The organism is Gordonia gummivorans (assembly GCF_022513585.1).
Lineage (GTDB): Bacteria > Actinomycetota > Actinomycetes > Mycobacteriales > Mycobacteriaceae > Gordonia.
In genome coordinates this window covers 1-57,671 of sequence record NZ_JAKWBF010000021.1, presented here as the reverse complement: position 1 = coordinate 57,671, position 57,671 = coordinate 1, and the positions used below count along the sequence as shown (strand labels likewise).

Below are 57,671 nucleotides of genomic sequence, written 5' to 3'. Positions count from 1 at the left end.
ACCGAGTATGGCAACACCGGCCGACCGCAAGTGCGCTACGTGTGGCACGTCACGCCCTGAGAGTCACTCGCCGCGGTCGAACCTCCGTGCGCGCAACGATCGCGCAACACCGTCGCGGCCCTCGGCGATCAGGCGCTTGAGAGCGGGCGGATGATCGCCGGCGAGGAAGTCGTCGGCGAGCGACAGCGCGTCCTCGGTCATCGCCCCGCTGGGATAGAGGCCGATCACCACCGTCTGCGCGACCTCGCTCGAACGACGAGCCCATACCTCGGGGACCGCGTCGAAGTACTTGGCCACATAGGGTTCGAGCAGTTCGCCTTGGCCCGGACGGGCGAAGCCCTCGATCATCGTGCGGGTGAAGATGTTCGACAACGAGTCGTCGTCGATGGCCTTTGCCCATGCGTCGGCCTTGGCCTCGGCAAGCGGTCGCGCGGTGCGGGCCGCGGCCGCCTGGCGGGTTCCGGTGGCAGTGTTGTCGCGGGCGGCCTCGGCGTCGATGATCGGGGTGGAATCCGGATCGGTGTCGATGGCTCCCGCAGTTGCCAACGCGCGCACCAGTTTCCAGCGGAGGTCGGTATCGACGGCCAGTCCTGGCAGGCCGTGGTCGGCGGGGTCGTCACCGTCGAGTAGCCCGCGCACCACGTCGACCTGGTCGGCATTGAGCAGACCGGCGAGCAGGGTGTTGACGTACGCGAGTTGGTGATCGGATCCGCCTTGCGCCGCACGCGCGAGTTCGAGGAGGCGAGCACTGAAACCCGACCGCCCCTCGGCGCTCACCCACTCGGGGTCGGCATAGGCCTCGATCGCGGTGGTCGCCTGCAGCAGAACCCGTTGGACGACCCCGATCTCGGTTTCGGCGGAGATACCGCGTTCCACCAGTTCGACGAAGTCACGGGCCCGCATCTCGGCTTGACGGGTCATTTCCCACGCCGCCGACCACACCAGCGTGCGGGGCATGGAGTCGGTGATGTCGCCGATGCGCGCGGTCGCGGTGGCCAGCGACTCCGGGTCGAGCCGGATCGACGCATAGGTGAGATCGCCGTCGTTGAGCAGTATCAGTGCACCGCGTTCGACGCCCACCAGATCGGCGACGTCGGTGCGATCCCCGGACACGTCGAGTTCGACGCTGTGTACGCGCTCCAGTGCGCCGGATCCGTTGTCGGCGTAGATGCCCACACCCATCCGATGGGTACGGGTCTCTCCCGCGCCAGGCAGTGCACCGTCCTGCACGACGGTGAACCGCGTGAACTTGCCGTCGTCGTCGACCTCGAAATCGGGTCGCATGACGTTGATGCCGGTGGTGCGCAACCACTGGTTGCCCCAGTCGGACAGGTCGCGACCCGACGACTTCTCCAGCGCCGCAAGCAGATCGGAGAAGGTGGCGTTGCCGTACTTGTGGCTCACGAAGTAGTCACGCAGCCCGGCGAGGAAATCCTCGAGGCCGACGTAGGCGACGAGCTGCTTGAGGACCGAAGCGCCCTTCGCGTAGGTGATGCCGTCGAAGTTCACCTCGACCGCGGCGATGTCGGGGATGTCGGCGGCGACGGGGTGGGTGGAAGGCAACTGGTCCTGCCGGTAGGCCCACGACTTCTCCACGTTCGCGAACGTCGTCCACGCACTGGTGTACTCGGTGGCCTCGGCCTGGCACAGCACCGAGGCGAAGGTGGCAAAGGATTCGTTGAGCCACAGGTCGTCCCACCAGGTCATGGTGACGAGATCGCCGAACCACATGTGCGCCATCTCGTGCAGGACGGTCTCGGCGCGTCGCTCATAGTTGTATTTTGTCACCCGCGACCGGAACACGTAGTCCTCGAGGAAGGTCACCGCACCGGCGTTCTCCATGGCGCCGGCGTTGAACTCGGGGACGAAGAGCTGGTCGTACTTGCCGAATGCGTACGGAGTGCCGAAGTTCTTGTGGTAGAAGGCAAATCCCTGCTTGGTCTCGGTGAACAGCCGCTCGTGATCCATGAACTCGGCGAGGGATGCGCGGCAGTAGATGCCGAGCGGGATGTCGCCGTGATCGTCGGTGTAGACGTCGGTCCATTCGGCGTACGGGCCGGCGATCAGCGCGACCAGATAGGTGCTCATCGGCGCTGTCTCGGTGAACCGGTGTACCCCGTCGGTCACCGATTCGGTCGCCGCGTTGGAGATGACCTTCCAATCGGCGGCCGCCTTGACCGTCAGGGTGTAGGTCGCCTTGAGATCGGGTTGGTCGAAACAGGCGAACATGCGCTTGGCGTCGGCGGTTTCGAACTGCGAGTACAGGTAGACCGAGTCGTCACTCTGATCGACGAAGCGGTGCAGGCCCTCGCCGGTGTTGGAGTACGCGCAGTCGGCGACGACCACCAGCGTGTTGTCGGCGGCCAGATTCGGCAGCTTGATCCCCACCGACTCGTCGAAGTCGGAGATGTCGAGGTCGGTGCCGTTCAACGTGGCCGACAGCAGGCGCGGTGCAACCAGATCGATGAAGGTGCTCGCGCCTTCGGTGGCACCGAAGGTCACGGTGCTCGACGACCGGAAGGTCTCGGTTCCGGGTGCGCCGGCACCGTCGGTGAGGTCGAGGTCGACGGTGTAGTTGGTGACGGAGATGGTGGCGGCGCGTTCGCGCGCCTGGTCGCGGGTGAGGTTCGGAGCAGTCACCCGGCCAGCTTAACGACCCGGCAAACATCGTCGGGGCGGTCGGGAACACGGCACACCGCATTCGGTGTTACATCGACGAGTGTCTGCGGCGATGGCCGTGGGCATGTTTGCCGAGTATGTACTTGCCGCGAGGAGAGGACGACCGCATGTCAGCAGAGGGCCAGACCACCAAGGACCGTGTCGATTTCTGGTTTGATCCGCTGTGTCCATGGTGCTGGATCACCTCGCGATGGATTCTGGAAGCCGAGCAGGTCCGCCCGATCGACGTGAACTTCCACATCATGAGTCTTGCGGTGCTCAATGAAGGAAAGGACATCCCTGAGTCGTACCGCGAGGGTCTGAAGCAGGCCTGGCGCCCCGTCCGGGTGATCGCCGCCGCAGCAGCGCAGAAGGGCGACGAGATCCTGGCGCCGCTGTACACCGCGCTGGGCACCCGAATCCACAACGAGGGCAACAAGGACTTCGACGACGTCATCGCGGGCGCCCTGGCCGAACTGGGCCTCGACCCCGCCCTGGCGTCGGCCGCGGACAGCACCGAGTACGACGACGCCATCCGCAAGAGTCATCACGCCGGCATGGACAAGGTCGGCGACGATGTCGGCACCCCGACGATCCACGTGAACGGGGTGGCGTTCTTCGGTCCGGTGCTGTCCCGCATCCCACGGGGCGAGATTGCGGGCACGGTGTGGGACGGTGCGGTCGCCCTCGCGTCGTATCCACACTTCTTCGAGCTCAAGCGCAGCCGCGACGAGGATCCTGCATTCGACTAGGGCGTGCCCTAGAACCGCGGTGGCATCTCCAGTCCGTTGGGGAGTGCGCCGGGCGCGGTGGTGACGGGGTGGGGTGGGGGCTCTATCGGTACGACGTTGCCGCTACCCACCCCACGCACGATCTGTTTGGGACGGAACCACATCGATCCGGCCTTGGTCCGGTTGCGCAGGGCGGCTGCCCGCCAGGTCAGGACGGGGTGCGACGCCATCGCGTTGACGACGAAGGTGAAGAACCCTTTCTCGTGGGTCGCGCGGTCGGCGAACTGGTCGAAATCCACGGCCGACAGCATGTACTTGCCCGCCGAGAGCACACCGATCGCTCCGGGGGCGCCGGTGGGTTGCGTGTAATAGCCGTGGTTGTCCGCGGTGTACTCCTGCGCGCGTGACAACGCGGAGCCGAGGACCGGGATGTTGCTGCCGACGATCGTCGACAGCTGACGCCAGTAGGACGTGTGCCCTGCGGCGATGTGCCCGACCTCGTGGCCGATGATGAAGCGCAGCGCATCCGGGTCGCGGGCTGCACCACCCACCTCGAACAGGTCCGAATACACCACCACGAATCGGCGGAACCCATGGCCGGACGCGAACGCATTGATCGCGCCGTTGCCCAGCACGACATAGGCGTCGGGGACGTACTCCAGACCGAACCGGGCGGCGGCCTCGACGACCATCCGGTATCCCTCGGGGAACTGGGTCGGCGTCATCTGGACACCGTTCACGCGGGGTGTGGCGTAGTTCAGACCACGCAGGACGAACAGCAGCAGCGGGAAGGCCAGAAGACCGAGGAACAGCTGGTCGAGACTGCCGCTCGCCACCAGCAAGACGATGAGGGCGTAGCCCAGCAGCGTCGTCAGGATCACGAGGACGAGCATCGGGATCTCCCACGGATGCAGGCGCGGCCGAGCCGCGAAACGCGCCGGTGCCAGCCACTGACGATTCGGATCGCCGGGCTGCGGCGGCGGCGCATCGGCCACACCGGGCACATTCGGGATCGGGGCCGGAGAGATTGGTGATTCGGGGATCGGAGACTGGGCGTCCACCCGACCAATCTATAGTGACGCCATGCGTGTCTACCTCGGTGCCGACCATGCCGGATTCGAACTCAAGAATCAGATCGCCGAACATCTCACCGCCAACGGCCACGAGGCCCTCGATTGCGGCGCCCACGAATACGACGCCGCCGACGACTATCCGGCGTTCTGCATCGAAGCGGCCCTACGGACCGTCGCCGACCCGGGCAGCCTGGGCATCGTCCTCGGTGGCAGCGGGAACGGTGAGCAGATCGCGGCCAACAAGGTGCCCGGCGCACGCTGTGCACTCGCGTGGAGCGTCGAGACCGCTCAGCTCGCTCGCCAACACAACAACGCGCAGTTGATCGGGATCGGTGGCCGGATGCACAGCCTCGACGACGCCTTGGCCATCGTGGACGCGTTCCTCGCGACGCCGTGGTCGGAGGAACCGCGCCACCAGCGGCGGATCGACATCCTCGCCGAGTACGAGCGCACCGGTCAGCCGCCGGCGGTCCCGGGTTCCTAAGTGCCCGAAGGGCATACACTTCATCGGCTGGCGCGTCGCCACACCAAGCTCCTCGGCGGCAGCCAGGTCCGGGTGACCAGTCCGCAGGGACGGTTCGCCACCGGTGCTGCCGCCGTCGACGGCCTGGTTTTCACGAAGGCCGACGCCTGGGGCAAGCACCTCGTACACCGCTACACCGACGACGGTCGACGCGAACAGCTCGTCCACATTCACCTCGGCCTCTACGGTGCGTTCACCGAATCGCCCGTGCCGATGGAACCGCCCGTCGGGGCGGTGCGGATGCGGATCGAGGGCCCCGACGTGGGATTGGATCTGCGCGGCCCGACGGCGTGTGAACTCTTCGACGCCGATCAGCTCGACGCCCTGCTCGCACGTCTCGGCCCCGACCCGTTGCGCCGAACCGCCGATCCGGAGCGCGCGTGGGCCGCGATCACTGCCTCACGACGTTCGATCGGCGCTTTGCTGATGGACCAGAAGGTCGTCGCCGGGATCGGCAACGTCTATCGGGCGGAGATACTGTTCCGCGCCGGCGTCGATCCCATGCGTCCGGGGACGTCGATCAGCCGAGAGGACTTCGACGCCATCTGGGCCGACCTGGTCACGCTGATGCGCGTCGGTGTTCGCCGCGGTCGTATCCACGTCGTGCGGCCGGAGGACGATCACGGTGCGCCGTCGTACGCGGCGGATCGCCCGCGTACCTATGTCTACCGGCGTGCGGGCGAACCATGCCGGGTATGCCGGACGCCGGTGCTGATCGCTGAACTCGAGGGCCGCAAGCTGTACTGGTGTCCGGTCTGTCAGACCTGACGGCGCAGTCGCGTCGCCGAGGGTCGGGTCAGGACGCTTCGGCGCGCTGGGCCATGACGAGGAGTTCCTCGCGCTGCGTCGAACTCCCGACGCGAAGGATGCTCGCGTACAGGCGACGCTGATCGTTGTTGTGGAACCGGGCACGGATTCGTGCGAAAGACATGATGAGTACTGCTCCTGCGACTACTTGACTACCCATCCGATTCTTCGCGTTACGAACGTGTTAATCAACCTGATCGGGGGTGATCTCCCTTACCCCGATCAGGTTGAAGGCAGCACCACTCAGTGAACACTCAGCGCGCCCCGGGGACTTTCTCACAGAGCGTGCCCATCATGGAGTCATGGCACCTGAGGTGATCGCCCCACCGGTCGACGAGACAGTCGATCTCGCGGTTCCCGGTGCGAACATGACGGCCGTCACTGTGCTGTTCGTGGGCGGCACCGGGGAGTCGTTCGAGGGTGACACGCGCAGCTCGGTGACCGGACTGTTGGGCGCGGTGGCCGACTCGCTCGACGAACGATTCGACTGCCGCTGGGTGGGCTATCCGGCCAGCTACGGCCCCGCGCCACGCGCCGGGGGGATGAGTTTCCTGGCCAGCGTGGGGATCGGTGTCCAGAGTCTTCGTGCGGCGGTATCCGGCATCGTCGGCCCGGTGGCCATGGTCGGATACTCCCAGGGCGCAGTGGTGATCCGGACGGCGCTGCACGCCATGGCCCGCGAGGACGATCCGGCGCTGCGCAACGTGATCGCCGTCGGATTCGTCGCCGACCCGCACCAACCCCCGGGTGCGGTCGCCGGGTGCGCAGGCTGGGGTGTGGCGGGGCCGGGACCGCAACTGCCGCCGCAGATCCCGGCACGCTGGGTGGGCGCGGCCGACGACGTCATCTGCAACGCAGACTCCGACTCGCTGGTGCGCGACATCGCCGACCTCACCGCGGGTGTGTGCCTCACCGGAATGGGGGAGTGGATGCGGGACGGCTGGGAACTATTGCGTACCAATGCCTTCCAGAATGCCGGCCGCACGGCGCTGCGTCCGTCGCAGTGGCGCCGGGACGTCGTCCGACTCTCCTCGGCGTGGCACGCGGTGCGGTGCTACTTGCCGGCGACGATCCCGGTGCGTGGCATGGTATTCCGCAACCGGACCGGCGGTCGCCACACGTCATACGAGGTCGAACCGTATCGCCGGTCGTCGGCCACGGATCCGAGTTCGACGGGCTGTGAGGTCATGGCACACTGGCTGCAGGTCCAGGTCACTTTCTCCGATGTCGGGCACCGCTCGCCCGAGGCCGCCTGACCACTGGACCGATCGGCTCGCTCGAGTCGTGCGTCACGGCCATCTGCGCGACACTTGATGACGGCCATGGTGGCCACGGGTATCTTCCTCGAGCGGAGCATGTGCAGTGGATCATTACGACATCGTGGTCATCGGGTCAGGACCGGCCGGCCAGAAGGCGGCGATTGCCGCCGCGAAACTCGGTAGACGCGCCGCGATCGTCGAACGTCGCGACATGGTGGGCGGCGTGTGTATCAACACGGGCACCATCCCGTCGAAGACGCTGCGCGAGGCGGTGCTCTACCTCACCGGACTCAATCAGCGGGAGCTCTACGGACAGTCCTATCGCCTCAAGTCCGACATCACGGTCACCGACTTGTCCGCGCGCACAATGCATGTGGTGGGCAAGGAGATCGATGTCATCCAGAACCAGCTCGCCCGCAACTCGGTGACGATGCTCATCGGCAGCGCCTATTTCACCGGTCCGCACGAGATCGCGATCGAAGACGCCACCGGTGATCTCAAACGCGTCAGTGCCGACAAGTTCGTCGTCGCGGTGGGCACCCGCCCGGCACGGCCGAAATCGGTCGAGTTCGACGGTGCCACTGTCGTGGACTCCGATCAGATTCTGAACCTCGACCGGGTCCCGGCATCGATGGTGGTCGTCGGTGCCGGGGTGATCGGCATCGACTACGCATCCATGTTCGCGGCCCTCGGCACCAAGGTGACCGTGATCGAACAGCGGCCGGCGATGCTGGACTTCTGCGACCGGGAGATCGTCGAGGCGCTGCAATACCAACTGCGTGAGCGCGGGGTGACGTTCCGCTTCGGCGAACATGTCCAGACCGTCGAAACGCACCCGTCGGGCACACTCACCATCCTCGCGTCGGGCAAGAAAATCCCGGCCGATACCGTTCTCTACTCCGCAGGCAGACAGGGGGTGTCCGACGAGCTGCGGGTGGCCGACGCCGGTCTCACCGCGGACGCGCGCGGCCGGCTGAAGGTCGACGAGCACTTTCGGACCGAGGTCGAGCACATCTACGCGGTCGGCGACATCATCGGTTTTCCCGCACTCGCGGCCACCTCGATGGAACAGGGTCGACGCGCCAGTTATCACGCCTTCGGCGAACCGGTCGGCGAGACCGACGTCGACCTGCAGCCGATCGGGATCTACGCGATTCCCGAGATCAGTTTTGTCGGCCGCACCGAAGATCAGCTGACCACCGCGAACATTCCGTTCGAGGTCGGTGTGGCCCGCTACCGGGAACTGGCGCGCGGGGCCATCATGGGGGATTCCTACGGCTTGCTGAAGCTGCTCGTCCATGCCGAAGAGCGCACACTGCTGGGTGTGCACGCCTTTGGCAGCAACGCCGCGGAGTTGGTGCACATCGGTCAGACGGTGATGGGACTCGGTGGCACCGTCGATTACCTGGTGGACGCGGTATTCAATTATCCGACGCTGGCCGAGGGATACAAGGTGGCCGCGCTCGACGCGGTCAACAAGATGCGTGCGATCGCCCGGGTGCGATCCGTGGGTAATCGTCTCGACCTCGACGCGGGCGCGCCCGCCTGATCAAACGTTGTAACCCAAAACGGGCGGTCGCATCGCGACCGCCCGTTTTGATGGAGATGTTGGAGATTACGTGCCGTTGTAACGTCCACCGACGGTGCCGCGCACCACGATCGGGGTGTCGCGCGGGATGTTGTTGAACACCCACTGCCCATTGGCGGTGCTGACGTTGATGCAGCCGTGGCTCACGTTGCTACGACCCTGCTGCTGCACCGACCACGGTGCGGCGTGGATGAAGATGCCGTCCCACGACATACGCGTCGCGTACTCGACGTAGGTCCGGTATCCCTCCGCGGAGTCAACCGGGACGCCGTACGTGGACGAATCCATGTACATGTCGCGGTACTTTTCCTTGGTGTGGTAGACGCCATTGGCGGTGGGGTGCTTTGCCGATCCCATGGAAATCGGCATGGTCTTCACGACGCGGCCGTTGCGCCACCAGGTGATCTTGTGGGTCGCGTCATCCGCGAGCGCGATCCACCCGGTGGAAGTCTTGACATTCGGCGCCGCCGGATCTGCGGGAGTCGTCTTGGTGGTGCTCGGCGGCTTGGGAGTCGTCTTCTTGGGCGGCGTGGTCGGCAGTCCCGGGATGTTGAGGCCGTCGGGAATGTTGACCGGCGGCAGGCCGGGGACCACGGTGATCGGAGCAGCCTGGGCAATGCCGGGCAGGGTGATCGCCATGGCGATCACACCGACGAACACCGCGATCAGTCGTCGGGCCTGCCCACGTCGGGCTCGGCGAGAGGGCTTGGTCAGCACTGAGTTCGTACCTCTGATTCGGGGTTGATTGTCTCGTGCGCACCCCCCGGGAGCGCTGATCCATCGTTACACAACTGTTGCCTTGGGTCCAAAGAGCTACCGACGGTCGACGGCCTCTCGATCGCGAATTGCCGGTGCTGGTTGGCAAAAGCAATGGTCGAGCGTTCGAAACGACTTATATGTGACGGTCATCACAGATAAGTCGTGCCGAGCGTCGGCGTCCGGATCGCCGGAATTCAGCAGTTACTGGGTGCCGGCAATCCGTTGAAGCGATCGGTCAGATACTGCAGTGCCGGCAGGAGTCCGATGACAGCCGCACTGAGATGATCGGGCGACGGCGTCAGCAGGGTCTGCACCCGCGCTCCGGCGCTGCAGTAGCGCCGCTTGGTGTAGTCGATCGACGCCACCGGGATCAACACATCGGTGGGGCTGTGCCACTCGAAGACCGGCACACGAGGAACCCCGGGATACAACGACAGGCTGTTCTCCTCGACGACGCGTCGTGCGGTCTTGTCCTCGAACACCTGCTTGCCGCCGGTGGCGACCTGCTTTGCGCTGTGTCCGGCGCCGATGCGCAGGATGTCGTTGGTGCAGGCGTTGCGCATCTCGGAGAACATCCGCCAGCCGAGGGGCGAAAGGTACTTCAGCATCGGGATCTGCTGCGGATACTCGCGGGAGAGGCCGATCGCAGCGGCGAAGGCGAGGCCGAACGCCGGGTGCGGATTGGTGTACCCGAGACCCTCGGCCATCTTGATGAGGTTCATCGGCACACCGCCGTAGGCGGCACCGACCAGCTTGAGTTCAGGCGCATACTTCGGAGCGAGTGCAGCAGCCCACGCGGCTGCCATCCCGCCACCCGAATAGCCGGCGAGCGCAACACGACTGTGCGCCACGTTTGCCGTCCGGAATGCCTGCACGGCCCTGATGTTGTCCAGGGTGATCTGTCCGCCGAGTTTGGCGGCTCCGTAGGAACTGCGCGGACCGAGGTGATCGGGGATGGCGATTGTCCATCCCTGCCGGAGGACCACGTTGAGGGCCGGTGCCTCCCGGATGGTCAGATTGGGATCCTGCGTCCAGAGTGCCTGCGAGGGCGCGCATTCCAGGCCGACGGCATTGACGATGTGTTCGAACGACAGCAGTGGACCGTTGGGGCGCTTGTTGTTCGGCACCAGCACGGTGGTCACCGCGGCGATCGGTTTGCCCTGGCTGTCGGTGGAGCGGAACTTGATCTGATAGGTCCGGACGTCGAAGAACGCGGGTGGGTTGGCCCGCCCGCGAACCCGAATGATCTGTCCTGGCTTGTATTTCGCGATGTTTGCGGGCTGGGCGTAGAAGTTGTCCGGTAGCGGCGTCGGCAATGCGACGTTCTCGGCGTGTGCACCTCCGGTCCCGACGACGAGGCCCGCTCCGAGCAGGGCGGCTGACGCGGTGACCGCGACTGCAGCACGTACGCGCGGGCGTCCAGTGTTTGCCGACGGCGTCGTGACGCAGTTCGACGGAAGAAATGGAGCTCGAGTAAATCCCCCAGGGCGAGGTCCGATGAAGTTGATCCAGACCCCCGACTCGGCTAATCATCCGGGTCAGCGGGAGCATGTCAACTCGGTCGATTGACCAAGGGATTCTGGGGCGTCGGCGATGTGTCGCGGTGCGCGTCGCAGCTCGACCCAATGCGTCATCGCGAATGCTCGTTCAACGAACAAACGATCGGTCAGGCGGGTTGTGGATGCTCCGTGCGAAGGTGACGGACCTGCTCGGAGCAGGATTCGTCCCGGCATACGAGCATCACGTCGACACGTTCGACGCCGGAATCGGAACGGGTGACATCCCGGCGCACGAACAGATTCGCGCCGCACGTCGGACACTTGCGCTGGCTCTTGCTGTGGCTGGAGGACATGGCCCCAGCGTACGCCGCATGTGGCACAGATCACAGTAGCCGCATGTGTCGGCGACCGTGTCGCGGAAATGTGCGGTGGCAGATGGAGCGGGTGACGGGAATCGAACCCGCGTAGCTAGTTTGGAAGACTAGGGCTCTACCATTGAGCTACACCCGCGTGCATACGGCGCCGGATGGGATCGCCATTGGCGTCGCGTGCAGATTGAGACTGTACCCGGCTCGGCGCGCAGGAAAAAATCGCCCCGTTTTTCGTCGTGGCGGACAGGCCACGTACTATCTTCTGTTGGCCCACGAGCGCGGTCGGACACCCAAGTCGACGCCCGCGAGTTCAGGTCCACGGGATGTGGCGCAGCTTGGTAGCGCATCCGCTTTGGGAGCGGAGGGTCGCAGGTTCAAATCCTGTCATCCCGACTCGGTCGGTGCAGCCGTTTTCGGCTCCGGCCCACGGACTCTCACCGTAAGCAGACATAAGGAGCAGTAGGCGTGAAGAGCACTGTCGAGCAACTCACCCCGACGCGAGTGAAGCTCAACGTCGAGGTCCCGTTCGAGGAGCTGTCGGCAGACTTCGACCGGACGTATCGGTCGTTGGCCCAGCAGATCCGTATTCCCGGCTTCCGTCCGGGCAAGGCGCCGGCGAAGCTGATCGAGGCACGCGTCGGTCGTGACTCCATCCTTGCGCAGGTCGTCAACGAGGCCATTCCGGGCAAGTACTCCGAGGCGGTTGCAGAGACCGAGACCAAGGCCATCGGCCAGCCGGAGATCGACCTGTCGGAACTGAAGTACGGCGAGAGCGTCACCTTCACCGCTGAGGTCGACGTCCGTCCCGAGATCACCCTGCCCGACTACTCGACCCTGTCGGTCGAGGTCGACCCCGTCGAGATCGACGACGCCGCAGTCGACGAGCAACTCGAGGGACTGCGCGCACGCTTCGGCACGCTGCAGGGCGTCGAGCGCGGTGCGGCCGACGGCGACTTCGTATCGATCGATCTCGCCGCCGAGGTCGACGGCGAGCCCGTCGACGAGGCGTCGACCGAGGGTCTGTCGCACGAAGTGGGCTCCGGCCAGCTGATCGACGGTCTCGACGAGGCCCTCGTCGGCCTTGCGGCCGGCGAGACCAAGGTGTTCACCACCAAGCTGGTCGCCGGCGATCACGCCGGTGAGGAGGCCGCGGTGACCGTGACCGTCAACTCGGTCAAGGAGCGCGAGCTGCCCGAGGTCGACGATGAGTTCGCCCAGATGGCTAGCGAATTCGACACCGTCGACGAACTGAAGGAGAGTCTGCGCGAGCGGGTCGCCACCTCGAAGAAGCTCGAGCAGGCGAACGCGATCCGCGACAAGGTGCTCGAGCAGCTGCTCGAGACGGTCGAGGTTCCGCTGCCGGAGAAGGTTGTCGAGAGCCAAATCGAAGGACAGCAGCACCAGATCATCCACGCGCTCGGACATGACGACGAGCAGCTCGCCAAGTTCCTCGAGGCACAGGGCACCACGCGCGAGAAGTGGGACGCCGAAGCTCGCGACGAGGCCGAGAAGTCGGTCCGCACGGAGCTCCTGCTCGACGCGATCGCCGAGCAGCAGGACACCCAGGTCAGCCAGGACGAGCTGACCCAGCAGATCATCTTCCAGGCGCAGCGCTACGGAATGCAGCCGCAGGAGTTCATCCAGCAGCTGTCGCAGGCCAATCAGGTGGGTGCGGTCTTCGCCGAGGTCCGCCGGGGCAAGGCCCTCGCCGGGATCGTCAAGGACATCACCGTCACCGACACCACCGGCGCCGCCGTCGACACCTCCGAATTCTTCGGTGACGACAGCGACTCGGCCGACGACGAGACCTCGGCCGACAACGAGACAGCGGCCGACACCGACAACTGAACATCGGTGCCGAACAGCCGGTTCGGGGCGTGTACTCGCCTCGGCCGGCTGTTCTGCTCTCAGCGAAGACCGGTGTCCGCGGGGGTGTCGGGCGACTCGCATTGACTAGTGTCGGTGGAGACGTCTCGACAAGACGACATGATCGCCGAAGGTGCGAGGACCGGCGGGCCCGCGCAGAGGAGTACGGCGCCGACGAATACGGGGCAGACGAGTAGGACGGCCGATCAGCACGACAGGCCATCACGACAACAAGGTAAAGGTAGGGACCGTGACCAAGCCGACCATCCACACACCGACCATGAGTTCAGGTGTCGCCGGGCTGAACCTGACCGATTCGGTGTTCGAGCGGCTGCTGCGTGAGCGCATCATCTTCCTCGGCACGCAGGTCGACGACGACATCGCGAACCGCCTGTGCGCGCAGATCCTGCTGCTCGCCGCGGAGGACCCGACGAAGGACATCAACCTCTACATCAACTCGCCCGGCGGGTCGGTCACCGCGGGTATGGCGATCTTCGACACCATGCAGCTCGCCAAGTGCGATGTCGCCACCTACGCGATGGGTATGGCCGCGTCGATGGGGCAGTTCCTGCTGGCAGCGGGCGCCAAGGGCAAGCGTCATGCACTCCCGCACGCGCGCATCATGATGCATCAGCCGTCCGCCGGAATCGGTGGTACCGCGGCCGACATCGCGATCCAGGCCGAGCAGTTCGCGGCCACCAAGAAGGAGATGAACCGGCTCAACGCCGAGTTCAGCGGTCAGCCCCTGGAGAAGATCGAGGCCGACGCGGACCGCGACAAGTGGTTCACCGCGGCCGAGGCCAAGGAGTACGGCCTCGTCGACCACGTGATCTCCCAGTCCTGAGCCGGGCCGATCAGGCATCCCACTCCCACCACCTAGTCAACGGAGCATCAGATGACCACCTCCTTCACATCGGACGCGTACGCCGCAGAGGTCGCCGCGGGCATCCCCGCGTCGGCACTCGCGCTCAAGAGCATCGAGGCGCGCTACATCCTCCCGCAGTTCATCGAGCACACGCCCAACGGGCAGCGGCAGTACGACCCGTACGCAAAGCTCTTCGAAGAGCGCATCGTCTTCGTCGGAACGCCCATCGACCAGACCGTTGCCAACGACGTGATGGCTCAGCTCCTCGTCCTCGAGTCGCAGGACCCGGACCGGGACATCACGATGTACATCAATTCGCCCGGCGGCAGCGTGCCGGACATGTTGGCGATCTACGACACCATGCAGTACGTGCACTGCGACATCGTGACGGTGTGCTTGGGTGAGGCGGCGTCGGCGGCAGCAATCCTGCTGGCCGGCGGCACGCCAGGCAAGCGTGCAGCGCTCCCGAACGCGACGATCCTCATTCACCAGCCGCGCACCGGCGGCGCATATCAGGGTCAGGTTTCCGACCTCGAGATCCAGGCCGCGGAGATCGAGCGCATTCGCAACCGTCTCGACGAGATCCTGGCCGGGCACACGGGGCAGCCCGCAGAGAAGATCCGCAAGGACACCGACCGCGACAACATCCTCACCGCCGAGGCCGCCAAGGAGTACGGCATCGTCGACGAGGTGTTCGAGTACCGCAAGAAGTCGCTGAAGAAGTCGTCGTCCTGACCTCGGTGGCTCGCCCGTCGGTGTCTGGCCGTTCCGACACGCCGGGACGCGGGTGCGCCACCGCGGTGCGCAACGGCGTCATCCTTGACGTCTGCGACATCCAACCGAAGAAGACCCTGACGCCCGGACAAGGCAAACAACAGTCACGACATTTGGTGTTATCGGTCGAAGTTCACGCGGCACACGAGTACCGTCGTGTTACTGGCGAATGGCGCGTCGATGGTGAGCCCGTGTCCTGCGTACGCAACGTCCGGCACGTGTCCGCCACCGGAGTGGACTGCCGACTCGGCAGGCCCGGCGGGGCGGTGACGAGAAGAACGAGGAAGTAGGTACAGCACGAGATGGCACGAATCGGAGACGGTGGGGATCTGCTGAAGTGCTCGTTCTGCGGCAAGAGCCAGAAGCAGGTGAAGAAGCTGATCGCCGGCCCAGGCGTCTACATCTGCGATGAGTGCATCGATCTGTGCAACGAGATCATCGAGGAGGAACTCGCCGAGAGCGGCGACGTCAAGCTCGACGAACTGCCCAAGCCGGCCGAGATCCGCGACTTCCTCGAGAACTACGTCATCGGTCAGGACACCGCGAAGCGCACCCTGGCGGTGGCCGTCTACAACCACTACAAGCGCATTCAGGCCGGGGAGAAGAAGGATTCGCGGACCGGCGAGACCGTCGAACTCGCGAAGTCCAACATCCTGATGCTCGGTCCGACCGGTTGCGGCAAGACTTATCTCGCCCAGACCCTGGCGAAGATGCTGAACGTGCCGTTCGCGATCGCCGACGCGACGGCCCTCACCGAGGCCGGATACGTGGGTGAGGACGTCGAGAACATCTTGCTGAAGCTGATCCAGGCCGCCGATTACGACGTGAAGCGCGCCGAGACCGGGATCATCTACATCGACGAGGTCGACAAGATCGCCCGCAAGAGCGAGAACCCGTCGATCACGCGTGATGTGTCCGGTGAGGGCGTGCAGCAGGCGCTGCTGAAGATTCTCGAGGGCACCCAGGCGTCGGTGCCGCCGCAGGGCGGGCGCAAGCATCCGCATCAGGAGTTCATCCAGATCGACACCACCAACGTGCTGTTCATCGTGGCGGGGGCGTTCGCCGGACTCGAGAAGATCGTGTCCGAGCGGATCGGCAAGCGCGGCATCGGCTTCGGCAACGACGTGGCCACCAAGGACGAGGTGGACACCACCGATCACTTTGCCGAGGTGATGCCCGAGGATCTCATCAAGTTCGGTCTGATCCCGGAGTTCATCGGTCGTCTCCCGGTTGTCGCCTCGGTGACGAACCTCGACAAGGAGTCGCTGGTCAGCATCCTGTCCGAACCGAAGAATGCGCTCGTCAAGCAGTACACCCGGCTGTTCGACATGGACAACGTGGAACTCGAGTTCACTCAGGATGCGCTCGAGGCCGTCGCAGACCAGGCGATCCACCGGGGCACCGGCGCTCGTGGTCTCCGGGCGATCATGGAAGAGGTCCTGCTGCCGGTGATGTACGACATCCCGAGCCGCGACGACGTGGAGAAGGTCGTGGTGACCGGCGAGACGGTCCGCGACAACGTCCTGCCGACCATCGTGCCGCGCAAGGACAACCGCGACGAACGGCGCGACAAGAGCGCCTGACAGACGAGGGTTGCGAAGATCCCACCGCTCACAGCTGTAGCGGTGGGATCTTTGCGTTGGGTGGTCAGCGTGGAAGCTGGTCGCCGACCCGCTCCAACCGGATGACGACCGCCTTCGACACCGGTGTGTTCGATCCCTTGGCGACCGATCGCAGCGGCACCAGCGGATTGGTCTCCGGGTAGTACGCCGCCGCATTTCCGCGCGGGGTGTCGTAGGCGACGACCTCGAAGCCTTCGACGCGGCGCTCCTCGGTTCCGTCCGGACCGTCGAACTCCGACACGATGTCGACGTGGTCGCCCGCGGTGAGGCCGAAGGCGGCGATGTCGTCGGGGTGGACCATGACGACGTGCCGATTGCCCTTGATCCCGCGGTACCGGTCGTCGTGGCCGTAGATCGTGGTGTTGTACTGGTCGTGACTGCGCATCGTCTGCAGAATCAATCGACCCTCGGGTACCGGTAGCCATTCCAGCGGTTGCGCCGCGAAGTTGGCCTTGCCGTTGGGGGTGTCGAACTCTCGGTCGTCCCGCGGTGGGTGCGGCAGGGTGAAGCCGTCGGATTTGCGCACGCGGATGTTGAAGTCCTCGAACCCCGGAATGACCCGCTCGATACGGTCCCGGATGGCGTCGTAGTCGCCGCGGAACCGTCGCCACGGCACCGGATGATCGTCGCCGAGGACGGTGCGTGCGAGGTCGCAGACGATCGCGATCTCGCTGCGCAGCTGATCCGAGGCGGGGGGAAGCGAGCCACGCGACAGATGTACCACCGACATCGAGTCCTCAACCGAAACCTGTTGCGGCACACCGTCCACAACGTCCTTGTCGGTGCGCCCGAGGGTGGGCAGGATGAGGGCTGCCGTCCCGGTCACCAGATGTGACTCGTTGAGTTTGGTGCTGACATGCACGGTCAGGGCGCAGCGTCGTAGCGCCTCCTCGGTGAACGCGGTGTCGGGCGCCGCCGACACGAAGTTGCCGCCCATCGCCATGAACAGGCGGATCTCGCCGCGGTGCATTGCAGCGATCGCGGCGACGGTGTCGTATCCGTGTTTGCGTGGACTCGAAATACCGAACTCCGCGTCTTGGGCCGCGAGGAACGACTCGGGCATCTTCTCGAAGATGCCCATCGTGCGGTCGCCTTGGACATTCGAATGACCACGCACCGGGCAGAGGCCCGCGCCGGGCTTGCCGATCATTCCGCGCAACAGCAGGACGTTGGTGCCCTCGGCGATGGTCGCGACCCCGTGGCGGTGCTGCGTCAAACCCATGGCCCAACACAGGACGATCCGGTCCGACGACGCGACCTTCTCGGCCAGGGTGACGATCTGTCCGCGGGTCAGCCCGGTGGCCTGCACGATCTCGTCGAGATCGACGTCCTCGAGGAGGCGGAGATAGTCGTCGACCCCGGCGCAGTGATTGTCGAGGAAGTCGTGGTCGAAAACCGTTCCGGGAGCCGCGCGTTCGGCGTCGAGGAGGAGACGCGCGACACCGCGGAACAAGGCCATGTCGCCACCGAGCCGAATCTGGAGGAAGTCGTCGGCGAGTTTCGCGCCGGCGCCGACCACGCCACCGACCTTTTGCGGATCCTTGAACCGCATGAGGCCGGCCTCCGGCAGCGGGTTCACCGCCACGATGGTGGCGCCGTTGTGCTTGGCCTTCTCGAGCGTCGACAGCATCCGCGGATGGTTGGTGCCGGGATTCTGTCCGGCGATGATGATCAGATCGGCCGCTTCGAGATCGGGAACGGTGACCGACCCCTTGCCGATCCCGATCGACGCGCCCAGTGCCGTGCCCGAGGACTCGTGGCACATGTTGGAGCAGTCGGGCAGGTTGTTGGTTCCGATGCTGCGGGCAAGGAGTTGGTAGACGAAGGCGGCTTCGTTGCTGGTGCGTCCCGACGTGTAGAAGGCGGCCTCGTCGGGCGAGTCCATCGCCGAGATCTCCTCGGCAACAAGTCGATTGGCGTCGTCCCAGCTGATCTCCCGGTAGTGGGTGTCGCCGGGTGCGAGATACATGGGATGGGTGATCCGGCCCTGTTGTGACAGCCAGTACCCGGACCGTGTCCGCAGGTCGTCGACGGAGTGCTTGGCGAAGAACCCAGGCGTCACCTTGCGTTTGGTTGCCTCCTCGGCCACCGCTTTGGCGCCGTTCTCACAGAACTCGGCGTGCTTGCGGTGGCCCGGGGTCTCGGGCCACGCGCAGCCGGGGCAGTCGAAGCCGTCGCGCTGGTTGAGTTTCGTGAGGGTCTTGGCCGTCCGCAGTGGGCCCATCTGCTCGACCCCGCGTCGCAATGCCACCGCGACGGCCGGAACGCCGGCCGCGTACGACTTCACATGGCCCAGGTGGACGGACTCGGGTTCGTGCACCTGGTGGTCGTCGGGGCCGTGAGAACTGCTCATGATTCCCATCCTGCACCCCAAAAGGCGATCGTTGCCACACACTGGGTGCATGGGAGACACGGAACACAACGCACCCCGAACCGAAGCGTCGGACGGACGACTGGCCGGCATCGTCCTCGCAGGCGGACGGTCGCGGCGCATGGGTCAGGACAAGGCGGCACTCGACTGGGACGGCGAGCCGATGCTGGCGCGCATCGTGCGGGTCGCCGCCGGGCGGTGCGAGCCGATTCTGGTGGTGGCGACCGAGGAATCCTCGGCGTATCAGGGTCTGTTCGGCACCGGCGGGCCCGAGGCGCAGTGGATCACCGACGAGGAGCCGGGCGCAGGCCCGCTTGGCGGCCTGGTCGCGGGATTGTCCGCCGCAGCCGCCGGAGGAGCCGAACTGGCCTTCGTCTGTGCGACCGACATGCCGCTGATCTCGGCGGAACTCATCGACGAACTGCTCACCGGCGTCACACCGTCGGCACAGGCGGTCATCGCCCACGACAACCAGCGAGACCATCCGATGGCCGGCATCTACCGCACCGATGCCGCCGGGGTGATTGCCGACGTGGTCGCCACCGGTGAGCGGCGGATGACCGCGGCGCTCGACGCGCTGACCACCTACCGCATCTCGGTCTCCGAGCCGGACTGGCTGGTCAACGTGAATGCCCCCGAGGATCTGCACCGCCTGCGCGTCTGAGGGTCGCTCGATGACGGGGATAACCTCCCGCAGGGGCGATGCGCGCAGCCCAATAGAATGGCCTGCGTGAGCGCACCCGACCCGACGTCCGAACTGCCGAAGTCCTGGGATCCCGCCGAGCACGAGTCCCGGCTGTACCAGGAGTGGCTGGATGCCGGCTATTTCACCGCCGACGCGGACAGCGACAAGCCGCCCTTCTCCATCGTCATCCCACCGCCCAATGTCAACGGTTCGCTGCACATGGGGCATGCCTACGAGCATGTCCTGATGGATGCGCTGTCGCGCCGCCGCCGGATGCAGGGCTACGAAGTGCTGTGGCTGCCGGGCATGGACCATGCGGCGATCGCCATGCAGACCATGGTCGAACGCAAGTTGGCGCAGGAGGGCAAGACTCGCGACGATCTGGGCCGGGAAGCCTTCATCGAGCGGGTGTGGGCAGAGAAGGCCGAGATCGGCGGCAACATCGGCGAGCAGATGCGTCGTCTCGGTGACGGCGTCGACTGGAGTCGTGAGCGCTTCACGATGGACGACGGCCTTTCCCGGGCGGTTCACACGGTCTTCAAGAAGATGTACGACGACGGGCTGATCTATCAGGCCGAGCGCCTGGTCAACTGGTCACCGGTACTCAAGACTGCGGTCAGCGACATCGAGGTGTCCTACGCCGACGTCGAGGGCGAACTCGTCAGCTTCCGTTACGGCTCACTCGACGATGCGCAGCCGCACATCGTGGTCGCGACCACGCGGTTGGAGACGATGCTCGGTGACACGGCGATCGCCGTGCACCCCGACGACGAGCGGTACGCGCATCTGATCGGCACCGAACTCGAGCACCCCTTCGTCGACCGCCGCATTCCGGTCATCGCCGACGACTACGTGGATCCCGAATTCGGCAGCGGCGCAGTCAAGATCACCCCCGCGCACGATCCCAACGACTTCGCGATCGGGCAGCGCCATGACCTGCCGATGCCGACGATCATGGACGAGTCCGCGCGAATCGCCGGTACCGCAACCGAATTCGACGGTATGGACCGTTTCGAGGCGCGGGTCAAGATCCGCGAGACGCTTGCTGCGCAGGGACGGATCGTCAAGGAGGTCCGACCGTATCTGCACAGCGTCGGGCATTCCGAACGCACCGGTGAGCCCATCGAACCGCGTCTCTCGATGCAGTGGTGGGTCAAGGTGGATACCCTCGCCAAGGCGGCGGGTGACGCCGTGCGCGCCGGTGACACCGTGATCCACCCGACCTCTATGGAACCGCGCTGGTTCGCCTGGGTCGACAACATGCACGACTGGTGCATCTCGCGGCAGTTGTGGTGGGGCCACCGCATCCCGATCTGGTACGGACCCGAGGGCGACATCGTCTGTGTGGGACCTGACGAGCAGGCACCCGAGGGCTACGTGCAGGAGACCGACGTCCTCGACACCTGGTTCTCGTCGGGGCTGTGGCCGTTCTCGACGCTCGGCTGGCCCGACGAAACCGCCGACCTGGCGAAGTTCTATCCGACCTCGGTCTTGGTCACCGGCTACGACATCCTGTTCTTCTGGGTGGCCCGGATGATGATGTTCGGCACCTACGTCGGTCGGGACTTCGGCCCGCAAGCAGCGGTTCCGTTCCGAAATCTGTTCCTGCACGGTCTGGTTCGTGACGAGCATGGCCGGAAGATGTCGAAGTCGAAGGGTAACGGCATCGATCCGCTCGACTGGGTGGAGCGCTTCGGAGCGGATGCGCTGCGGTTCACCCTGGCCCGCGGAGCCAACCCGGGCAGCGACATCTCGGTGGGCGAGGACCACGCGTCGTCGTCCCGGAACTTCGCTACCAAGCTGTTCAACGCGACCAAGTTTGCCCTGATGAACGGTGCCGCGGTGGGTGAACTCCCGGCGGCCGACGAACTGACCGTCGCCGATCGGTGGATTCTGGGCCGCCTGGACGAAGTGCTGGCGGAGGTAGATGCCGGGTTCGAATCCTACGAGTTCTCCAAGGCCTGCGAGGCGCTCTATCACTTCGCCTGGGACGAGGTGTGCGACTGGTATCTCGAGCTGGCCAAGGTGCAGTTCTCGGAAGATGAAGGCCGTTCTCGCACCACGTCTTTGGTTCTCGGCGCAGTGCTCGATCCACTGCTGCGGGCGCTGTCGCCGGTGATGCCCTTCGTGACCGAGGTGCTGTGGAAGGCCCTCACCGGTGGCGAGTCGCTGGTGATCGCGTCGTGGCCGGAACCGTCCGGCGCGACGCCGGATGCCGAGGCGGCCGGATTGATCGACGACCTGCAGAAGCTCATCACCGAGGTCCGCCGCTTCCGCAGCGACCAGGGACTGCGACCGGGTCAGCGTGTCGCCGCACGATTCGACGCACTCGACACCGCCGGACTCGACGCCACGCTGCCCTACGTCCGATCGCTGGCCCGGCTCGATCCTGAGGCCGAGGGATTCGCGGCGACCGCAACGCTCGAGGTGCGGCTGAGTCGTGCCACGGTGACCGTCGAGATCGACACCACCGGAACCGTCGACGTGGCGGCCGAACGCAAGCGCCTCAACAAGGACCTCGCCGCCGCGGAGAAGGAATTGTCTTCCACGACAGCCAAACTGGGCAACGACCAGTTTCTGTCGAAGGCGCCCGACCACGTCGTCGACAAGATCCGCGAACGGCAGCGCGTGGCCGGCGAGGAAGTGGAGCGCATCGGCGCCAAGCTGGCGAGTATGGGTGGCGCGTGAGTGATTCGGACGGAATGAACGACGGTTGGCCGGAAGAAGATCCGGCCATCGGCGGTGATCCGCTGGGCCTTTCGGCGCTTCTCGACGACGAGGCGGCAAACGCCGAGGATCAGGTGGTCGCGGACGTGCCTACGGAGGATTCGGCGGAAGATCTGGCCGAACTCGCCGAGGTGGAGGCCGACCTCGACACTCGGTGGCCCGAGACCAAGATCGAGCCGTCGCTGACGCGCATCAGCACTCTGATGGACCTGCTCGGCTCGCCGCAACACGGGTACCCGGCCATTCACATCGCGGGTACCAACGGCAAGACATCGGTGACCCGGATGATCGACGCGCTGCTCGTTGCGCTGCATCGTCGGACCGGCCGGATCACCAGCCCGCACCTGCAACGGGTGACCGAGCGAATCTCGCTGGACGGCAAGCCGATTGCCGCTCGCACCTATATCGACACCTATCGTGAGCTCGAGCCCTACATCACGATGGTCGACGATTCGTCCACGGCTGCGGGCGGCCCCCGGATGAGCAAGTTCGAGGTCCTCACCGCGATGGCATACGCGGTGTTCGCCGAGGCGCCGGTCGACGTCGCAGTGGTCGAGACGGGCATGGGCGGCCGGTGGGATGCCACCAACGTGATCGAGGCAGCGGTCGCGGTGATCACGCCGATCGCGATGGATCATGCCGACTACCTCGGGGACACGCTGACTGCGATCGCGGGGGAGAAGGCCGGAATCATCAAGGCAGCCGATCCCGATGCGCTCGTCCCGGTGGACCCGATCACGGTGCTCGCCCCGCAGGAGCCGGAGGTCACCGACGTCCTGCTGCGGGCGACCGTCGAGGCGGGCACCGTGGTGGCCCGGGCCGGCAGCGAATTCACCGTCCTGGAATCGATCACCGCGGTCGGTGGGCAGATGCTGACGTTACGCGGGCTCGGCGGCGTCTACGACGAGGTCTTCCTGCCGTTGCACGGAGCACACCAGGCGGGCAATGCCGCACTGGCGCTGGCAGCCGTGGAGGCGTTCTTCGGCGCGGGTGCGCAGCGCCAACTCGACATCGAGGCCGTGCGCGAGGGATTCGCGTCGGTGGCGGTACCCGGACGGTTGGAACGGTTGCGCAGCGCGCCGACGGTATTCGTCGATGCCGCCCACAACCCGCACGGCGCAATGGCTCTCGCGCAGGCGCTCGTCGAGGAGTTCGACTTCCGTCGGGTGATCGGGGTCGTCGGGGTGCTCGGCGACAAGGATGCGCGCGGTCTGTTGGAGGCTCTGGAACCCGTTTTCGACATGGTGGTGCTGACCAACAACGGGTCGCCGCGCGCGCTGGACACCGCGACCCTGTCCGACTACGCCGTCGAGATCTTCGGCGAGGAGCGGGTCGAGGTGAAGCCGTTCCTGCCGGACGCGGTGGAGGCAGCGATCGCGCTGGCCGAGGAGGTCGACGGCGAACCCGTCTCCGGTGCGGGTGTCGTCATCACCGGGTCGGTGGTGACGGCCGGCGCGGCACGGACGCTGTTCGGGAAGGAACCACGATGACCAAGGAACCGCGATGACCGACGCGCCGACACGGTTCACCCCGCCGGCCAACGATCCGTGGAAAGGGCTGCGCGGGGTGATGGCCGGAACGCTGATCCTCGAGGTCATCGTGATGATCCTGACGTTCCCGATCGTCGCGCGCATCGCCGGCGGCCTGACGTGGTTTTCCGGCGTCTACCTCGCGGTGGTGACGGTCGCGCTGATTCTCGCAGCCGGGATGCAGGGACGACGCAACGCTCTGACCATCGACCTCGGTCTGCAGTTCGCGGTGATCGCAGGTGGCATCTTCCACTGGTCGATCGCCGTCGTGGGGGTGCTGTTCCTGTGCGTCTGGGTGTACATCCGCTACGTCAAACTCGACGTCGAACGTCGGATCGAGTTGGGTCTGCTGCCAGGTCAGGAACCCATCGACGACTGATCGGTTTGAGATCGCGACCGCCGGTATCCGCCCGCTGCAACAGCTGTTGCGGGAACGTTATCGGCATGGGTTCCCTTGGGCAGGGGATACCTGTGAGAATGACGCGAGCCGGGGGCGGACCGTAGTGGTCGGGGGTGGGGTTCCTCGGTTTCAACAGATGTCGTCCGGACGTGAGGAACTACGTGCAGCTCAACCACTCTGATCTCCATTCCACCCGACGTCTGCGCCTGCGCGTCCCGGCCATGCTCGGCGGGGCGGTTTGTGCGTTGGCGCTGGCGAGTTCGGCCCTGATGAGTTCGGCCCTGATGAGTTCGGCGCTGACCGGCTCGGCGCATGCGGCACCGAGCACACCGGAGATCGTGATCCCCACCGCCGATGCCCCGGTCCCGGTGGGTCAAGGTGAGTACAGCTACATCGCGACGCACGAGGTGACCAAGCGGGCTGCCGGGATGAAGATCGCCGCGGCCGTCGCATCGCTGCCCGTACCGGCGCAGTACCGGCCCGCGAACCTGGCCTTGGCCAAGCAATTCGACCTCGCCCTCGCGGGAGCGCTCGCATCACCCGGCGGCTGCGTGCAGGTGGTCGTCGACCCGCGTTCGCGCGACGGCAGCCTGTTCAACTACGGATTCTTCCCCGTCGCGGGTCAGTACTGTTCCTGATCCCCAACACCACTAAGGTGTGATCGTGACCGAACGAACTCTCGTCCTCATCAAGCCCGACGGCGTCGCCCGCGCGCTCGTCGGCGACATCGTCAGCCGTATCGAACGCAAAGGATTGTCGCTGGTCGCGCTCGAACTGAAGACCGTCAGCGACGAGGTGGCCCGTGGCCACTACGCCGAGCACGAGGGCAAACCGTTCTATCCGTCGTTGCTGGAGTTCATCACGTCCGGTCCGCTGGTCGCCGCCGTGCTCGAAGGCCCGCGTGCGGTGGCCGCGTTCCGCCAGATCGCGGGTGGAACCGACCCGGTGGAGAAGGCGGTGCCCGGCACGATCCGCGGTGACTTCGCGTTGTCCACCCAGAACAACCTGGTCCACGGGTCCGACTCGCCGGAGTCCGCAGAGCGGGAGATCGCGCTCTGGTTCCCCGAGCTCGGTAGCTGACCGCCCAGCACTCGAGTCGAATGGGAGAAAGCGAGTGCTGCAGCACTCGCTTTCTCCCATTCGGCACCGGTTGTCGCGAGGCCGACAATCACTGCGAACGCCAAAAAGGGTCATAGTTTGCGGCTATCGGATCGGGGTGTGGGATACTTGCACAGTTGTCGGCGACACACTTTGTCCACGGCAACACCGATGACGCGCCCGGTATCGGCGCGGACCGGCACAATCACACGCCGGTCGGCGGCCTGAACGACAGCGCGGCGCCGTCATCGCCATGCAAGAGCGTCAGAGGACGGTCCGCCAACCCGGATCACCGACGACGCGCAGACCACACAACACCGGCCCGCGGGCCGGGACACAGAGCAGACCCTCGCGTGGCCGCGTCAGCCCGACGCGCCCGGGGGTTCGAGGAGACTGAGTGACCGACAACGGGTCGCCGGCTGACGCGAACGCAGCGTCCGGATCGGCGGAACAATTTTCCAGCAGACTTCGTGTGCACGCGCTCGCCCGAGCCTTGGGCGTGACGAGCCGTCAGGTGCTTGCGCACCTGGCCGAGCTCGGAGCGCAGATCCGAAGCGCACAATCCAGCGTCGAACCCGACGTTGCGCAGGCCGTCGCCGACCGTGTGCGCCACCACGTCGAGGTTGATGCCTCGTCGCTTGCCGCCGTCGATGTGGCCGGCGGGGTCGATGTGGCCGGCCCAGAGGCGCCCGAGGCGGAAACAGCAACCGTCGAGGCCGCCACGCCGGCACCCGACGCCGAGGCCGCCACGCCGGTGACCGATACCCAAGCGGCCGCCCCGGCAGTCGCCACCGAAGCCGGGAGCGCGCCCGCCGAGGTGGACACGACCCAGGTCGAGGCCCAGGTCGAGGAACCGGCCACGGCACAGCCGACTCTGTTCTCGGCGGCATCGAGCCAATACGACCGGCCGATCGCGGACGAAAGCGCAGCAGTCGCTGCCGGGCCGCTGTTCCTCCAGCCGCAGGCACCCGAGCGTGGCGCGAGTCCGGCGCCCAAGCGCGACGCACCCGACCAGGCTTCGGCCGCGTCCGACGCAAGTGACAAAGACACCGGCGACAAAGCGCAGTCGGATTCCGCCGACAGCGATGACGACTCGTCTTCCGACGAGGGTTCGGGTGACTCGAGCCGTCGCCGCAGGCGCCGCGGGCGTCGGGGCCGTGGTCGCGGACGCGGCGAACAGGGCAGCGATGACACCCGCGGCGACGACGCAGCTTCCGACGACGCTGGTTCCGACGGCGCAGCTACCGACGACGCTGGTTCCGACGGCGCGGTGAGCGGTGCCACCGACAACGACACCGCCGGGCCTGCTGATGGCTCGGAATCATCGTCCGGATCGCAGGATGATGCCGGCGGTGGCGACGGATCGGGCGCCAAGAAGTCGGGCAAGCCGTCCGGCAAGAAGGGCAAGAAGTCCAAGAAGAAGACCTCCGACGCCCAGGGCGAAGGCTCCGGCGGCGATGCAGACACCGCCGATGAGGATGCGGCATCGGCCGACGAGGGCGACTCGACTGATTCCGACGCCGACAACGGCGCCGAGGGTTCGTCGACCCGGCGTCGCCGGCGGCGTCGCCGTCGCAAGGGGGGCGCCGACTCCGACGACTCCTCCTCGCCCGATGATCCGCCGAACACCGTCGTTCACGAGCGTGAGCCGCGCAGCAAGCGGGCCCGGGACGAGGTGCAGGGGATCTCCGGATCCACCCGACTCGAGGCGAAGCGTCAGCGCCGACGCGACGGGCGCGACGCCGGTCGTCGTCGTCCGCCCATCCTGACCGAATCGGAGTTCTTGGCCCGCCGCGAGGCGGTCGACCGGGTGATGGTTGTCCGTGAGCGCAGCGCTAACAGCCGCATCGCGCTCGGCGGGGGCGACGACGGCGGGCATGGGCACGCCACTCCGGTCGAGGACTACACGCAGGTCGCGGTCCTCGAGGACGGCGTCCTGGTGGAACATTTCGTCACCACGGAGACCTCGTCGTCGATGGTCGGCAACATCTACCTCGGCCGCGTGCAGAACGTGCTGCCGGGCATGGAGGCCGCGTTCGTCGACATCGGGCGTGGCCGCAACGGCGTCCTGTACGCCGGTGAGGTCAACTGGGATGCCGCGGGGCTCGACGGTGGCTCGCGCAAGATCGAGCAGGCCCTCAAGCCCGGCGACAATGTGCTCGTCCAGGTCTCCAAGGACCCGGTCGGGCACAAGGGTGCACGCCTGACCACCCAGATCTCGCTGGCCGGCCGCTACCTGGTCTACGTGCCCGGCGGCTCGTCGACCGGTATCAGTCGCAAGCTGCCGGACGTGGAACGCAAGCGGCTCAAGCAGATTCTGGCCAAGTTGGTGCCCGACGACGCCGGCGTGATCATCCGCACCGCGTCCGAAGGCGTCAGCGCCGAGGATCTCGGTGCCGACATCGCCCGACTGGAAGCGCAGTGGAAGGCGATCGACGAGTCGGTCGCCGGGGCGAAGAAGGGCTCGGGGGCGTCCAACCCGAAGGCACTCTACGAGGAGCCGGACCTGTTGGTCCGTGTGGTCCGCGACCTGTTCAACGAGGACTTCAAGAAGCTCGTGGTGGAAGGCGACAAGGCGTGGAGCCTCGTCGACGGCTACGTCAGTTCGGTGGCGCCCGACCTCATGGAGCGCGTCGAGAAGTTCGACAAGGCCCACGCCGACGCGCCGGATTCCTTTGTCGTGCATCGCATCGACGAACAACTGGCCAAGGCGCTCGACCGCAAGGTGTGGCTGCCCTCGGGCGGCACGCTGATCATCGAGCACACCGAGGCGATGACCGTCGTCGACGTCAACACCGGCAAGTTCACCGGCTCTGGAGGCAATCTCGAGGAGACGGTCACCCGCAACAACCTGGAAGCCGCCGAGGAGATCGTGCGGCAGATGAGGCTGCGCGACATCGGCGGGATGATCATCGTCGACTTCATCGACATGGTCCTCGAATCCAACCGTGACCTGGTGCTTCGACGCCTCACCGAGGCGCTCGCGCGTGACCGGACGCGGCACCAGGTGTCCGAGGTGACCTCGCTCGGACTCGTTCAGATGACGAGAAAGCGACTTGGCACCGGCCTGCTCGAGGCCTTCTCCACCACCTGCACCACCTGCTGTGGGCGCGGCATCATCGTGCACGCCAACCCGGTCGAGGTCCGCACCGAGGACACCAATCGCACCGACGGTGCCGGGTCGAAGCGTTCGCGCCGCGGCAAACGGAAGACCGAGGCGGCGCCGGAGGCCAAGCCGGCGCACAAACCGGCCGAGCACCCGATGTTCCGGGCGATGGCTGCACACGCGCACGACGAGGACGACGACACGACGCATGTCGAGGCGGCGACCGACGGCGACGCGGCGACGAGCGCGGCCGACGAGGTGGATACCTCGACACCGCAGGACGACTCGACCCAAGCACCCGATTCACCTCCGACGACCGAGGCGACCGTCGTGGCCGAACCCGACGCCGTGGTCGATGAATCTGTCGGTGACGCCGACGCCGAGGAGTCCTCGAGCGAGCCCGACGTCGCGCTGGTTGATCATCCCGACGACGCTGCTGCCACACCGAAGCGACGGCGCCGGGTGGTGCGTCGCGCCGCGTCGCCGACAACGGCACCCGAACCGGTGGTCATCACGGCGCAGGATGCCGCGGCCGCACCGCTCACGACCTTTGGTCCGGCGTCGGGTGCCGGGACGGAATCGGTGGTCGCGGTGCGCCGACGGCCGCGGCGTCGTACGGCGGGACGCCCCGCCGGACCGCCGCCCGCAGAACAATGACCGAGGGTCCGATCACACCTGGTCGAGCGAGTTTGACCCGACCGGCAACGTTCCCGTAATCTTGCAAGGTCGCCTCCGCGGAGGTTCTGCGCTGTGCGGGTGTATCGACCCAGGTCGAAAGCCCCGAACGGTTGGCAGCCCCGACGGCAGGCATTCTGGTGTGAACCGCCTGAATCCCCGGCCATGGCTGGGTGTTCTGCGGCCAGCGCCGGCACGGACACCGAGCACGACAACATGGCACGACCAACATCATGCCCCGGCGCCAACCCAGCGCGGCGGGCCCGACGAGACAAGTTAGAGGAAGAACTTCGATGGCAACGTACGCGATCGTCAAGACCGGCGGTAAGCAGTACAAGGTCGCCGAGGGCGACATTGTGAAGGTCGAGAAGATCGACGGCGAGCCGGGCAGCACCGTGAGCCTGCCGGTCGCGTTGGTCGTCGACGGGTCGACCCTGACCACCGATGCCGACAAGCTGGCCAAGATCTCGGTCACCGGTGAGGTTGTCGAGCACGTCAAGGGCCCCAAGATCCGCATCCACAAGTTCAAGAACAAGACCGGCTACCACAAGCGCCAGGGTCATCGTCAGAAGCTGACGGTCCTCAAGGTCACCGGCATCAAGTAAACGACTTCATCCAGGAGGACTGACACATGGCACACAAGAAGGGCGCGTCCAGTTCGCGCAACGGTCGTGATTCCAACGCCCAGCGGCTCGGTGTGAAGCGCTTCGGCGGCCAGCAGGTGAGCGCGGGCGAGATCCTGGTTCGCCAGCGCGGCACCAAGTTCCACCCCGGTGTGAACGTCGGTCGCGGTGGCGACGACACCCTGTTCGCGCTCGAGGCCGGTGCGGTCGAGTTCGGCACCAAGCGTGGCCGCAAGACGGTCAACATCGTCCCGGAAGCTGTCCAGGCCTGACCTGACGGCGCCGCGAGAACACGCCTGAAAACAGGGCGGGCTGGGTCACGAGAACCCGCCCGCCCTGTTTGCTGTTCTCCACCGTCCACCCTCCGCGCCGACTCGCCCGTGAAGTAAAGCCTCCGAAGTAGAAAGGAACCGCCGATGTCTCGGTTCGTCGACCGCGTCACGATTCATGTGGCGGCCGGTAACGGTGGCCACGGTTGTGCCTCGGTACACCGTGAGAAGTTCAAGCCACTCGGTGGTCCCGACGGCGGCAACGGTGGCAACGGTGGGTCGGTGCGGCTGGTGGTCGATCCGCAGGTGCACACGCTGCTGGACTTCCATTTCCGCCCACATGCGAAGGCGGGCAACGGGAAACCCGGAGCCGGCGACAACCGCGACGGCGCGACGGGTGACGACCTCATCCTGAACGTGCCGGACGGAACCGTGGTCTTGGGAGCCGACGGTTCGATTCTCGCCGACCTCGTCGGAGTGGGCACGAGCTTCGATGCGGCCAAGGGCGGCCGCGGTGGTCTCGGTAACGCGGCACTGGCGTCCAAGGCGCGCAAGGCGCCGGGATTCGCTCTGCTCGGTGAAGAGGGCCAACACCGGGACCTCGTCCTCGAACTCAAGTCCGTCGCCGACGTCGGACTGGTGGGATTCCCTTCGGCGGGCAAGTCGTCGCTGGTCTCGGTGTTGTCGGCGGCAAAGCCGAAGATCGCCGACTACCCGTTCACGACTCTGGTCCCCAATCTCGGCGTGGTCCAGACCGCCGGCGACGTGTTCACGATCGCGGACGTCCCCGGACTCATCCCGGGCGCCTCGACCGGACGCGGCCTCGGACTGGAGTTCCTGCGCCATCTGGAACGCTGCGCGGTGCTCGCGCACGTGGTGGATTGCGCGACCCTCGAACCGGGACGTGACCCGATCTCCGACATCGACGCACTGGAGGCCGAACTGGCCGCCTACCAGCCCGCGCTCGATGCCGACCACGGACTCGGCGAGCTCGCCGACCGTCCGCGTGTGGTGATCCTGAACAAGGTCGACGTGCCGGATGCCGCCGATCTCGCGGATCTCGTGGAACCCGAGCTGGCGCAGCGAGGTTGGCCGGTGTTCCGGATCTCCGCGGTCACCCATCAGGGTCTGCGTGAACTGACCTTCGCGCTCGCGCGGATGGTACGCGAGTACCGGGAGTCGCAACCCGAGAAGGTGGCGCGGCGTCCGATCATCCGCCCCAAGGCGGTCGACGAGACCGGGTTCACGGTCACAGAGGACCCGGAGACCCCCGGCGGATTCGTCGTGCGTGGCACCCGCCCCGAGCGGTGGATCGCCCAAACCCAATTCGACAACGACGAAGCGGTCGGCTATCTCGCGGATCGTCTCAATCGGCTCGGCGTCGAGGACGAACTCATGCGCCTGGGCGCTCAGCCCGGCGCGCCGGTCACCATCGGCGCGGTCACCTTCGACTGGGAGCCCAGCACCCCGATGGGTGACGATGTCCCGATCACCGGACGCGGCACCGACATTCGACTCGATCGCTCCGATCGTGTGGGAGCAGCCGAACGCAAACAGGCGCGCCGTCTGCGTCGAGGACTGCATGAGGATTCCGACGACCACTCTCTTGACACCCACGACGGCGACCAGCTGACGTGAGCGAGGTTCGCGAGTCCATCGCGCATGCGCGCAGCGTCGTGGTGAAAATCGGATCGTCGGCGCTGACCGACCTCGGTACCGGACTCGACACCGACCGGCTTGACCGCCTTGCCGATGCCCTCGAGGCCCGAATGCGGGCCGGCTCGGATGTGATCGTCGTGTCGTCGGGCGCCATCGGTGCCGGGATCGCCCCGTTGGGGCTGAAGAAGCGTCCGACGGATCTGGCGACCAAGCAGGCCGCGGCAAGCGTCGGACAACTTGCCCTCGCACACGCATGGGGTACCTCGTTCGCGCGGTACAAGAGGACGGTCGGCCAGGTACTGTTGACCGCCGACGACATTTCCAACCGGGCGCATCACGCCAACGCCCAGCGCACCCTCGATCGTCTGCGGTCGCTGGGTGCCGTGGCCGTCGTCAACGAGAACGACACGGTGGCCACCAACGAGATTCGCTTCGGCGACAACGATCGGCTTGCCGCTCTGGTTGCCCATCTCGCGGGTGCCGATGCCTTGTTCCTGCTCTCCGACGTGGACGGTCTCTACGACGGGGATCCGCGCAAGGTGTCGCCGACGGGTGAACGCGCACGCTTCATCGCCGAGGTGGCCGGTCCTGAGGATCTCGATGGCGTGATCGCGGGTTCGGGCGGTGCGCTGGGAACCGGGGGAATGGCTTCCAAACTCGCTGCCGCGCGGTTGTCCGCGGATGCGGGTGTGCCGGTGCTTCTGGCGGCCGCCGCCGAAGCGGGACAAGCACTTTCGGATGCGTCGGTGGGGACGGTCTTCGCAGCTCGCCCGGAACGTCTGTCGGCGCGCCGGTTCTGGGTGCGCCACGCCGCGGACGCGCGGGGGCAGATCGTGCTCGACGACGGGGCGGTCGCGGCGGTGTCGCGCCGGCGGCGCTCCTTGCTGGCGGCCGGGGTCGTCGGGGTACGCGGGCGCTTCTACGACGGCGACGTGGTGGAACTCGTCGATCTCGCCGGAGCGGTTCGCGCGCGGGGCGTCTCCGCCTACAACGCCGACGACATCGCGAAGATGGTCGGCCGCTCCACCGCCGACCTCCCCGCGGAACTGCGTCGGCCCGTCATCCATGCCGACGACCTGGTGGCGGTCTGACTCGAAGAGTACTGCTCTCGGCCTCCTGAACTGGGGAAATGCGACCCTGTCGTCGTTTGATCGGGAGGTGCGAGGGACACCCTGTGTCGTGTTGGAAGATCTGTGTGCTGCAGCATCCGGTTGACCTGATTCGACACAGGGTGTGGCCAGAGTTCGAGCCGAGTACCACGGCGACCTGGCTGGGAGGCGCGGTCTGGGCTTCGTTCCGGCCGCGTCCGGCGTCGACCTGAGAGATCGCGCACCGCGGGTTTCGCGGCTCACCACCGGACCACTGAAAGTAGGGGAAGGTTCTTCCCCTACTTTCTGCCCCTGCTTGTCGAGTCGTCCGCGAGAAGACTCGCGGGGAGGACTCCAGGGATAGGGGACGAGTTTCTTCCCCTACTATTTGTGGATCATCGTCGCCGCGCCGCGCTCCACGGCCCTCTTCCCGCCTCCACGATCGCCGCCGCAGGCGGCGGGTGGATCGCTGATCCGAAGAGTTGGCGACCGGCTCTCTGATCTGCGGGTACCCCTGCTGGTTGAGTAGCCGAGCCCCAGAGCGGGGCGTTTCGAAACCCGGTGAGATGTCCTTGTCCGCAACCCGGTGGTCGCTGACATTCTCGGCTTCTGAGGTTTCGATACGACCTCGGCCAGCGCCTCGGCCCTCTCAACCAGCAGGTGGGGCCGAGCGTGAAAATGCTGGTCAGAGCTGGGAGCCAGACTCTTCGAGTTAGCCCACGGGAGTGGGTCCACCGGCGAGCGCGGGCAGCACCGTTGCGGCAAGGTGGTCGATCTTCAAGGTCGCGATGTCGTCGGCTCGCGTGGCACCGCGGTTCACGATGAGCACGGGTTTGCCGGTCCGGAAGGCATGACGTGCGAAGCGCAGTCCGCTCATCACGGTCAGCGACGACCCGACCACGAGGAGGGCATCGGCCTCGTCGACCAGCGTGAATGCCTGTTGGACAAGGTCTTTGGCAACACTCTCACCGAAGTAGACGATGTCGGGCTTCAGTATGCCACCACACGCGGGGCAGTCGACCATGTGGAAATCGGCGGTGTCGGCGATCACCGCGTCGGCGTCGGGTGCGACCTCGATGGCGCCGCGTCCACCGATTCGTTCCGCGAACTCGGCGTTGAGAGCTTCGAGGTGCGCCGCCAACCGATGCCGGGAGGTGCGCCAATCGCATGACAGGCAGCGCACGCGGCCGTAGCACCCGTGAAGTTCGAGGACACCGCGGGTGCCCGCCTTGGTGTGCAGCATGTCGACGTTCTGGGTGATGACCGTCGTGAGTCGGCCCTGCCGCTGGAGGTCGGTGAGCGCGAGGTGGGCGGCATTCGGTACCGAGGCGTCCATGTGGCGCCAACCGAGGTGATTGCGCGCCCAATAGTGGCGTCGGAACTCCGGTGACGACAGGAACATCTCCAGCGTCATCGGAGTGCGGCGTGGTGCTCCGGGGCTGCGGTAGTCGGGGATTCCGGAATCCGTCGAGATGCCGGCACCGGTCAGGACCACGAACCGCTTGTCGTCGAGGATGCGTCGCAGTTCGGCGAGACGGGCGTCGAGGTCGTCGTCGGCACGGGTGGGTGCGGCGGGTTCCCAGCCGATCTGCAAACGCGTGCGCACCCTGCCCAGGATAGGCAGGGTGCGCACGCGCGTCAGATCGCTACGTCCCTCAGACGTTTTCCGTGGCGTGCCGACCGCTCGGCGCGGGCACGGTGACCAGCGGATACACGCCGTTCTCGTCGTGCACCTCGGTGCCGACGACCGGCGGGTTGAACACGCACATCATCCGCATCTGTGTGTCGGCGGTGACGGTGTGGCGCTCGTGGCCGTTCAGCAGATACATCGATCCGGGGGCCAGGGGATAGGTCTCGCCGGTCTCGCGGTCGAGGAGCGTGCCCTCGCCTTCGACGAGCCACACGGCCTCGATGTGATTGGCGTAGTGGAACTCGTTGACCGAACCGGCCTTGATGGTCGTCTCGTGGAACGAGAATCCCACGTGATCGCCACCGAGGACGATGCGCTTGGACACCCAGTTGCCCTTGGGATCGGCGACCTCGCGCTCGGTCCCGGTGATCTCTGCTGTGGTTCGGACGATCATCCGATCACCTCCTTCACGGCGTCGCTGAGGATGCCCAGACCGCGATCCAGGTCCTCACGCGAGATGGTCAGCGGGGGAAGAAGTTTCACGACCTCGTCGGACGGGCCGGAGGTCTCGGCGAGCAACCCGGAACCGAACGCCGACGCGCACACCTTGCCGGCGGCGGTCGCCTCGTCGAACACGAGGCCGCGAACCATGCCGCGTCCGCGGGTCGAGATGCCGTCGTACGTGTTGGCCAGGCCGGTGAAGACCTCGTCGATCCGGGCACCCTTGGCGTGGATCTCGCGCGACAGGGCATCGTCGCCCCAGAAGAGGTCGATGGCCTTCGTGGCGGTGACGAATGCGGGGTTGTTGCCGCGGAAGGTGCCGTTGTGTTCACCCGGGGTCCACACATCGAGCTCCGGGCGGAACAGGGTCAGCGCGAGCGGCAGACCGTAGCCGCTGATCGACTTCGACAGGGTGACGATGTCGGGCTTGATCCCGGCGGCCTCGAACGAGAAGAACTCGCCGGTACGGCCGCAGCCCATCTGGACGTCGTCGACGATGAGCAGGATGTCGCGGCGGCGGCACAGGTCGGCGAGCGCCTGCAGCCACTCGATGCGTGCGACGTTGACGCCACCCTCGCCCTGCACGGTCTCCACGATCACGGCTGCGGGACGGTTCAGTCCGCTGCCCGAGTCGTCGAGCACCCGCTCGAACCAGGCAAAGTCCTCGACGACGCCGCCGAAGTAGTTGTCGAACGGCATCGGGGTGGCGTGGACCAGCGGCACACCCGCACCTGCGCGCTTCATCGAATTACCGGTCACCGACAGCGATCCCAGGGTCATCCCGTGGAATGCGTTGGTGAAGCTGATGATCGACTCGCGCCCGGTTACCTTGCGCGCCAACTTGAGTGCCGACTCGACGGCGTTGGTGCCGGTGGGGCCGGGGAACTGGATCTTGTAGTCCAATCCGCGCGGCGCCAGGATCTTGTCGGTGAACGCCTCGATGAACTTGCCCTTGGCGACCGTCGCCATGTCGAGACCATGGGTGATCCCGTCATCGGCGATGTAGTCGAGCAGCGCCGCCTTCAGTTCCGGGTGGTTGTGGCCGTAGTTCAGCGAACCGGCGCCGGCGAAGAAGTCGAGGTACTCGCGGCCTTCCTGGTCGGTGATCCACGACCCGCTGGCACGGGTGAACACGGTGGGCCAGTTGCGGCAATAACTGCGGACCTCGGACTCGTGCTGGGTGAACACCGAGTCGTCAACGGTCTGTTCGAGAAGTTGCATGTCACGCTTCCTTCTTTGTCGAATAGGTGAAAGAACAACCGGGCATGGCGGTACAACCGGTGCGCCGGTGAAAAGTATTTCGAGGCAACCGATCTCGCGGATCGAGATCTGCCACGGGGATCGGCCGGTCAGGGCTCGGGAATCTCCGGTTCCAACATGTAGAGGTCTTCGGGCTCGTGTGCATCCGGAAAGGCGTTGGCGCCGAACAGATCACGCCGCTCGAAGCGAAGTCCACGCGCACTCGCCACCGATCCGAACAGTCGCTGCGATGCGGCATTGTCGGGGCTGATCGTGGTGTGCAGCGCGACCACTCCACGTCGCGACGTCCGGTCGAAGAGGCGATGCAGCATCGTTGCGGCGATGCCGTGACCGCGGTAATCGTCGTCGACCGCGACCTGCCACACCATCAGTGTGGAGGGGTCGGACTGGCGTCGGTAGCCGGTGACGAACCCGACTGTGCGACCGTCGACTTCGGCGACGATCGAGGTCTCGGCGAAATCGTGGCACCACAGGACATAGGAATAACTCGAGTTGACGTCGAGAACCTGTGAGTCCGAGGCGATTTCCCAGAGTCGGGTGCCGTCGTCGACCGTTGGTGCACGAAAGTCGACGGCGAGGGCAGTTGTTGGGGCCGTTCTTGTTTGGGACGGGCTCATGACCCGTTCGACGTTAACAATGCGTGTCGTCGAAGTCATGCAGCTGCATAAATCGGTCATCGGATGACCCGGCTTCGTCCTGTTCAGCGGGTGAATGTGAAGTGGGTCACGTGGATGTGGTTCACCCCGATCGGCGCGACGGGTAGCGGGGCGTCTTCAGGCCATCCGCGCGGGCGCAGAAGTGGGTCGATGCAGAATGGGTGAAATGACGAGGATCATCGCTGGGCGTCTTCGAGGCCGACGACTGAAGGTTCCCGACGAGGGGACCCGGCCGACCTCGGATCGAGTTCGCGAATCGGTCTTCAACATGCTCGAGCACCGATGTGACCTGGCGGAAGCCCGCGTCCTCGACCTCTACGCCGGTTCGGGCGCGCTCGGGCTGGAGGCCATCTCGCGCGGTGCGGCGTCGGCGACACTGGTCGATTCCGGCCGCAAGGCCGCCGCGACCATCGCCGACAACGCACGATCCTGCGGGGTCGCGGACAGCGTCACGGTGGTGAACCGCTCGGTCGGTGCCTACCTGGCCGGGCCGACAGACAGGGCCTTCGACCTGGTGTTCGCCGACCCGCCCTACGACGTCGACGGCAGCACCGTGAGGGCCGATATGGAAGCCGTGGTGGTCCGACTCGCCGCGGGCGCCCTGGTCGTGCTCGAGCGATCGGCCCGCGCCGTCGACCTCGACTGGCCAGACGACTTCGAGGTCGTCGTCGACAAGAAGTACGGGGACACCCGGGTGGAGGTCGCACGTCATGACGGGTGAACCGATGCGCATCGGAGCGCTCGACATCGAGGTCCCGATCGTGTGCGCGCCGATGGCCGGTGGCCCGACCACGCCTGCGCTGGTGCGCGCAATCGCCGAGGCCGGCGGGCTGGGCATGCTGGCCGCGGGCTATCTGACCGCTGCGGCGCTCGCTCCACTCGTCGAGGAGGTCGACGAGGCGACGGAGGGTCGATACGGCGTCAATCTGTTCCTGCCCGGTCGCGACGTGCTCGAGGACGCGTCCGACCCGCTGGCGGCCGACGTGACGAACTACCGGCGGCGACTCGCCCGTTATGCCGACAGGTATGGCGTCGAGGTCGGTGAACCCCGGTGGTTCGACGAGGACATCGCCGCCAAGGTGTCCGTGCTGGCCGACCATCGGCCCGCCCTGGTCACGGTCACGTTTGGAGATCCGGGGCCCGATCTCGTGGAGCGGATCCACCGCGAGGTTGGGGCGGCGGTCGGCGTCACGGTGACGAGTGTGATCGAGGCACATGCAGCGGTCGCCTCGGGCGCCGACCTGTTGATCGCGCAGGGCATCGAGGCGGGCGGACATCGAGGCATCTGGACCGACGACCCACGCGATCCGTTGGGCGGGCCGGGGCTCGGGAGCCATGACCTGGTCGCGGAACTGGCTGCAGCGCAGGATCTTCCGGTGATCGCTGCCGGTGGCCTCATGAGTGGCGCCGACATCGTGGCGGTTCGTGGCGCCGGCGCGATCGGTGCCCAGCTGGGTACGGCGTTTCTGCGTGCCGACGAGGCGGGCACCTCCGTTGTGCATCGAACTGCGCTCGCCGATCACAACCGAGCAGGCGAGCCCGAGACCGTGATCACGCGGGCGTTCTCGGGACGGTCGGCACGGTCGCTGGCCACGTCGTTCGCGGAAGACAACGCGGACGCGCCGGCCGCCTATCCGCAGGTCCACTACATGACCAAACCGATTCGCGCGGCCGCCGCCTCGGCGGGCGTCGCCGACGACGTGAACCTCTGGGCCGGGACCGGATGGCGACGCGCGAGAACCGGCTCGGCCGCGGCGATCGTCGACCGTGTGCGCGCCGAGATGGCCGATCCGGATCGGCGCACCTGAGCCCGAACGCGCCTCGGCCTACTCAACCAGCAGGCGACTCCTCCCGCCTCTACGGGCGACCGATAGGGATGCCGGTACTTTGACCTCATGACGGATGTGTCACGACGCACGGCAGTGTGCCCCGGTTCCTTCGATCCCTTCACCCGCGGCCACCGGTATGTGGTCGAGCGCGCCGCGGCGTGCTTTGACGAGGTTGTCATCACGGTGGTGGTCAACCCGAACAAACACGGGCTCTTCGGCGTGGACGAGCGCATCGACCTGATCCGCGACGACTGCTCCGATCTGGCCAATGTGCGGGTCGATCGGTGGACCGGCCTACTCGTCGACTACCTGCGTCAGGAGTCGATCCACACCATCGTCAAAGGCCTGCGGTCGGCGGTCGACTTCGACTACGAGGTGCCGATGGCCCAGATGAATCGCGAGCTGGCCGACGTCGAGACCGTCTTCCTCCTCACCGATCCGCGCTTCGCCCACGTGTCGAGTTCGCTGGTCAAAGAGGTGGCCAAGCTCGGCGGTGACGTCGAGCCGTTCCTGTCACCGCGCATCCATCGCGCGCTGACCGCCCGGATCGAGGGCCAACAGGCGGTTTAGGGCGTGTCCCCCAATCCCTCGCAGTGGGATTGCGACACGCCCTAGACGACACACCCCTCCCGCTTCACCAATCACAACTGCAACATTCGGCACAATAGTCACAGAAGCACCGACTGAAACAATGGCAAGCGCCGGATTGGGGTGGCTGTGTACCGGGTTTTTGAAGCTCTCGACGAATTGGTCGCAATTGTCGAGGAAGCGCGAAGCGTCCCGATGACCGCGGGCTGCGTCGTCCCGCGCGGCGACGTACTCGAACTGCTCGACGACATCAAGGACTCGATCCCGGGTGAACTCGACGATGCGCAGGACGTCCTCGACGAACGGGAGACGCTGATCGGCGACGCCCGTGAGCACGCCGAGACGGTCACCTCGAAGGCCGACTCCGAGTCCGAAGCGGTGATGGCGCACGCCCGCGCCGAGGCCGACCGCATTCTCGCCGACGCCAAGGCCCAAGCCGACCGCATGGTCGACGAGGCCAGCGCTCATGGAAAGTCGCTGGTCGAGGACGCCACCGAGGAAGCGCGTCGGATGTCGACGAGTGCGTCACGCGAGTTCGAGGCCGTCACCGGCCGGGCGCGCGCCGAGGCGCAGCGCACGATCGACTCGGCGAACAACACCTATGACAAGTCGATCGCCGACGGCATCGCGGAGCAGCAGCGCCTCGTGTCGGAGACCGAGGTGGTCGCGGCCGCCAAGTCGGAGGCCGAACGCATCATCGACGCGGCGCATGCCGAGATCGACCGTTTGCGTGGTGACTGCGACGTCTACGTCGACGAGAAGCTGGCCCAGTTCGAGGAGATCCTGACCGGCACCCTGCGCTCGGTCAACCGCGGTCGGCACCAGCTCCGGACCGGCGCCGGGATGCACGACTACGTCGAGTACCCACGCAGTGTCGACGACCAGCCGGCACGGCGGGAGACCGCCGGACGCGAGTCGGGCGCGCCTCGCGGGTACGACCGCGAGCAGGGATCGCCGCTCGCGGTCTGAACCTCGCGCGCGTGGTGTCATGGGAGTGCATCGACACCACGCGCGGGCCGTTCGATCAATCACCGGACCCGGGCGTATCGTGCAACTGTGGCTGAACATGCTGTGACACCTGGGGCTACGCTGTGACACCTGGGGCTACGCCCGGCTCGGGCGCTTCGAAGACATCGCGTGCAGGCGGCCCGGGGTCGCGTCCGGGCCCGTTCGTGCTCGATGTCCGGACACTCGGACGTCGAGCCGGCACCATGTCGGAGATCCATCGGACAGTGACCACGCCCGACCGAATCGGGGTCGAGATGGTCGCCATTCCCGCCGATTCCGAGGTCGACCTCGACCTCCGGCTGGAATCGGTGACCGAAGGGGTGCTCGTCACCGGCACGGTGTGCGGCGAGACGGTCGGTCAGTGTGCTCGGTGCCTCGAGCCGCTCGACGGCACGGTGACGGTGTTCCTGACCGAACTGTTCGCCTATCCCGACAGCGCAACCGAGCAGACCACCGATGCCGACGACATCCACCGGATCGTCGACGACCACATCGATCTCGAACAATCCATCATCGACGCGGTCGCACTGGAGTTGCCGATGTCGCCGCTGTGCTCGGACGACTGTCCCGGGCTCTGCCCGGTGTGCGGCGTGCGCCTGGCCATCGCCGAACCAGGTCATGGACACGAGATCATCGATCCCCGATGGGCCGGATTGGCCGACAAGTTCGGCGACCTCAGCGATGGTCCGGACGTCGGCGACAGCACACCCGGCTCGAGGAGTGACGGTGACTGACGCCGTGCCGGGCGACGGATCGCGGTACGCGGATCTGCTGACGTCGCTGGACACCACGGTGTCCGACGATCTGCTGACCCTGGCTCTGACGCATCGTTCCTACGCTTATGAGAACGGCGGCCTGCCGACCAACGAGCGACTCGAGTTCCTCGGCGATTCCGTGCTCGGAGTGGTGATCACCGAGCGTCTCTATCTCAGCTATCCCGACCGCCCGGAGGGCGAACTCGCCAAGATCCGGGCCAGCGTGGTCAACATGCACGCCCTGGCCGACGTGGCCCGAGGACTCGGTGAGGGCGGTCTCGGACAACACCTCTACCTGGGCCGCGGTGAGGAACTCACCGGCGGGCGCGACAAGGACTCGATCCTGGCCGACGGTCTGGAATCGCTATTCGGCGCGGTGTTCCTCGAACACGACCTCGCCACCTCGCAGCGGGTGATCCTGCGCCTGTTCGACGACCTCATCGACCGTGCGGGCACGCTGGGCGCCGGACTCGACTGGAAGACGTCGTTGCAAGAACTGAGCGCCGAGCGCGGGTACGGACCCCCGCAGTATCAGATCAGCTCCACCGGTCCCGACCACAACAAAGAGTTCACCGCGGTCGCGATGATCGCGGGGGAGAACCTGGGCGACGGGATCGGGCGCACCAAGAAAGAAGCCGAGCAACGCGCCGCCGCACGCGCGTGGAAGGCGCTGACGGAACGAGCGTCCGCGTCGTGACCCGCGACGCATCTCAGCGACGCGATGCCTGAACTGCCGGAGGTCGAGACTGTTCGTCGTGGCCTGGAAGCACATCTCGTGGGACGTCGCCTGCGCACGACGGAGGTTCTGCATCCGCGAGCGGCCCGTCGCCATGTCGCCGGCGATCTCGATCTCACGGGACGCCTGCGCGATGCCGAGGTGCTCGGAGTCCGACGTCGGGGCAAGTACATGTGGCTCGACGTCGGCCGGGGAGACGACCGCGCGGCCGTGGTGGTTCACCTCGGTATGAGCGGGCAGATGCTCATCGCTCGGGCCGGTGCCCCAGACCACACACATCTGCGTATCCGCGCCGCACTCGACGACGGAAACGAGCTTCGGTTCGTGGACCAGCGCACGTTCGGCGGCTGGCACGTCGACGACTATGTCGGCGACACTGGCCCCGCTCGCTTCGCTCCCGGCGGCCACACTGAAGATGCTGCCGGACAGCATGATTCGATCCCTGAGTCGATCGCGCACATCGCCCGCGACCCGTTCGACGACCGATTCGACCCGGCGGCGGTGATCGCGGTGATCCGCACCAAGCACAGCGAGATCAAGCGCGTGCTGCTCGACCAGACGGTGATCTCCGGTGTCGGTAACATCTACGCCGACGAAGCGTTGTGGCGGGCCAGGTTGCACGGCAGCCGGATCGCGGACGGGATCAGTCGCGCCAAGCTCACCGAGTTGCTCACCGCGGTGTCTGACGTGATGGCGGAGGCGCTGGAGGTCGGCGGTACCTCCTTCGACGCGCTCTACGTCAACGTGAACGGCCAGTCCGGGTACTTCAGCAGAGAACTACATTCATACGGCAGGGAAGGCCTCCCGTGCCATCGTTGCGGCACGCTAATCAGGCGCGAGGCGTTCATGAACCGCAGCTCGTTCTACTGCCCGAGGTGTCAGCCCGTCGCTCGTCGCCGTGCGTGATTCGGTCGCCCTTCGTCCGTGAACGGTCCGTGACAGCGGCACAGCCGCTGAGGGGGTGCCTCCTAGACAGCCCAACCGTCGAGGAGGAACCACACGGCCACGAACACCGCCCACGCCGACCACGCCCCATCGTGTTGGATCGGCTGCCTCGCCTGACCTGGGCATGTCCTCATGGACATTCCGAACCTGTACGCCGTTGTCCAGACCCGTCCGCTGCTCATCACACATGATGTCGCCGTGATCGGCCTCGAATCATGGATGATCGCGGGCGACGTGCTCGCCGTCCGACCACGGCCCTGGCCACCCTCGACGACCCGGACCAGGTGAGGCAAGTTCACGGGCGCCCGCGCCGTCGACCGTGGCAACCGCCGGCACCGTGTGATGACCTGTCGCTATGGGAGCCCGGTACACGCCTGCAGGATCTCATCGACAAGATCGCGCCGTGCATTGAACCCTAGTCCGACGACGACATCCCCGATCCCGACACGACCTCGTGATCAGCGCTGCGACGAGACTCAGCCCGAGCTGTCGCCCCGGCGCTTTCCGGTACCAATCGGGCGCGTCGATCCCCGCATCCCAGAGCGACCTCTGCTGCGCGAGCAGGGATTCGACCGTCTCCCACATGCCCGCCGGCGGGTCCGGCAGATCGTCGCTCACCGGCTCAACGTTACGACGATCCGTAGACAGTTTGGGTCATCAGTCCACACCGGGTAGCCAGGTCGTCCTACCACCCAGCTCAGTGGGTATGGTCGAGCGCCCCGAGACGATGCGGCATGATTGCCCAATGACCAACAGTGTCGCACCACTGGCCCCATCCGTAACACCGGCGGGTTCTGTGCCCGAGGGCAAACGACGGGACTTCCTTACCGGAGAGCTGGTCAAGGACACCCCCGAGGAGTATGTCCGCCAGAACATCGAAAAGGCGCTGGTCCGCCAGTACAAGTACGCCGCGGTCGACTGCGAGCCCGAGTTCACCATCAAGGTCGGCAGCTCGAAGAAGCGTGTGGACATAGTGGTGTTCCCCGCAGGGGAGGCGCATACCCAGGCGAATGCGCGCATCCTGGTCGAGACCAAGCGCCCCGAGGTCAAGGCGACCAGCCGCACCGACGGCATCGGACAGCTCCAGTCCTACATGGCCGCATGCCTCAACGCCGAGTACGGGATGTGGACCAACGGCGACGATCGCTTCTGCTACGCCAAGCGGCCTGACGGCAAAGGGGGTTGGAAGTTCGAGGAGATCATCGAGATCCCCGCCTTCGGCCAGACCGAGGAGGACGCCCAGCGCCCCGACCGCAAAAGCCTGGTGGTCGGCACCGCCGACAATTTGCTGTTCGCCTTCCGCCGCTGCCACAACTACATCGCCGCGCACGAGGGCAAGCAGAAGACTGAGGCATTCTGGGAGCTGCTCAAGCTCATCTTCACCAAAATCGAGGACGAGCGCTCGCCCAAGATCAACTTCTACGCGACCCCGAGTGAACGGGCCAACGCCACCTTGGCCAGTTCGGCGAAGAAACGCATCGAGACCTTGTTCAAGAGCAAAGTCGTCAAGAAGTACCCCGGTATCTTCGAGGAGCGCGACGAGGTCATCGACCTGAGTCCCGCGGTCGTCGCCTACGTCGTGACCCAGTTGCAGAACTATTCACTGCTGCTATCGCCCGTCGACGTCAAGGGGGTTGCCTACGAGGAGATCGTCGGTTCCAACTTGCGCGGCGACCGCGGCGAGTTCTTCACACCCCGCAACGCCTGCCGCATGGCCGTGGCCATGCTCGATCCTCAGCCCGACGAGCGTGTGCTCGATCCATCGTGCGGTACCGGGGGCTTTCTCATCACCGCCATGAACCATGCGCTGGCAGTGATCGAGAGAGAGCAGCGCGACCAGTGGGCCGACCCCTCCAACGGTTCCGATCTGGAACGCCAGGAGTTGTACAAACGACGCAGCGACTACCTCTCTCAGTGCGTCTTCGGCATCGACTTGAACCCGGCTCTCGTGCGCGCTGCCAAGATGAACATGGTCATGAACAACGACGGTTCGGGCGGGCTGTGGCAGGCCAACACCCTGGTCAACCCACACTCGTGGAATCCCACTCTCCGCCAACGCATCCCACTCGGCAGCATCGACGTCATAGTCTCGAACCCGCCGTTTGGCGCCAACATCCCAATCGACGACGACGAGGTGCTGTCCCAGTACGACCTGGCCTCGGTGTGGGACGAGGCCGACGACGGCGACTTCTCGATGAGGCTCGACAAGCATCAGGTGCCGGTCCTGCAGAAGTCCCAGCCGCCGGAGATCCTGTTCATCGAGCGATGCCTGCAGCTGCTCAAGCCCGGCACCGGGCGTATGGCGATGGTCATCCCCAACGGCATCCTCAACAACCCGGGTCTGACCTACGTCCGTCGCTGGATTCTCACCCGCGCACAGATACTCGCCGTCGTCGACATGGACCGCGACCTCTTCCAGCCCAAGAACGACACCCAGACCTCGATGGTCCTCATGCGGCGCCTATCGGCCGACGAGGAGGCCGAAGCCGAGACCACAGGCCTGGACTATCCGGTCTTCATGGCCATCGCCGAGAAGATCGGGCACGACAAGCGCGGCAACACCATCTACCGCCGAACCGCTGACGGCGAGGATGTTCTGATCACGCGCACCGAAGAGATCAGCGAGATCGACCCGGGAACCGGAGCAGAAGTCCTGCAGGACATCACCGTGACCGAGAAGGACCCCGACGACGACCTGCCCGCCGTCGCTCTCGCCTACCACGAGTGGCTCGAGAAGCAGCAGTGAAGGCATCGAGCGTCTCATCGGCCAACTTGCACGGCGTTGGCCGGCTCGATGCCGGCTATTACCTCAGCGGCGCCGACGCGATCCGGGACCGCATCTCCACGGCCACCGGGGTGACCCGGCATCTGGTCGGTTCGCTCGGAGATGTATACGCCCCCAGTCGATTCAAACGCACCTACGCGGTCCCCGGAGAGGACGCGGTGTCATACCTGCGTCCCTACGATGTCTTCGAGTACTTGCCACCCGAGGCTGACCGACTGTCGGTATCGCGCACGGTGAACCTCGAGAACTACCTCATTGCGGAGGGCGATATCCTCCAGACCTGTTCGGGCCGCAACCTGGGACCTGTCACCATCGCTGATGCGTATCTCGCCCAGTTCGCCCTGTCCCATGACATGGTGCGAATCCGCATCCATGACGAGGTCGAACGACACTACACGCTGGCCTTTCTGCGCAGCCAAACCGGCCAGCACCTGCTCCGCGGCGATCTCGGTGGATCAGTCATCAGCCACATCACCACAGACCACATCAGTGCGCTCACCGTGCCTTTCGTCGACGGCCTGGTCAACACCGTCGCATCGGACGTGCGCAAGGCGGTTAAACTGCGCGAAACGGCCCGACAGACTCTCCACCAAGCAGTTAGCGACCTCAACCACAAGTTCCCCAACCCCGTCGCAGACCAGCGGAGTGGCTGGACAGTCACCGCCGCCTCCCTGGCCGTCCGCCTCGACGCGGCGTTCCACTCTGACAAGGCCGCAGCCGCACGGGAGCTGCTCACTTCGAATGGCGGCGTCGCACTGTCCGACGTCGCGACCGTCGCCAAACCCGGCGGGCGCCCGAAACTGGTCTACGTCGACGCCGACCATGGTGCGCCATTCCTGTCCGGGCGTCAGATCCTGCAGTGCGACGTCGTTGCCGCGAAATACCTCTCGACGCATGGCAACAGCACCATCGACGAGCGATTTGAGCTGGAGACAGGCAGTGTCATCTTCCAGGCCGACGGCCGCGCAGAGGAGAGCCTAGGCTACCCCTCCCTCGTGGCCGCCGACCGACACGGATGGCTCGCTTCCGGCCATGTCGGTCGCGCGCGTCCTGAGAAGAAGGCCGACGCCGGGTGGATCTGGGCAGCGATGGCCAGCGACGCCGTGCGAACGCAGGTGGCGGCACTGAGCTGCGGTTCAGTCGTCGATGCCCTGTACCCCGACGATCTCCGCAGCGTGATACTGCCGCCCCGCGAATCTATCGACGCCAAGGCAGTCACGGAGGCGTGGAACGACATGTCCAAGAGCACCCAGCTGTTCACCAAGGCCTCGGCAGCCATCGACGACGCTCTCGGCTGAGTCTTTCAGCTCATACAAACGGGCAAAGTAGCGGATGGGGTACTGGCCCACTACGACTCAGCAGCCTCATCCGAACCCCCGCGAAGCGGAGCCGCCCTCGGCGCCAACCAGTCGCTATCCGGACGCGCGACGAGTCGCGCATTGGTGTAGGCCATGTCCAGCGTCAGCACGGTGTGACCCCGATAGGCCCGTTCACCGACGGCGGACACCACCAACGCCAGGTCCGCACTGCCGTCGCCGGTGAGATCTAGTGGCATCAGGAACTGCGCCCCGACCTCACCCAACTTCGGATACCACTGCGGGATGACGAGCTTGTGGTTGCGGCGCACCCGTCGCAGCGTCAGGTTCACCGCCGAATCGAGTGCTTGCTTTGCCCGTAGGGGCTGAGCAGCGAGGTCCGCAGGGAAACGGTCGATGTTGTCGTTGATGATGTGGTCGTAGGCGAGCTTCAACTCCCGCCTCCAGTCATAGACCAGTTCAGAGGCCGAGGTTACATACTCAGCCATCTGCGGTGGGTCAGGGAAGTGCTTCAAGAGATCTCGGTCGGACTCGCTGGCCCACCGCAGGAAGTACCAGTGCTGCGCGTTCTCGTGTTTGTTGCGCTGGAACAGTCCGAATATCTCCTCGGCATGCGGCGTCAGTAGGCCGGTGTTCAATGCCGTCCACTCGCCGTCGGCCGTGACAACGATCTTGTCCTCCATGACTAGCCGCTTGTGCGTGTACCGCAGGAAGCTGTCCAGGATCGGCAGCGGTCGCGCGGTATCACCGGAACCCACCCACTCCTCGGGCTCCGCCATCGATGCGAGAGACGCCAGGGCGTCGGCCCATGCGAGTCGGCCAAGCTCTGGGCCTTCGGCCTGCTCAGTGCCGCGATACGGGAAAAAAGCGAACGACCTGAGACGCTCATCGTGCCCCTCGGTCACCGGTCCTATACCGCTACCCGCGGTGCGCCGCTGGGCCACATCTCCTGGCGTCGGAACTGTGCTCATCCGTAGACACTAACCATCGAAACAGCGACATCACAGAAGAAGTGGGCAAGATCCCGGTCTTGCGGTCCTGACGCCGGATCTCGGCCGTATGGGCGCCACGGTGAGGCAGCGCGCGAGCTCTTAGGGTCTGTGACGAGTTTCTACGGGATGTCCGGAAGCCGGTCGGTGAACGAACGCCTCGCACCCCGCGGTCCACCAATCCCGACGGGCGTTCGTAAGGCCTGTACGGAAAGCGTCGCGGTTAAGGTACCTCCAACGTACACTTGAGGCAATGAAGATCGGGTATGCGCGCGTCAGCACCGACCGCCAGGACCTCACCGCGCAGATCAATGAGCTGGTTTCCCTCGGCGTCGACGAGAAGAACATCTACTCCGACCCCGGTTTCACCGGGACCAATCGTCAGCGGCCCGGCCTAGCACAGGCGCTGGCTGCCGCGAGCCACCCCGGCGCGGAGTTCGTCGTCACAAAGCTCGACCGGCTGGCCCGCTCGATCCGTGACGCGAAGGACATCGCCGACCAGCTCGTCGCCAATGGCGCCGTGCTCCAGATCGGACGCAGCGCCTACGACCCGGGCGACGCGATGGGCAAGATGATGTTCAACATCATGGCCACGTTCGCGGAGTTCGAGGCCGACCTCATCCGTCAGCGCACCAAGGAGGGCATGGCCGTGGCCAAGGCTCGGGGCCGGCTCAAGGGCAAGAAGCCCAAGCTGCCGCCGAACCAGGAGAAGCGTCTGGTCGAGCTGCACGCGTCCGGCGAGTACTCCATCACCGAGCTGGCCGCGGACTTCGGGATCAGTCGAGCCACCGTGCACCGAGCCGTGGAGCGGGCGAAGCAAGTTCGGGTGGTCGTCTCGTGATTGGTCCGCTCCTGGGCTTCCTCATCGGCCTGCTCACCATCCTGGTTGTCGGATTGGCGGGTCGGCGGCGGGACGCGGCGCTCCAGCTGATTGGCGCCCATCGCGAGCTTACGAGCGACCGGACGAACGGCGCCCGTGGACGGCTATATCGGATCAATGACGGAGAAGACCCTGCGCAGGTCTACGCGAACGAGGTGCCCGCGCGGCGCGGCAATCTGTCAGCCTTACAGATCGACGACTACTTCGTGCTTGTGTACGCGATTGAGGCCGCCGGCACCGCCGTGGAAGTCGCGTGCCAGCGACGCGGCCCCGACTGGTGGCAAACGGCAGCCCAACTCGTCCGGGGAGTACTACCAAAGGCGCGAGCTCAATCCCTTAGATGGCACGTCGGCGCGATCATGGAAACCGTTCTCAGGTGGCGCGAAACCGCGGTGCGGGGTGGCGAGCTCAAGGACTCCGGCGCCTTCGAGAGTCTGCGAGAACACTGCGTTAACCTCCGCCGCTACGCACTGCTGGAGAATGCGCTGGTCCCGTCGGAGTGGGCCACCGACCAGCCGAACCTGCCATCGTCAACGACTCAGAACCCGAGGCCTGGTAGCCCGGTCGGCACGCCCGCGAGGGAGACCTAAACCGAGGGCATTGACGCTGATATGAATGTCAGGTGGCAACTACCGGGCCCGGACTTCCCGACTTCATCGACGGTGCCGACGGCTATCGTGTCCTGCCTCCCGGCCGCCATCCCTGCTCCCTAGGCGACTTCGCCGATCGCTTTGTGCACGCGCGCACCATCGATCGAGCGCGTCGTCAGCTGATACTCGACGACTTCCTGACCTATCGCGAACAGCAGGTCCGTTGCGGCCTCGCGATCATCAGCTACTGGATCGACGGCAGCTTCACCTCGGACAAGATCGACCCCGGCGACATCGACATAACCACCATCGTCGACGGACCGGCCAGTGCCCCAATCGAGGACTTCGACGACTGGCTCAATCCCAAGGACCGATGGAAGACCCTGCCGCACCCACACGTTGGTCGTACCCTTCTGGTAGACGGTTACGCAGTGGTCAAGGTCCCTGACAACCACCCGACCTGCGCCGAGTATCTCCGCACGCGCGGTTACTGGGACGATTGGTGGCAACGCTCTCGCGCGACCGGCGAGGTGGAGCGCAAAGGATTCGTGGAGGTGAGGTTCTGATGGGCATCACCGACCATGACCTGTTCGCGATGGAAGAACAGCTCGCAGCCATCTCCAGAGGCGGACGTGGCAGCGACGACTGGATGACCGCCGCCAACGCGGACTCCGCGGCGGCCCTGCACGATCTCGTCCGGGAGTCTCGCCTACGCAACCGTGAGGGAGTCATCGCCCGCTTCCACGAGGGCGAGGTCGTCGGACACACCGCGCCGGCCCACCAGATTCTGCGCGCCTCGTACGAGTTCAACGACGCTGTCATCGCGGTGGCCAACGACTCGCTGCCCAAGCCCTTCCCCTCGGTGAACGACGCGGCCCGCGAGAAGCTGGGCATGCTGATGCGACCGGTGCTGATCGGCTCGATCCAGATCGACCTCGTGTGCCCGGACCCCACAACGCACGAGGACGGCGAGCGCCCCGCCGAGACGCCTGATCAGACCATGATGGGCGAACTCGACGAACTCCAGACATCCACCGCGACAGCACTTTCCCGCGTGCTCGCGGTCCTGCGCGGATCGGCCGACATGCACGATCACGAGGCGTTCGCCGCGCGCGCCGACGCGATCGGACCCGTCGCCTGGGGCAAAATCGCCAAACTGTCGGCGCGGTGCGTCGATGGAGACTTCACTATCGACTTCCGATCCCGGACTACCACCGACTGGTTCTCGTTCTCGCCAGCGCAGGCATCGGCGCTGCGGACGTTCATCAGACAGCGCGAGTTGTCGACCATCAACGCGACCTACAGCGGAAAGTGGCGGACCGCCAGCAGCGTGAGGTCGGTCTTCGACCTCGACCTCGACGACGGAACACGCATCAGCGGCACCGTTCCGAAGGATCTGCGGGCAAGGTCGATCGCACTCATCGAACATCGCGTCACGGCCGTCATCGCCGAGACCTCTGCCGATGACGACGACACCCGGATCAAGCGAGTGCTCGTCGATATCACTGAAGAAGGTGATTTGACCCCAGAGGGAAAGCAGCCTGACACGGCGCGCGGAGGGGACCGCTGACGCATGTGGCTGCATCTGGCACCACAGAATCGACCAGTCGACACTGCTTAATAGAAGTCTCGGTAGACGTTTGGGTGAATGCCGTTCCGGACGCCCAGCGGCAGCGCGTGACAACCCTACGCGGTGACTGGCCCCTATCGCCGTTGATCTGCGGTCTGAATCAAGATGGCGACGACTCCGACGATGGTCACGAGGACGAGAGTTCTGACGGTGGACCGCGGCCCGGGCGGTCCGCTCGTCTTTCGTGCTCGGCGTGTACGTCACAGCCCGAACCCCTTGTCTTTACGCTTTTCTCGCGATCGCGCTTTCTGCCGCTCGGCACGGTCGGCGAGATTCTGCCGGTCCTGGCGTCCGGCCCGACGCGCCTGGCCGACGGTGACGTCATCGGTACGGCCCGGGCCGTGCGCGACATCGGTTTTCATCTGCTCCCACGCATTGGTGACCGCAGGTTTCCCGTCGGCACCGGTCACTCGATGCGGTGTGCCGTCCGCGTCGTAGGCGACCTTCGGGACCCGGTACCGCGTCAGCGCGACCCGCGCTTTCACTGTGTGTTCGTCGAGCACGCGCTCGGCGGCCTCCTCGGGCGTCAGGCCGGAGACCTCGCGCAGCTGCTCGGCGGCCGCTCGACGATCCTTGCGCGCCGCCTCCAGCTCGTCGGTGACCTCCTGACGCCCCTCGGCGTGACCTCGCTTGAAGCCTTCGACGCGAGCGGCAGTGACGAGGGCGGGCCTCTCGTCGCGCTCCCAGGCCGCCTGGCCGTGCTGCCGTCCGGCGGCCTCGGCTTCGGCGATCACCTGAGGGCGCATCGCAGCCCACTCAGTACGGACTCGTGCGGCCTCGTCTGCGCGGGCCTGACGACGGATCGTCGTCGCCTCATCCTTTGCCGACTGGATCGTCTCAGCGGCGCGGGCTTCGGCTCGGGTGACAGCGGCCTCGCGGGACTCCACCTCGTGTACACGAGATAGCAGGGCAGGGTCGACGTCGACGACGAGGGGCCCGGCGCCGGCGTCGACCGCGGCGGTGACCCGGTCGTCTGTGTCGCGGGTCAGCGTCACACCCTCACCGGCTTCGCCGGTGGCCACGGCCTGCGCGGCCCTGCCTTCGTAGGTGCCGCCGGTCTGGCGGACGTGCGCGGCGTAGGAGTCATCGCCCTGCTGCCACGGCGGCTTGCCGTCCTCGGTGAGGTAGACCGGTCGTGGCCGGTCCTGGGCGAGCGAGCTGGTCGGCACCACCAACGACCGCGCCGGGATCGCCAGCTCTTCGCCGCGCCTCAATGACTGTGCGTTGCGCTCGCACTGCTCGACCACCGCGGCGTACTTGTAATCGTCACCCACCCCCGAGCGGCCGCCCGCGCGGGCCGGCGGCGTGTCGAGCCACTTGTAGGAGACCCCGTCGCCATGGCCGCCGCGGCGCTTGACCTCCACGCCATCGGCGGCCAAGCGTGCGGTGTAGTCGTCCCAGTCGGTCGCCTGGGCACGAGCAATCCGCAGCCGCATTCGCAGTTCGTCGTAGTGAGACAATTTTCCCTCGGCCTGCCGAGCCAAGGTCTTGCGATCGCCGGTGCCCATGCCTGCGGTCCGCGCGTGCTCTCGGCACGACTGCATAAAAGCCTGGTTGTCGTACTGGAAGCGCTGCAGCACGACCTCGTCGGTCACCGCCCGCACGCGGTGAATGTTCTTCATCGCGGAAGAGAACGCGCGACCGGCGGGGTAGTGCACGGTCGAGCTGTTGCCGTCGGCATCGCGCCACGTCAGCTCGACCGCTTCCTCGGCTACATTCGCGATCTGGCAGTGCGAATGCACCTTGCCCTTGACCCAGATCTTCTCGGCGGTCCCGGCCGCCTCCCACCGCCCGTTGTCGGCCTGTGTCACGATCTTGATCTGCCGGCCCGGGAAGGCCCGCGCCATCTGCTCACGGGCGAAATCGTGAGCCAGCCACACTTCGAACTCGCTGTCCGGGTCAAGCTCCTCGTGGGAGTGGCTGAGGATCACATGGTAGGTCTCCAGCTCGAGGCTCGTCTTGGCGAAGTCTTCGCGGACTCGGCCGACGTCCTCGAGAAAGGTCTCGGGCGTGCAGTCGCCGATGGTCGAGCAGTGCGCCACGCGCACGCTCGGCCCGCCAGGGTTGGACTGGTCGTGCGCCGCCGTCGCCGGGCTCAGGTAGAGGTCCAGGCCGTAGGCATTCTTGGTGGCCGAGATCACGGTGGAGACCATGCTCAGTCCTCGGTCTCGAACCGCGCGAGCACGCTCGCGTGCAGCGCCTCGATCGCGGCGCGGTTCTCGTCGAGCGCCTGGCGGGTGCGCTCCAGCTCGTCGGTGATGCTGCCCGGCAGCTCCCGGTACCTGTTGCAGAAAAGCGCCAGCTGGTTGAGATTGACGCCCTGCTTGGTCAGCTCGGATCTGGCCGCGCCGATCGCCGCGGCCAGATCCCGCAGCTCGCCCCGCAGGTTCTTGCGGAGCTCCCGCCGCACAGCGGTCTCCAGGCCGGCGACCTTGCGGCCGACATAGCTCTGCAATGCGCTCTCGACCACTGAGGTGACCGAGCGGCCCTCGGCATGCGCCCGCTTGTGGACGAGGCCGATCACGTCGTCCTCGATCCGCGCCGAGAGCATCGTGCGGCTTGCGCCCGTGCTCTTGCGGACCTTCGCCTCCCTCGCGTCGAAGCGCTTGTCGAGGCGTGCCGCCGTGCGGCACCAGCTCGCCGCCCGCTTCTCGGTCACACCGACCGCTGCCGCGATCGACGAGTACGGCTCGCCCGCGGCTCGCTGCCGCAGTGACTCCGTCACCGCGGACAGCTCCGGCGCCCGGCCCCGGGGGCCGGTCACCTCCGCGGTGACGGCGGTAGCCAGTTCTCCGAGATCGAGGGCCTGCGGCCTCGATCTCTGCGCGCTGTCCACCGCCGTCATGGGGCTACACTACGTCATCGTCAGGCGCTGTGCGCCAGACGATGACGCACTCGGCGAGCATCCACGCCGTCATACAGTCGGCGCTTCGCGCCTCCTGTATGCCGCCCTCGCTTCGCTCGGGGTCGCGTGGGCCCGCCAGGGGCCGCTGCGCGCCCCTGGACCCCAAGGCCGCCCCGAGTGCTGCGTACGGGGGCTACCCGGCCAGGAGCGGGCGGAGCCCTGATCGGCGGCCGACCCGGCCGCCAGCGCCGTCTCGGGTGGGGCCGATGTACCCCGCCCTGACGGACGGAAACGAATGCTCTGCCGCTGGCGCCGTACCCGACTCGCCTCCGTGGGGGTCAGGTGCGCCCCGCCGACAACCAGCACGGGCTGCCTCGCTGTGGTCGGGTGGGGCCGGCGATATTCTGTGGTGGTGAGCGGGCACCCGAAGACCGAGAAGGACGCGTGCGAGGACCGCGACGACCAGGCCGAAGCGAAGCGCCGAGTCTTGGACTCGTCTGAGCGGGTGGCGTCGTGGTCGGCAGAACTCAACCGGCGCTTGTCGGACACTTGAGGGACAGCACTGACGTCCCTTGAGTGAGGGTGTTAGCGGCGCTATCAGTCGATAGACCGCAGTGACGCCCCTTTGGAGCCAGTGCTACCGGCTCTCGCGCGCACAGAATCGCGCGGGACGAGTGCAGGTGCACGTTAGGGACGGTAGTACTGACACTTACCTGACCGCACTATTCCCGTTAAGCCTCCGCGGAGGCACCGCGCGTTGCGACTTCGCGGAGCCAGTCCGGGACATCGCGGCCGTCATACTCGCGGATCTCGATGGCGGCGCGGGCCGCGGCAGCGGCGACTCGAGGGCGTGGCCTGCGCTGCACGAGGTTTTCGTCGGTGTTGGTCATCCTTGGCCCTCCTTGAATGCCTCCGGTTTCAGTGTCCTCCGTCCCGCTGACGCGCACCAGCTCTACAGTTTTCTCGCGGAGACAACGCCGGCAAGGTGTTCGCACTCCGCTCCGCGACGTCTGCTGCCGACGATCTGGTCGAATCAGTAGCTTTATCCAAAACTGCTGCATTGCAGGAGGGCGCATCATGAATGAACCTCAGCGCAACATCAAAGGACTGCACTGGCTTTCCACCGACCAGAAGCTGACCGTCAGGCGCCCGGCGACGGAGCCTTCCGAGAAGAAGCAAACCAACAAGGCCGTCACGATCTATATCTCACCGGAGGTCTACACGAAGGCACGCCTCACCTATCACGCCACACGTTCAGCTGAGGACGACCGCACCTGGTCCCATTTCGTAGAGAAGGCGATTGCGGACGAGGTCGCCCGGCGAGAGCAGCGACACAACGGAGGCGACCCGTTCGGCGGCGTCGACACACCACTATCGCCTGGCCGACCGCTGGCCGACTGACCATGACATTGATGCCAGCGTAGGCTCTTCTTAGCTTAGCGAAGCCACGGACTCGCTCGTTCCGCTAGCCGACCGGGTGTGAGCCCCTCTATTCCGGAAGTATGCCGGCGTCGCGGAGTGACGCCAGATCGTGGCTCTCTGTCGCCCGCGAGAGGCCTGTCACGGCCATGATCTCGGTGCGCGCGGGCACCGTCCCAAATTCGTCGAACTGCTGACCGATGAGCGCCTGAATTCGCGCGCGGTTGGTCCGGCCTTGCGCCCGCTTCCTGCGGTGCTTCTCGCGGCTTCTCGCGCCCTCGCGACTGGACACCTCGTCGTCGCTGTGCCGGGCGAGTGCTCGGTGGGTTGTGGGTTGGGTCGGCGGAGGGCGTTGGGGTGTGGACTTCCGAACACGTTCCGAATATGCTGGCTGCATGACCACCACAGCGTTCCGTACCACGACGCGTCGCTCCTCGGACTTGAGCAAGCACCCCGCCGAGGTCTTCGCTGAGGCTGAAGACCACCCGGTTACGGTCACTCGGCGCGACGGCGAGGACCTCGTGCTGATGTCTCGGCGTGAAGCCGAGGGACGCAACCGCATGCTGGAGTTCGCGGCACAGCTGATTGGCGTGGCAGTAGATGACGACGGGCCCCTCGCCGAGCGGATGTCCAAGCCATTCCCGTGGATGCTCGCGCTCTCCGAGCAGGATCGGGAGACCTGCGCGCAGAACCTTGTGGACGCCGCGCGTGCCTCCTTCTCCACTGACCAGCCGCACCGCGTACTCGCAGAGGTGAATGCTTGGCGTGAGACCGCAACCGCTCTCGCGGCTGGCCTCGGCGGGGATGATGTCGAATGGCTCGATGACGACAGCGACGCCGCAGTCGTCGAGCGTCCGTAGTCGTGGCGAGGCAAGACGACACCGTCCCTCGACCGACGAAGAGGTCCGAGTATGCGATCCGGTACGCGTCGGCCGGCGCCAAGAAAGGGTGGAGGGACCTTGCGGCGACGATTCGCGGCCCACTCGCTGACACCTGGGACTTCCTCACACGCACGCCGACACGGGAGACTCCGACGAACTACCCGCTGCGCGGAGATCTCGCACGAGTGACCCGTAACGGACAGACCCACAACCGCTGGCAGAACAAGCCGACAATCAAGGGCGACGCTCGCATCTGGTTCTACGTGGAAGGACGCACAGTATTCCCGGAGCAGGTGCATACCAGTCATCCGAACGAGACAAAGTAGCTTCCGGCGCGACACTGGGCGGCCGATCAGCGCGGCGGCGCGCGAGGTCGAGGCCCACACTGGAAGCCGGAGAAACCGAGGGGGACAGGGATGACCGACACCGAAAAGCGGCCGCGCCCGGAGGTCGCCGCGGCCGCCGCCCGCGCAGCCATCGCGATCCGCGAGTACGACGGCCGTGAGGTCCCGGACTGGCTCCGTGCAGTCGCCGCAGGCGAGGACGTCACGCCACCTACGGACTGACCGATCGCGTGAGCCCCTCTACTCGGGGAGCAGCCCGCGCTCCGGAGTGAGGCCAGATGCCGGCCCACTGTGGCCCGCGAGAGACCAGTCTCGGCCATGATCTCGGACGCGCGTCGGCACGTGCAGAGAGCCTAGGGATGTCTGCCCGAGTGTTCAAAGTACGAAGCGAACCAAATCAGATGTTTCCGGTTCCCCAGCCCAGGGGACCCGGTAAAGCCGTGCTCATCCCAGTGGTCGCTGGACCACACCCCTTCACTCCCGATTGCGGGGCACTGGCATCGCTCACGCGCCGTTCCTCTTCACAAGAGTTGTCGTACTCGCCGCATTTGGATGCGCAGAGAGCCTAGGGATGTCTGTCCGAGTGTTCAAAGTACGAAGCGAACCAAATCAGATGTTTCCGGTTCCCCAGCCCAGGGGACGCGGTAGGCCGTGCTCATCCCACCGGTCGCTGGACCACGCCACTCCACCGCTACGCCGAGGTCCGCACGTACGTGTTCACCCATGACATGCTGTCGTACAAGGTATTTCTCTTGGTCGACTCACTCCGTCGAAGTCGCGGCCGGAGCGTAGGCCAGGGCCTTGTGGACGGTGCCGACCGAACACCCAAGTTGGGTCGCAATTGCGCGCATCGAAAGACCTGTAGCCCGCAGGGCTCGGATCTTCTTGCGGCGCTCGTGGGCCCGCGCCAGGTACGTCGTGCGGGGCTCTGACGTCCAGCTCTGGACTTGTCGGGGGGACAGGCCCGTTTGTTCGGCGATGTCGCGTGCAGTCCGTCCGCCGCGGTGCAATCGGTCGTCGTAGGCAATCACTGCAGAGCCCCCTGGATAGGCGATCCTGCACGTCGTGCCCGACCACTCCTTCGGCCGCGAGCTGACTGGATCGCCACGAAGGTGGCGCTGTTGACTGTGCGGGAGTCGCGCCAGCCATCGAACTGCCTGCCGTTTACTCCGACTGTGATCCACCTATGGATGCTCGCGACGCATGCGCGCACCTCGGCGACAGGCAGCGGCTCACCGAACTCGGTGTTGATCTCGTAAGCGACCTCGACCAGCCGAGCAAGGAGTAGGTCCGCGTCCTCAGAGGTCGGGTACTCGTTGCGCAGCCGGATCCGGCGTGCCTCCTGATACGCCCACACGCGCGCCGAATCAAAGAGCGAGCAGTTCCTGCCGAGCCCTACGGGATTTTCACGCCGCGCCTTCTGGCTTCGCCAGTTCGCCGGCGGCATCCGGGCGCCGAG

General features: G+C 66.0%; 54 protein-coding genes, 2 tRNA genes and 2 pseudogenes (1 of these 58 running past the window's edge). 40 read left to right on the top strand and 18 right to left on the bottom strand.

Annotated features, from left to right (window positions below):
* Positions 1-60, top strand: partial view of a response regulator gene (locus tag MKW15_RS15955; protein WP_240859993.1) — the final stretch only. It extends 660 nt beyond the left edge of the window; only the last 60 of its 720 coding nucleotides appear in the window; the start codon falls outside the window, past its left edge; its stop codon occupies positions 58-60.
* A gap of 3 nt (positions 61-63) precedes the next feature.
* On the opposite strand, the gene pepN is transcribed toward MKW15_RS15955, so the two are convergent.
* Positions 64-2,640 (bottom strand): aminopeptidase N, encoded by a 2,577-nt coding sequence (gene pepN, locus MKW15_RS15950; protein ID WP_240859991.1) that lies wholly within the window; start codon positions 2,638-2,640, stop codon positions 64-66.
* A gap of 146 nt (positions 2,641-2,786) precedes the next feature.
* Between pepN and MKW15_RS15945 the strand changes: the two genes are divergently transcribed.
* Entirely contained in the window at positions 2,787-3,410 is a 624-nt protein-coding gene (locus MKW15_RS15945) for a DsbA family oxidoreductase (RefSeq protein ID WP_240859989.1), read from the top strand.
* Positions 3,411-3,418: 8 nt separating this feature from the next.
* On the opposite strand, the gene MKW15_RS15940 is transcribed toward MKW15_RS15945, so the two are convergent.
* Positions 3,419-4,450, bottom strand: a complete 1,032-nt coding sequence (locus tag MKW15_RS15940) for a M48 family metallopeptidase (protein ID WP_240859987.1) — start codon at positions 4,448-4,450, stop codon at positions 3,419-3,421.
* A 22-nt stretch (positions 4,451-4,472) separates the two neighbouring features.
* Between MKW15_RS15940 and MKW15_RS15935 the strand changes: the two genes are divergently transcribed.
* Positions 4,473-4,946, top strand: a complete 474-nt coding sequence (locus MKW15_RS15935) for a ribose-5-phosphate isomerase (protein ID WP_240859985.1) — start codon at positions 4,473-4,475, stop codon at positions 4,944-4,946.
* The gene (locus MKW15_RS15930) at positions 4,947-5,753 is read left to right on the top strand and encodes an Fpg/Nei family DNA glycosylase (RefSeq protein ID WP_240859982.1); all 807 of its coding nucleotides are present in this window, start codon (positions 4,947-4,949) and stop codon (positions 5,751-5,753) included.
* Between the two features lie 28 nt (positions 5,754-5,781).
* Here MKW15_RS15930 and MKW15_RS24460 read toward each other — a convergent pair whose 3' ends face one another.
* Positions 5,782-5,916 carry a hypothetical protein gene (locus MKW15_RS24460; protein ID WP_276615064.1) on the bottom strand — a complete coding sequence of 45 codons (135 nt, stop codon included), beginning with the start codon at positions 5,914-5,916 and terminating at the stop codon, positions 5,782-5,784.
* A gap of 244 nt (positions 5,917-6,160) precedes the next feature.
* Between MKW15_RS24460 and MKW15_RS15925 the strand changes: the two genes are divergently transcribed.
* Both MKW15_RS15925 and sthA read left to right on the top strand, forming a co-directional pair.
* Entirely contained in the window at positions 6,161-7,048 is an 888-nt protein-coding gene (locus MKW15_RS15925) for a PE-PPE domain-containing protein (protein ID WP_240860058.1), read from the top strand.
* A gap of 106 nt (positions 7,049-7,154) precedes the next feature.
* Positions 7,155-8,600: a Si-specific NAD(P)(+) transhydrogenase gene (gene sthA, locus MKW15_RS15920; protein ID WP_240859980.1), complete on the top strand. Its 1,446-nt coding sequence runs from the start codon at positions 7,155-7,157 to the stop codon at positions 8,598-8,600.
* 66 nt (positions 8,601-8,666) lie between these two features.
* Here sthA and MKW15_RS15915 read toward each other — a convergent pair whose 3' ends face one another.
* The 4 genes from MKW15_RS15915 to MKW15_RS15900 form a co-directional block, all read right to left on the bottom strand.
* Positions 8,667-9,305, bottom strand: coding sequence for a L,D-transpeptidase (locus MKW15_RS15915; protein WP_308221060.1), 639 nt, complete (start codon positions 9,303-9,305; stop codon positions 8,667-8,669).
* Between the two features lie 287 nt (positions 9,306-9,592).
* Positions 9,593-10,771 carry a lipase family protein gene (locus MKW15_RS15910; RefSeq protein ID WP_240860057.1) on the bottom strand — a complete coding sequence of 393 codons (1,179 nt, stop codon included), beginning with the start codon at positions 10,769-10,771 and terminating at the stop codon, positions 9,593-9,595.
* Positions 10,772-11,064: 293 nt separating this feature from the next.
* Positions 11,065-11,250, bottom strand: coding sequence for a hypothetical protein (locus tag MKW15_RS15905; protein ID WP_240859976.1), 186 nt, complete (start codon positions 11,248-11,250; stop codon positions 11,065-11,067).
* An 83-nt stretch (positions 11,251-11,333) separates the two neighbouring features.
* Positions 11,334-11,407, bottom strand: a tRNA-Gly gene (locus MKW15_RS15900).
* Positions 11,408-11,587: 180 nt separating this feature from the next.
* Between MKW15_RS15900 and MKW15_RS15895 the strand changes: the two genes are divergently transcribed.
* The 5 genes from MKW15_RS15895 (at position 11,588) to clpX (ending at position 16,356) form a co-directional block, all read left to right on the top strand.
* Positions 11,588-11,661, top strand: a tRNA-Pro gene (locus MKW15_RS15895).
* A gap of 72 nt (positions 11,662-11,733) precedes the next feature.
* Positions 11,734-13,116 (top strand): trigger factor, encoded by a 1,383-nt coding sequence (gene tig, locus MKW15_RS15890; protein ID WP_240859974.1) that lies wholly within the window; start codon positions 11,734-11,736, stop codon positions 13,114-13,116.
* A 268-nt stretch (positions 13,117-13,384) separates the two neighbouring features.
* On the top strand, positions 13,385-13,978 hold the full coding sequence (locus MKW15_RS15885; protein ID WP_308221059.1) for an ATP-dependent Clp protease proteolytic subunit: 594 nt from the start codon (positions 13,385-13,387) through the stop codon (positions 13,976-13,978).
* 51 nt (positions 13,979-14,029) lie between these two features.
* Positions 14,030-14,734: an ATP-dependent Clp protease proteolytic subunit gene (locus MKW15_RS15880; RefSeq protein WP_240859972.1), complete on the top strand. Its 705-nt coding sequence runs from the start codon at positions 14,030-14,032 to the stop codon at positions 14,732-14,734.
* Positions 14,735-15,075: 341 nt separating this feature from the next.
* Positions 15,076-16,356 carry an ATP-dependent Clp protease ATP-binding subunit ClpX gene (clpX, locus tag MKW15_RS15875; protein ID WP_240859970.1) on the top strand — a complete coding sequence of 427 codons (1,281 nt, stop codon included), beginning with the start codon at positions 15,076-15,078 and terminating at the stop codon, positions 16,354-16,356.
* A gap of 64 nt (positions 16,357-16,420) precedes the next feature.
* Here the strand turns inward: clpX and MKW15_RS15870 are convergent, their stop codons facing one another.
* A complete protein-coding gene (locus MKW15_RS15870; protein ID WP_240859967.1) occupies positions 16,421-18,757 on the bottom strand; it encodes an FdhF/YdeP family oxidoreductase in 2,337 nt (778 codons plus the stop codon).
* A 40-nt stretch (positions 18,758-18,797) separates the two neighbouring features.
* On the opposite strand from MKW15_RS15870, the gene mobA reads away from it, so the two are divergent.
* From mobA to proB, 11 genes are all read left to right on the top strand, one after another.
* Positions 18,798-19,430, top strand: a complete 633-nt coding sequence (mobA, locus tag MKW15_RS15865; RefSeq protein WP_240859965.1) for a molybdenum cofactor guanylyltransferase — start codon at positions 18,798-18,800, stop codon at positions 19,428-19,430.
* A gap of 57 nt (positions 19,431-19,487) precedes the next feature.
* Positions 19,488-22,139 (top strand): valine--tRNA ligase, encoded by a 2,652-nt coding sequence (locus MKW15_RS15860; protein ID WP_240859963.1) that lies wholly within the window; start codon positions 19,488-19,490, stop codon positions 22,137-22,139.
* A 14-nt stretch (positions 22,140-22,153) separates the two neighbouring features.
* Positions 22,154-23,668: a bifunctional tetrahydrofolate synthase/dihydrofolate synthase gene (folC, locus tag MKW15_RS15855; protein ID WP_240860055.1), complete on the top strand. Its 1,515-nt coding sequence runs from the start codon at positions 22,154-22,156 to the stop codon at positions 23,666-23,668.
* Between the two features lie 13 nt (positions 23,669-23,681).
* On the top strand, positions 23,682-24,086 hold the full coding sequence (locus MKW15_RS15850) for a DUF4233 domain-containing protein (protein ID WP_240859961.1): 405 nt from the start codon (positions 23,682-23,684) through the stop codon (positions 24,084-24,086).
* 170 nt (positions 24,087-24,256) lie between these two features.
* Positions 24,257-24,745: a hypothetical protein gene (locus MKW15_RS15845; RefSeq protein ID WP_374247359.1), complete on the top strand. Its 489-nt coding sequence runs from the start codon at positions 24,257-24,259 to the stop codon at positions 24,743-24,745.
* Positions 24,746-24,770: 25 nt separating this feature from the next.
* Complete coding sequence (gene ndk / locus MKW15_RS15840) at positions 24,771-25,187, top strand: nucleoside-diphosphate kinase (protein WP_240859958.1); 417 nt, start codon at positions 24,771-24,773, stop codon at positions 25,185-25,187.
* Between the two features lie 415 nt (positions 25,188-25,602).
* Entirely contained in the window at positions 25,603-28,968 is a 3,366-nt protein-coding gene (locus tag MKW15_RS15835) for a translation initiation factor IF-2 N-terminal domain-containing protein (RefSeq protein WP_240859956.1), read from the top strand.
* 311 nt (positions 28,969-29,279) lie between these two features.
* On the top strand, positions 29,280-29,591 hold the full coding sequence (rplU, locus tag MKW15_RS15830) for a 50S ribosomal protein L21 (protein WP_012833869.1): 312 nt from the start codon (positions 29,280-29,282) through the stop codon (positions 29,589-29,591).
* A gap of 26 nt (positions 29,592-29,617) precedes the next feature.
* On the top strand, positions 29,618-29,881 hold the full coding sequence (gene rpmA, locus MKW15_RS15825) for a 50S ribosomal protein L27 (protein ID WP_240859953.1): 264 nt from the start codon (positions 29,618-29,620) through the stop codon (positions 29,879-29,881).
* Positions 29,882-30,025: 144 nt separating this feature from the next.
* Positions 30,026-31,516, top strand: coding sequence for a GTPase ObgE (obgE, locus tag MKW15_RS15820; RefSeq protein ID WP_240859951.1), 1,491 nt, complete (start codon positions 30,026-30,028; stop codon positions 31,514-31,516).
* The gene (proB, locus tag MKW15_RS15815; protein WP_240859948.1) at positions 31,513-32,628 is read left to right on the top strand and encodes a glutamate 5-kinase; all 1,116 of its coding nucleotides are present in this window, start codon (positions 31,513-31,515) and stop codon (positions 32,626-32,628) included. Before obgE ends, proB begins: the two co-directional genes overlap by 4 nt.
* Positions 32,629-33,337: 709 nt before the next feature.
* Here the strand turns inward: proB and MKW15_RS15810 are convergent.
* The 4 genes from MKW15_RS15810 to ectA form a co-directional block, all read right to left on the bottom strand.
* A complete protein-coding gene (locus tag MKW15_RS15810; protein WP_240859946.1) occupies positions 33,338-34,231 on the bottom strand; it encodes a Sir2 family NAD-dependent protein deacetylase in 894 nt (297 codons plus the stop codon).
* 49 nt (positions 34,232-34,280) lie between these two features.
* On the bottom strand, positions 34,281-34,709 hold the full coding sequence (locus tag MKW15_RS15805) for an ectoine synthase (RefSeq protein WP_240859944.1): 429 nt from the start codon (positions 34,707-34,709) through the stop codon (positions 34,281-34,283).
* The gene (gene ectB, locus MKW15_RS15800) at positions 34,706-35,977 is read right to left on the bottom strand and encodes a diaminobutyrate--2-oxoglutarate transaminase (protein WP_240859942.1); all 1,272 of its coding nucleotides are present in this window, start codon (positions 35,975-35,977) and stop codon (positions 34,706-34,708) included. The genes MKW15_RS15805 and ectB overlap by 4 nt, the downstream gene beginning before the upstream one ends.
* Before the next feature lie 128 nt (positions 35,978-36,105).
* Positions 36,106-36,633 carry a diaminobutyrate acetyltransferase gene (ectA, locus tag MKW15_RS15795; RefSeq protein WP_240859940.1) on the bottom strand — a complete coding sequence of 176 codons (528 nt, stop codon included), beginning with the start codon at positions 36,631-36,633 and terminating at the stop codon, positions 36,106-36,108.
* 205 nt (positions 36,634-36,838) lie between these two features.
* Between ectA and rsmD the strand changes: the two genes are divergently transcribed.
* From rsmD to MKW15_RS15745, 10 genes are all read left to right on the top strand, one after another.
* Positions 36,839-37,393, top strand: a complete 555-nt coding sequence (gene rsmD, locus MKW15_RS15790) for a 16S rRNA (guanine(966)-N(2))-methyltransferase RsmD (protein ID WP_240859937.1) — start codon at positions 36,839-36,841, stop codon at positions 37,391-37,393.
* A complete protein-coding gene (locus tag MKW15_RS15785; protein ID WP_240859936.1) occupies positions 37,383-38,480 on the top strand; it encodes a nitronate monooxygenase in 1,098 nt (365 codons plus the stop codon). The genes rsmD and MKW15_RS15785 overlap by 11 nt, the downstream gene beginning before the upstream one ends.
* Before the next feature lie 87 nt (positions 38,481-38,567).
* A complete protein-coding gene (coaD, locus tag MKW15_RS15780) occupies positions 38,568-39,071 on the top strand; it encodes a pantetheine-phosphate adenylyltransferase (RefSeq protein ID WP_240859933.1) in 504 nt (167 codons plus the stop codon).
* A gap of 147 nt (positions 39,072-39,218) precedes the next feature.
* A complete protein-coding gene (locus MKW15_RS15775; protein ID WP_240860053.1) occupies positions 39,219-40,058 on the top strand; it encodes an ATP synthase F0 subunit B in 840 nt (279 codons plus the stop codon).
* 122 nt (positions 40,059-40,180) lie between these two features.
* A complete protein-coding gene (locus MKW15_RS15770; protein ID WP_240859931.1) occupies positions 40,181-40,831 on the top strand; it encodes a YceD family protein in 651 nt (216 codons plus the stop codon).
* Positions 40,824-41,549: a ribonuclease III gene (gene rnc, locus MKW15_RS15765; RefSeq protein WP_240859929.1), complete on the top strand. Its 726-nt coding sequence runs from the start codon at positions 40,824-40,826 to the stop codon at positions 41,547-41,549. Before MKW15_RS15770 ends, rnc begins: the two co-directional genes overlap by 8 nt.
* 24 nt (positions 41,550-41,573) lie before the next feature.
* The gene (gene mutM / locus MKW15_RS15760; protein WP_240859926.1) at positions 41,574-42,494 is read left to right on the top strand and encodes a bifunctional DNA-formamidopyrimidine glycosylase/DNA-(apurinic or apyrimidinic site) lyase; all 921 of its coding nucleotides are present in this window, start codon (positions 41,574-41,576) and stop codon (positions 42,492-42,494) included.
* A 171-nt stretch (positions 42,495-42,665) separates the two neighbouring features.
* Positions 42,666-42,821: a hypothetical protein gene (locus MKW15_RS15755; RefSeq protein WP_240859925.1), complete on the top strand. Its 156-nt coding sequence runs from the start codon at positions 42,666-42,668 to the stop codon at positions 42,819-42,821.
* A 457-nt stretch (positions 42,822-43,278) separates the two neighbouring features.
* The gene (locus tag MKW15_RS15750; RefSeq protein WP_240859922.1) at positions 43,279-45,279 is read left to right on the top strand and encodes an N-6 DNA methylase; all 2,001 of its coding nucleotides are present in this window, start codon (positions 43,279-43,281) and stop codon (positions 45,277-45,279) included.
* Entirely contained in the window at positions 45,276-46,616 is a 1,341-nt protein-coding gene (locus MKW15_RS15745; protein WP_240859921.1) for a restriction endonuclease subunit S domain-containing protein, read from the top strand. Before MKW15_RS15750 ends, MKW15_RS15745 begins: the two co-directional genes overlap by 4 nt.
* A 50-nt stretch (positions 46,617-46,666) precedes the next feature.
* Here MKW15_RS15745 and MKW15_RS15740 read toward each other — a convergent pair whose 3' ends face one another.
* Complete coding sequence (locus tag MKW15_RS15740; RefSeq protein WP_240859918.1) at positions 46,667-47,605, bottom strand: DUF3825 domain-containing protein; 939 nt, start codon at positions 47,603-47,605, stop codon at positions 46,667-46,669.
* A 271-nt stretch (positions 47,606-47,876) separates the two neighbouring features.
* Here MKW15_RS15740 and MKW15_RS15735 point away from each other — a divergent pair, with 271 nt between their 5' ends.
* The 4 genes from MKW15_RS15735 to MKW15_RS15720 are packed head-to-tail and all read left to right on the top strand — an operon-like array spanning position 47,877 to position 50,663.
* Entirely contained in the window at positions 47,877-48,464 is a 588-nt protein-coding gene (locus MKW15_RS15735; protein WP_226513064.1) for a recombinase family protein, read from the top strand.
* Positions 48,461-49,093 (top strand): hypothetical protein, encoded by a 633-nt coding sequence (locus MKW15_RS15730; RefSeq protein WP_226513065.1) that lies wholly within the window; start codon positions 48,461-48,463, stop codon positions 49,091-49,093. The genes MKW15_RS15735 and MKW15_RS15730 overlap by 4 nt, the downstream gene beginning before the upstream one ends.
* 32 nt (positions 49,094-49,125) lie before the next feature.
* Positions 49,126-49,659, top strand: coding sequence for a DUF6932 family protein (locus MKW15_RS15725; RefSeq protein WP_226513066.1), 534 nt, complete (start codon positions 49,126-49,128; stop codon positions 49,657-49,659).
* Positions 49,659-50,663, top strand: a complete 1,005-nt coding sequence (locus tag MKW15_RS15720) for a hypothetical protein (RefSeq protein ID WP_226513067.1) — start codon at positions 49,659-49,661, stop codon at positions 50,661-50,663. The genes MKW15_RS15725 and MKW15_RS15720 overlap by 1 nt, the downstream gene beginning before the upstream one ends.
* A 260-nt stretch (positions 50,664-50,923) precedes the next feature.
* On the opposite strand, the gene MKW15_RS15715 is transcribed toward MKW15_RS15720, so the two are convergent.
* Together MKW15_RS15715 and MKW15_RS15710 are read right to left on the bottom strand one after the other, a co-directional pair.
* On the bottom strand, positions 50,924-52,876 hold the full coding sequence (locus MKW15_RS15715; protein ID WP_226513068.1) for a relaxase family protein: 1,953 nt from the start codon (positions 52,874-52,876) through the stop codon (positions 50,924-50,926).
* A gap of 2 nt (positions 52,877-52,878) precedes the next feature.
* Positions 52,879-53,568, bottom strand: a complete 690-nt coding sequence (locus MKW15_RS15710; protein ID WP_226513069.1) for a hypothetical protein — start codon at positions 53,566-53,568, stop codon at positions 52,879-52,881.
* A gap of 412 nt (positions 53,569-53,980) precedes the next feature.
* On the opposite strand from MKW15_RS15710, the gene MKW15_RS15705 reads away from it, so the two are divergent.
* Positions 53,981-54,121 carry a hypothetical protein gene (locus MKW15_RS15705; RefSeq protein ID WP_240859916.1) on the top strand — a complete coding sequence of 47 codons (141 nt, stop codon included), beginning with the start codon at positions 53,981-53,983 and terminating at the stop codon, positions 54,119-54,121.
* Positions 54,122-54,299: 178 nt separating this feature from the next.
* On the opposite strand, the gene MKW15_RS15700 is transcribed toward MKW15_RS15705, so the two are convergent.
* Entirely contained in the window at positions 54,300-54,458 is a 159-nt protein-coding gene (locus MKW15_RS15700; RefSeq protein WP_226513070.1) for a hypothetical protein, read from the bottom strand.
* A 187-nt stretch (positions 54,459-54,645) separates the two neighbouring features.
* On the opposite strand from MKW15_RS15700, the gene MKW15_RS15695 reads away from it, so the two are divergent.
* From MKW15_RS15695 to MKW15_RS15685, 3 genes are all read left to right on the top strand, one after another.
* Complete coding sequence (locus tag MKW15_RS15695) at positions 54,646-54,969, top strand: ParB family protein (protein ID WP_240859914.1); 324 nt, start codon at positions 54,646-54,648, stop codon at positions 54,967-54,969.
* Positions 54,970-55,382: 413 nt separating this feature from the next.
* Entirely contained in the window at positions 55,383-55,847 is a 465-nt protein-coding gene (locus tag MKW15_RS15690) for a type II toxin-antitoxin system Phd/YefM family antitoxin (RefSeq protein WP_240859912.1), read from the top strand.
* Positions 55,848-56,284: 437 nt separating this feature from the next.
* On the top strand, positions 56,285-56,434 hold the full coding sequence (locus MKW15_RS15685) for a hypothetical protein (RefSeq protein ID WP_240859911.1): 150 nt from the start codon (positions 56,285-56,287) through the stop codon (positions 56,432-56,434).
* A gap of 44 nt (positions 56,435-56,478) precedes the next feature.
* On the opposite strand, the pseudogene MKW15_RS24675 reads toward MKW15_RS15685, so the two are convergent.
* Both MKW15_RS24675 and MKW15_RS15680 read right to left on the bottom strand, forming a co-directional pair.
* Positions 56,479-56,535, bottom strand: a pseudogene (locus MKW15_RS24675) (hypothetical protein); the annotation flags it as partial.
* A gap of 704 nt (positions 56,536-57,239) precedes the next feature.
* Positions 57,240-57,671 (bottom strand): annotated as a pseudogene (locus MKW15_RS15680) (primase C-terminal domain-containing protein); the annotation flags it as partial.

Coding starts and splice junctions, on each gene's coding strand:
- MKW15_RS15945 (WP_240859989.1), top strand. CDS start 2,787: ATGTCAGCAGAGGGCCAGACCACCAAGGACCGTGTCGATTTCTGGTTT.
- MKW15_RS15935 (WP_240859985.1), top strand. CDS start 4,473: ATGCGTGTCTACCTCGGTGCCGACCATGCCGGATTCGAACTCAAGAAT.
- MKW15_RS24460 (WP_276615064.1), bottom strand. CDS start 5,916: ATGTCTTTCGCACGAATCCGTGCCCGGTTCCACAACAACGATCAGCGT.
- MKW15_RS15925 (WP_240860058.1), top strand. CDS start 6,161: ATGACGGCCGTCACTGTGCTGTTCGTGGGCGGCACCGGGGAGTCGTTC.
- MKW15_RS15905 (WP_240859976.1), bottom strand. CDS start 11,250: ATGTCCTCCAGCCACAGCAAGAGCCAGCGCAAGTGTCCGACGTGCGGC.
- MKW15_RS15880 (WP_240859972.1), top strand. CDS start 14,030: ATGACCACCTCCTTCACATCGGACGCGTACGCCGCAGAGGTCGCCGCG.
- clpX (WP_240859970.1), top strand. CDS start 15,076: ATGGCACGAATCGGAGACGGTGGGGATCTGCTGAAGTGCTCGTTCTGC.
- MKW15_RS15870 (WP_240859967.1), bottom strand. CDS start 18,757: ATGGGAATCATGAGCAGTTCTCACGGCCCCGACGACCACCAGGTGCAC.
- mobA (WP_240859965.1), top strand. CDS start 18,798: ATGGGAGACACGGAACACAACGCACCCCGAACCGAAGCGTCGGACGGA.
- MKW15_RS15860 (WP_240859963.1), top strand. CDS start 19,488: ATGGCCTGCGTGAGCGCACCCGACCCGACGTCCGAACTGCCGAAGTCC.
- folC (WP_240860055.1), top strand. CDS start 22,154: ATGAACGACGGTTGGCCGGAAGAAGATCCGGCCATCGGCGGTGATCCG.
- MKW15_RS15850 (WP_240859961.1), top strand. CDS start 23,682: ATGACCGACGCGCCGACACGGTTCACCCCGCCGGCCAACGATCCGTGG.
- rplU (WP_012833869.1), top strand. CDS start 29,280: ATGGCAACGTACGCGATCGTCAAGACCGGCGGTAAGCAGTACAAGGTC.
- rpmA (WP_240859953.1), top strand. CDS start 29,618: ATGGCACACAAGAAGGGCGCGTCCAGTTCGCGCAACGGTCGTGATTCC.
- obgE (WP_240859951.1), top strand. CDS start 30,026: ATGTCTCGGTTCGTCGACCGCGTCACGATTCATGTGGCGGCCGGTAAC.
- MKW15_RS15805 (WP_240859944.1), bottom strand. CDS start 34,709: ATGATCGTCCGAACCACAGCAGAGATCACCGGGACCGAGCGCGAGGTC.
- ectB (WP_240859942.1), bottom strand. CDS start 35,977: ATGCAACTTCTCGAACAGACCGTTGACGACTCGGTGTTCACCCAGCAC.
- ectA (WP_240859940.1), bottom strand. CDS start 36,633: ATGAGCCCGTCCCAAACAAGAACGGCCCCAACAACTGCCCTCGCCGTC.
- rsmD (WP_240859937.1), top strand. CDS start 36,839: ATGACGAGGATCATCGCTGGGCGTCTTCGAGGCCGACGACTGAAGGTT.
- MKW15_RS15785 (WP_240859936.1), top strand. CDS start 37,383: ATGACGGGTGAACCGATGCGCATCGGAGCGCTCGACATCGAGGTCCCG.
- coaD (WP_240859933.1), top strand. CDS start 38,568: ATGACGGATGTGTCACGACGCACGGCAGTGTGCCCCGGTTCCTTCGAT.
- mutM (WP_240859926.1), top strand. CDS start 41,574: ATGCCTGAACTGCCGGAGGTCGAGACTGTTCGTCGTGGCCTGGAAGCA.
- MKW15_RS15755 (WP_240859925.1), top strand. CDS start 42,666: ATGGACATTCCGAACCTGTACGCCGTTGTCCAGACCCGTCCGCTGCTC.
- MKW15_RS15750 (WP_240859922.1), top strand. CDS start 43,279: ATGACCAACAGTGTCGCACCACTGGCCCCATCCGTAACACCGGCGGGT.
- MKW15_RS15740 (WP_240859918.1), bottom strand. CDS start 47,605: ATGAGCACAGTTCCGACGCCAGGAGATGTGGCCCAGCGGCGCACCGCG.
- MKW15_RS15735 (WP_226513064.1), top strand. CDS start 47,877: ATGAAGATCGGGTATGCGCGCGTCAGCACCGACCGCCAGGACCTCACC.
- MKW15_RS15720 (WP_226513067.1), top strand. CDS start 49,659: ATGGGCATCACCGACCATGACCTGTTCGCGATGGAAGAACAGCTCGCA.
- MKW15_RS15715 (WP_226513068.1), bottom strand. CDS start 52,876: ATGGTCTCCACCGTGATCTCGGCCACCAAGAATGCCTACGGCCTGGAC.
- MKW15_RS15710 (WP_226513069.1), bottom strand. CDS start 53,568: ATGACGGCGGTGGACAGCGCGCAGAGATCGAGGCCGCAGGCCCTCGAT.
- MKW15_RS15700 (WP_226513070.1), bottom strand. CDS start 54,458: ATGACCAACACCGACGAAAACCTCGTGCAGCGCAGGCCACGCCCTCGA.
- MKW15_RS15695 (WP_240859914.1), top strand. CDS start 54,646: ATGAATGAACCTCAGCGCAACATCAAAGGACTGCACTGGCTTTCCACC.
- MKW15_RS15690 (WP_240859912.1), top strand. CDS start 55,383: ATGACCACCACAGCGTTCCGTACCACGACGCGTCGCTCCTCGGACTTG.
- MKW15_RS15685 (WP_240859911.1), top strand. CDS start 56,285: ATGACCGACACCGAAAAGCGGCCGCGCCCGGAGGTCGCCGCGGCCGCC.